The sequence below is a fragment of the Cognatishimia sp. MH4019 genome (genome assembly GCF_020177595.1).
Classification (GTDB): domain Bacteria; phylum Pseudomonadota; class Alphaproteobacteria; order Rhodobacterales; family Rhodobacteraceae; genus JAHTBL01.
Window position 1 is genome coordinate 1 of sequence record NZ_JAHTBL010000011.1, and the last position, 55,525, is coordinate 55,525.

General features: G+C 59.2%; 57 protein-coding genes and 3 tRNA genes (1 of these 60 cut by a window edge). 24 read left to right on the forward strand and 36 right to left on the reverse strand.

The window, feature by feature from the left end:
- Window positions 1-176 precede the first annotated feature (176 nt).
- On the forward strand, window positions 177-2,798 hold the full coding sequence (locus KUW67_RS16135) for a UvrD-helicase domain-containing protein (RefSeq protein WP_255596854.1): 2,622 nt from the start codon (window positions 177-179) through the stop codon (window positions 2,796-2,798).
- Between the two features lie 96 nt (window positions 2,799-2,894).
- On the opposite strand, the gene KUW67_RS16140 is transcribed toward KUW67_RS16135, so the two are convergent.
- Both KUW67_RS16140 and KUW67_RS16145 read right to left on the reverse strand, forming a co-directional pair.
- Window positions 2,895-3,242 carry a DUF3768 domain-containing protein gene (locus tag KUW67_RS16140; protein WP_224826364.1) on the reverse strand — a complete coding sequence of 116 codons (348 nt, stop codon included), beginning with the start codon at window positions 3,240-3,242 and terminating at the stop codon, window positions 2,895-2,897.
- A gap of 87 nt (window positions 3,243-3,329) precedes the next feature.
- Window positions 3,330-4,067: a hypothetical protein gene (locus KUW67_RS16145; RefSeq protein ID WP_224826365.1), complete on the reverse strand. Its 738-nt coding sequence runs from the start codon at window positions 4,065-4,067 to the stop codon at window positions 3,330-3,332.
- Between the two features lie 235 nt (window positions 4,068-4,302).
- Here KUW67_RS16145 and KUW67_RS16150 point away from each other — a divergent pair, with 235 nt between their 5' ends.
- Window positions 4,303-4,830: a hypothetical protein gene (locus tag KUW67_RS16150; protein ID WP_224826366.1), complete on the forward strand. Its 528-nt coding sequence runs from the start codon at window positions 4,303-4,305 to the stop codon at window positions 4,828-4,830.
- A 300-nt stretch (window positions 4,831-5,130) separates the two neighbouring features.
- On the opposite strand, the gene KUW67_RS16155 is transcribed toward KUW67_RS16150, so the two are convergent.
- From KUW67_RS16155 to KUW67_RS16205, 11 genes are all read right to left on the reverse strand, one after another.
- Window positions 5,131-5,205, reverse strand: a tRNA-Phe gene (locus KUW67_RS16155).
- 80 nt (window positions 5,206-5,285) lie between these two features.
- Entirely contained in the window at window positions 5,286-5,468 is a 183-nt protein-coding gene (locus KUW67_RS16160; protein ID WP_224826367.1) for a DNA gyrase inhibitor YacG, read from the reverse strand.
- A complete protein-coding gene (locus tag KUW67_RS16165) occupies window positions 5,465-6,493 on the reverse strand; it encodes a ribonuclease E/G (RefSeq protein ID WP_224826368.1) in 1,029 nt (342 codons plus the stop codon). Before KUW67_RS16165 ends, KUW67_RS16160 begins: the two co-directional genes overlap by 4 nt.
- Window positions 6,490-7,068, reverse strand: a complete 579-nt coding sequence (locus tag KUW67_RS16170) for a nucleoside triphosphate pyrophosphatase (protein WP_224826369.1) — start codon at window positions 7,066-7,068, stop codon at window positions 6,490-6,492. Before KUW67_RS16170 ends, KUW67_RS16165 begins: the two co-directional genes overlap by 4 nt.
- 3 nt (window positions 7,069-7,071) lie before the next feature.
- Window positions 7,072-7,290 carry a translation initiation factor IF-1 gene (gene infA, locus KUW67_RS16175; RefSeq protein WP_224826370.1) on the reverse strand — a complete coding sequence of 73 codons (219 nt, stop codon included), beginning with the start codon at window positions 7,288-7,290 and terminating at the stop codon, window positions 7,072-7,074.
- A 108-nt stretch (window positions 7,291-7,398) separates the two neighbouring features.
- Window positions 7,399-7,857: a low molecular weight phosphatase family protein gene (locus KUW67_RS16180; protein WP_224826371.1), complete on the reverse strand. Its 459-nt coding sequence runs from the start codon at window positions 7,855-7,857 to the stop codon at window positions 7,399-7,401.
- Window positions 7,858-7,862: 5 nt separating this feature from the next.
- Entirely contained in the window at window positions 7,863-8,342 is a 480-nt protein-coding gene (locus tag KUW67_RS16185; RefSeq protein WP_224826372.1) for a UPF0262 family protein, read from the reverse strand.
- A gap of 4 nt (window positions 8,343-8,346) precedes the next feature.
- Window positions 8,347-9,651 (reverse strand): histidinol dehydrogenase, encoded by a 1,305-nt coding sequence (gene hisD, locus KUW67_RS16190; RefSeq protein WP_224826373.1) that lies wholly within the window; start codon window positions 9,649-9,651, stop codon window positions 8,347-8,349.
- Between the two features lie 24 nt (window positions 9,652-9,675).
- Window positions 9,676-10,158, reverse strand: coding sequence for a DUF2948 family protein (locus KUW67_RS16195; RefSeq protein WP_224826374.1), 483 nt, complete (start codon window positions 10,156-10,158; stop codon window positions 9,676-9,678).
- The gene (murA, locus tag KUW67_RS16200) at window positions 10,155-11,423 is read right to left on the reverse strand and encodes a UDP-N-acetylglucosamine 1-carboxyvinyltransferase (protein WP_224826375.1); all 1,269 of its coding nucleotides are present in this window, start codon (window positions 11,421-11,423) and stop codon (window positions 10,155-10,157) included. Before murA ends, KUW67_RS16195 begins: the two co-directional genes overlap by 4 nt.
- On the reverse strand, window positions 11,424-11,582 hold the full coding sequence (locus KUW67_RS16205; protein WP_224826376.1) for a hypothetical protein: 159 nt from the start codon (window positions 11,580-11,582) through the stop codon (window positions 11,424-11,426).
- Between the two features lie 84 nt (window positions 11,583-11,666).
- Between KUW67_RS16205 and KUW67_RS16210 the strand changes: the two genes are divergently transcribed.
- Window positions 11,667-11,741 (forward strand) — tRNA-Thr (locus KUW67_RS16210).
- Window positions 11,742-11,880: 139 nt separating this feature from the next.
- Here the strand turns inward: KUW67_RS16210 and KUW67_RS16215 are convergent.
- From KUW67_RS16215 to KUW67_RS16235, 5 genes are all read right to left on the reverse strand, one after another.
- Entirely contained in the window at window positions 11,881-12,411 is a 531-nt protein-coding gene (locus KUW67_RS16215) for a DUF4166 domain-containing protein (RefSeq protein ID WP_224826377.1), read from the reverse strand.
- A complete protein-coding gene (locus KUW67_RS16220; protein WP_224826378.1) occupies window positions 12,408-12,857 on the reverse strand; it encodes a thiol-disulfide oxidoreductase DCC family protein in 450 nt (149 codons plus the stop codon). Before KUW67_RS16220 ends, KUW67_RS16215 begins: the two co-directional genes overlap by 4 nt.
- A 51-nt stretch (window positions 12,858-12,908) precedes the next feature.
- The gene (locus tag KUW67_RS16225; RefSeq protein ID WP_224826379.1) at window positions 12,909-14,789 is read right to left on the reverse strand and encodes an acyl-CoA synthetase; all 1,881 of its coding nucleotides are present in this window, start codon (window positions 14,787-14,789) and stop codon (window positions 12,909-12,911) included.
- 228 nt (window positions 14,790-15,017) lie between these two features.
- Window positions 15,018-16,811 carry an ABC transporter transmembrane domain-containing protein gene (locus tag KUW67_RS16230; RefSeq protein WP_224826380.1) on the reverse strand — a complete coding sequence of 598 codons (1,794 nt, stop codon included), beginning with the start codon at window positions 16,809-16,811 and terminating at the stop codon, window positions 15,018-15,020.
- An 84-nt stretch (window positions 16,812-16,895) separates the two neighbouring features.
- A tRNA-Gly gene (locus tag KUW67_RS16235) sits at window positions 16,896-16,969 on the reverse strand.
- Between the two features lie 161 nt (window positions 16,970-17,130).
- Between KUW67_RS16235 and KUW67_RS16240 the strand changes: the two genes are divergently transcribed.
- The gene (locus KUW67_RS16240; protein ID WP_224826381.1) at window positions 17,131-18,855 is read left to right on the forward strand and encodes a glycosyltransferase 61 family protein; all 1,725 of its coding nucleotides are present in this window, start codon (window positions 17,131-17,133) and stop codon (window positions 18,853-18,855) included.
- 6 nt (window positions 18,856-18,861) lie between these two features.
- On the opposite strand, the gene KUW67_RS16245 is transcribed toward KUW67_RS16240, so the two are convergent.
- Together KUW67_RS16245 and KUW67_RS16250 are read right to left on the reverse strand one after the other, a co-directional pair.
- The gene (locus KUW67_RS16245) at window positions 18,862-19,251 is read right to left on the reverse strand and encodes a hypothetical protein (RefSeq protein WP_224826382.1); all 390 of its coding nucleotides are present in this window, start codon (window positions 19,249-19,251) and stop codon (window positions 18,862-18,864) included.
- Window positions 19,252-19,308: 57 nt separating this feature from the next.
- Complete coding sequence (locus KUW67_RS16250) at window positions 19,309-19,956, reverse strand: SOS response-associated peptidase (RefSeq protein WP_224826383.1); 648 nt, start codon at window positions 19,954-19,956, stop codon at window positions 19,309-19,311.
- Window positions 19,957-20,028: 72 nt separating this feature from the next.
- Here KUW67_RS16250 and KUW67_RS16255 point away from each other — a divergent pair, with 72 nt between their 5' ends.
- The 4 genes from KUW67_RS16255 to KUW67_RS16270 all read left to right on the forward strand — a co-directional run bounded on the left by KUW67_RS16255 (window position 20,029) and on the right by KUW67_RS16270 (window position 22,820).
- Window positions 20,029-20,364 (forward strand): DUF952 domain-containing protein, encoded by a 336-nt coding sequence (locus KUW67_RS16255; protein WP_224826384.1) that lies wholly within the window; start codon window positions 20,029-20,031, stop codon window positions 20,362-20,364.
- Entirely contained in the window at window positions 20,361-21,407 is a 1,047-nt protein-coding gene (locus tag KUW67_RS16260; RefSeq protein ID WP_224826385.1) for a quinone-dependent dihydroorotate dehydrogenase, read from the forward strand. The genes KUW67_RS16255 and KUW67_RS16260 overlap by 4 nt, the downstream gene beginning before the upstream one ends.
- On the forward strand, window positions 21,404-21,745 hold the full coding sequence (gene arsC, locus KUW67_RS16265) for an arsenate reductase (glutaredoxin) (protein ID WP_224826386.1): 342 nt from the start codon (window positions 21,404-21,406) through the stop codon (window positions 21,743-21,745). The genes KUW67_RS16260 and arsC overlap by 4 nt, the downstream gene beginning before the upstream one ends.
- Window positions 21,746-21,914: 169 nt before the next feature.
- The gene (locus tag KUW67_RS16270) at window positions 21,915-22,820 is read left to right on the forward strand and encodes an IS1595 family transposase (protein ID WP_224826387.1); all 906 of its coding nucleotides are present in this window, start codon (window positions 21,915-21,917) and stop codon (window positions 22,818-22,820) included.
- 86 nt (window positions 22,821-22,906) lie between these two features.
- On the opposite strand, the gene KUW67_RS16275 is transcribed toward KUW67_RS16270, so the two are convergent.
- The 4 genes from KUW67_RS16275 to KUW67_RS16290 all read right to left on the reverse strand — a co-directional run bounded on the left by KUW67_RS16275 (window position 22,907) and on the right by KUW67_RS16290 (window position 26,241).
- On the reverse strand, window positions 22,907-23,815 hold the full coding sequence (locus KUW67_RS16275; protein ID WP_224826388.1) for a hypothetical protein: 909 nt from the start codon (window positions 23,813-23,815) through the stop codon (window positions 22,907-22,909).
- A gap of 185 nt (window positions 23,816-24,000) precedes the next feature.
- Window positions 24,001-25,320 carry an MATE family efflux transporter gene (locus KUW67_RS16280; protein ID WP_224826389.1) on the reverse strand — a complete coding sequence of 440 codons (1,320 nt, stop codon included), beginning with the start codon at window positions 25,318-25,320 and terminating at the stop codon, window positions 24,001-24,003.
- Window positions 25,310-25,822 carry a PaaI family thioesterase gene (locus KUW67_RS16285; protein WP_224826390.1) on the reverse strand — a complete coding sequence of 171 codons (513 nt, stop codon included), beginning with the start codon at window positions 25,820-25,822 and terminating at the stop codon, window positions 25,310-25,312. Before KUW67_RS16285 ends, KUW67_RS16280 begins: the two co-directional genes overlap by 11 nt.
- The gene (locus tag KUW67_RS16290) at window positions 25,819-26,241 is read right to left on the reverse strand and encodes a PaaI family thioesterase (protein ID WP_224826391.1); all 423 of its coding nucleotides are present in this window, start codon (window positions 26,239-26,241) and stop codon (window positions 25,819-25,821) included. Before KUW67_RS16290 ends, KUW67_RS16285 begins: the two co-directional genes overlap by 4 nt.
- A gap of 138 nt (window positions 26,242-26,379) precedes the next feature.
- On the opposite strand from KUW67_RS16290, the gene KUW67_RS16295 reads away from it, so the two are divergent.
- From KUW67_RS16295 to KUW67_RS16330, 8 genes are all read left to right on the forward strand, one after another.
- Window positions 26,380-26,748, forward strand: a complete 369-nt coding sequence (locus tag KUW67_RS16295; protein ID WP_224826392.1) for a MerR family DNA-binding transcriptional regulator — start codon at window positions 26,380-26,382, stop codon at window positions 26,746-26,748.
- Between the two features lie 256 nt (window positions 26,749-27,004).
- Window positions 27,005-27,400 carry a MerR family DNA-binding transcriptional regulator gene (locus tag KUW67_RS16300; protein WP_224826393.1) on the forward strand — a complete coding sequence of 132 codons (396 nt, stop codon included), beginning with the start codon at window positions 27,005-27,007 and terminating at the stop codon, window positions 27,398-27,400.
- Between the two features lie 25 nt (window positions 27,401-27,425).
- Window positions 27,426-29,204 (forward strand): acyl-CoA dehydrogenase C-terminal domain-containing protein, encoded by a 1,779-nt coding sequence (locus tag KUW67_RS16305; RefSeq protein ID WP_224826394.1) that lies wholly within the window; start codon window positions 27,426-27,428, stop codon window positions 29,202-29,204.
- A 33-nt stretch (window positions 29,205-29,237) separates the two neighbouring features.
- Window positions 29,238-29,450, forward strand: coding sequence for a hypothetical protein (locus KUW67_RS16310; RefSeq protein WP_224826395.1), 213 nt, complete (start codon window positions 29,238-29,240; stop codon window positions 29,448-29,450).
- 143 nt (window positions 29,451-29,593) lie between these two features.
- Complete coding sequence (locus KUW67_RS16315) at window positions 29,594-30,232, forward strand: glutathione S-transferase family protein (protein ID WP_224826396.1); 639 nt, start codon at window positions 29,594-29,596, stop codon at window positions 30,230-30,232.
- 15 nt (window positions 30,233-30,247) lie between these two features.
- A complete protein-coding gene (locus tag KUW67_RS16320) occupies window positions 30,248-31,459 on the forward strand; it encodes an acetyl-CoA C-acetyltransferase (protein WP_224826397.1) in 1,212 nt (403 codons plus the stop codon).
- Between the two features lie 20 nt (window positions 31,460-31,479).
- Window positions 31,480-33,681 (forward strand): 3-hydroxyacyl-CoA dehydrogenase NAD-binding domain-containing protein, encoded by a 2,202-nt coding sequence (locus tag KUW67_RS16325; protein WP_224826398.1) that lies wholly within the window; start codon window positions 31,480-31,482, stop codon window positions 33,679-33,681.
- Window positions 33,682-33,729: 48 nt separating this feature from the next.
- Window positions 33,730-34,236 carry a hypothetical protein gene (locus tag KUW67_RS16330; protein WP_224826399.1) on the forward strand — a complete coding sequence of 169 codons (507 nt, stop codon included), beginning with the start codon at window positions 33,730-33,732 and terminating at the stop codon, window positions 34,234-34,236.
- Here the strand turns inward: KUW67_RS16330 and KUW67_RS16335 are convergent.
- The 3 genes from KUW67_RS16335 to KUW67_RS16345 all read right to left on the reverse strand — a co-directional run bounded on the left by KUW67_RS16335 (window position 34,233) and on the right by KUW67_RS16345 (window position 36,686).
- Complete coding sequence (locus tag KUW67_RS16335; RefSeq protein ID WP_224826400.1) at window positions 34,233-34,961, reverse strand: Hint domain-containing protein; 729 nt, start codon at window positions 34,959-34,961, stop codon at window positions 34,233-34,235. The genes KUW67_RS16330 and KUW67_RS16335 overlap by 4 nt on opposite strands.
- Before the next feature lie 161 nt (window positions 34,962-35,122).
- Window positions 35,123-35,761: a sulfotransferase family 2 domain-containing protein gene (locus tag KUW67_RS16340; protein ID WP_224826401.1), complete on the reverse strand. Its 639-nt coding sequence runs from the start codon at window positions 35,759-35,761 to the stop codon at window positions 35,123-35,125.
- 4 nt (window positions 35,762-35,765) lie between these two features.
- Complete coding sequence (locus tag KUW67_RS16345; RefSeq protein WP_224826402.1) at window positions 35,766-36,686, reverse strand: DMT family transporter; 921 nt, start codon at window positions 36,684-36,686, stop codon at window positions 35,766-35,768.
- Window positions 36,687-36,768: 82 nt separating this feature from the next.
- Between KUW67_RS16345 and KUW67_RS16350 the strand changes: the two genes are divergently transcribed.
- Window positions 36,769-38,397, forward strand: a complete 1,629-nt coding sequence (locus KUW67_RS16350) for an AMP-binding protein (protein ID WP_224826403.1) — start codon at window positions 36,769-36,771, stop codon at window positions 38,395-38,397.
- A 72-nt stretch (window positions 38,398-38,469) separates the two neighbouring features.
- Window positions 38,470-39,480 carry a hypothetical protein gene (locus KUW67_RS16355; protein WP_224826404.1) on the forward strand — a complete coding sequence of 337 codons (1,011 nt, stop codon included), beginning with the start codon at window positions 38,470-38,472 and terminating at the stop codon, window positions 39,478-39,480.
- A 75-nt stretch (window positions 39,481-39,555) separates the two neighbouring features.
- On the opposite strand, the gene KUW67_RS16360 is transcribed toward KUW67_RS16355, so the two are convergent.
- The 6 genes from KUW67_RS16360 to KUW67_RS16385 all read right to left on the reverse strand — a co-directional run bounded on the left by KUW67_RS16360 (window position 39,556) and on the right by KUW67_RS16385 (window position 45,428).
- On the reverse strand, window positions 39,556-40,803 hold the full coding sequence (locus KUW67_RS16360) for an SPOR domain-containing protein (RefSeq protein ID WP_224826405.1): 1,248 nt from the start codon (window positions 40,801-40,803) through the stop codon (window positions 39,556-39,558).
- A gap of 121 nt (window positions 40,804-40,924) precedes the next feature.
- Complete coding sequence (upp, locus tag KUW67_RS16365; protein WP_224826406.1) at window positions 40,925-41,557, reverse strand: uracil phosphoribosyltransferase; 633 nt, start codon at window positions 41,555-41,557, stop codon at window positions 40,925-40,927.
- Entirely contained in the window at window positions 41,554-42,537 is a 984-nt protein-coding gene (locus KUW67_RS16370) for an adenosine deaminase (RefSeq protein WP_224826407.1), read from the reverse strand. Before KUW67_RS16370 ends, upp begins: the two co-directional genes overlap by 4 nt.
- Window positions 42,534-43,730 (reverse strand): phosphopentomutase, encoded by a 1,197-nt coding sequence (locus KUW67_RS16375; protein ID WP_224826408.1) that lies wholly within the window; start codon window positions 43,728-43,730, stop codon window positions 42,534-42,536. The genes KUW67_RS16370 and KUW67_RS16375 overlap by 4 nt, the downstream gene beginning before the upstream one ends.
- The gene (locus KUW67_RS16380; RefSeq protein ID WP_224826409.1) at window positions 43,730-45,037 is read right to left on the reverse strand and encodes a thymidine phosphorylase; all 1,308 of its coding nucleotides are present in this window, start codon (window positions 45,035-45,037) and stop codon (window positions 43,730-43,732) included. Before KUW67_RS16380 ends, KUW67_RS16375 begins: the two co-directional genes overlap by 1 nt.
- A gap of 4 nt (window positions 45,038-45,041) precedes the next feature.
- A complete protein-coding gene (locus KUW67_RS16385) occupies window positions 45,042-45,428 on the reverse strand; it encodes a cytidine deaminase (RefSeq protein WP_224826410.1) in 387 nt (128 codons plus the stop codon).
- Window positions 45,429-45,599: 171 nt separating this feature from the next.
- Between KUW67_RS16385 and KUW67_RS16390 the strand changes: the two genes are divergently transcribed.
- The 4 genes from KUW67_RS16390 to KUW67_RS16405 all read left to right on the forward strand — a co-directional run bounded on the left by KUW67_RS16390 (window position 45,600) and on the right by KUW67_RS16405 (window position 52,012).
- Entirely contained in the window at window positions 45,600-47,879 is a 2,280-nt protein-coding gene (locus KUW67_RS16390) for an NADP-dependent malic enzyme (protein ID WP_224826411.1), read from the forward strand.
- Window positions 47,880-48,084: 205 nt separating this feature from the next.
- Window positions 48,085-49,974 carry a propionate-CoA ligase PrpE gene (gene prpE, locus KUW67_RS16395; RefSeq protein ID WP_224826412.1) on the forward strand — a complete coding sequence of 630 codons (1,890 nt, stop codon included), beginning with the start codon at window positions 48,085-48,087 and terminating at the stop codon, window positions 49,972-49,974.
- Between the two features lie 110 nt (window positions 49,975-50,084).
- On the forward strand, window positions 50,085-50,750 hold the full coding sequence (locus KUW67_RS16400) for a hypothetical protein (protein WP_224826413.1): 666 nt from the start codon (window positions 50,085-50,087) through the stop codon (window positions 50,748-50,750).
- Window positions 50,747-52,012 (forward strand): sigma-54 dependent transcriptional regulator, encoded by a 1,266-nt coding sequence (locus KUW67_RS16405; protein WP_224826414.1) that lies wholly within the window; start codon window positions 50,747-50,749, stop codon window positions 52,010-52,012. Before KUW67_RS16400 ends, KUW67_RS16405 begins: the two co-directional genes overlap by 4 nt.
- On the opposite strand, the gene KUW67_RS16410 is transcribed toward KUW67_RS16405, so the two are convergent.
- On the reverse strand, window positions 52,009-52,785 hold the full coding sequence (locus KUW67_RS16410; RefSeq protein WP_224826415.1) for an NAD kinase: 777 nt from the start codon (window positions 52,783-52,785) through the stop codon (window positions 52,009-52,011). The two genes, KUW67_RS16405 and KUW67_RS16410, sit on opposite strands and share 4 nt — an antisense overlap.
- 187 nt (window positions 52,786-52,972) lie before the next feature.
- Between KUW67_RS16410 and glyA the strand changes: the two genes are divergently transcribed.
- Window positions 52,973-54,268, forward strand: coding sequence for a serine hydroxymethyltransferase (gene glyA, locus KUW67_RS16415; protein WP_224826416.1), 1,296 nt, complete (start codon window positions 52,973-52,975; stop codon window positions 54,266-54,268).
- Window positions 54,269-54,329: 61 nt separating this feature from the next.
- Here the strand turns inward: glyA and KUW67_RS16420 are convergent, their stop codons facing one another.
- Complete coding sequence (locus KUW67_RS16420) at window positions 54,330-54,695, reverse strand: hypothetical protein (RefSeq protein ID WP_224826417.1); 366 nt, start codon at window positions 54,693-54,695, stop codon at window positions 54,330-54,332.
- A gap of 54 nt (window positions 54,696-54,749) precedes the next feature.
- On the opposite strand from KUW67_RS16420, the gene KUW67_RS16425 reads away from it, so the two are divergent.
- Window positions 54,750-55,508, forward strand: coding sequence for an alpha/beta fold hydrolase (locus KUW67_RS16425; protein WP_224826418.1), 759 nt, complete (start codon window positions 54,750-54,752; stop codon window positions 55,506-55,508).
- On the opposite strand, the gene KUW67_RS16430 is transcribed toward KUW67_RS16425, so the two are convergent.
- On the reverse strand, window positions 55,499-55,525 hold the final stretch of the coding sequence (locus KUW67_RS16430) for a CTP synthetase (protein ID WP_224826419.1). It continues 153 nt past the right edge of the window; the window shows 27 of its 180 coding nt (coding positions 154-180); the start codon falls outside the window, past its right edge; the stop codon is at window positions 55,499-55,501. The genes KUW67_RS16425 and KUW67_RS16430 overlap by 10 nt on opposite strands.

A 55,525-nucleotide genomic window follows, 5' to 3' on the forward strand; every position in this document is an offset into this window, starting at 1 on the left:
AACAAAAGACCATCGAAACACGGCGCTTGCTTCACCGCAAATCGGCCGCATAATCAAACCAACCAGATGAGCCAGATCCTCTCTTAGCTCAGGCGCCCATCTGTCCCAAAATCCCTGACGACGGACAGCCAAGTGAGGCGGAGCAGTTCTCATCGAGAATACAGCAAGACTGGGAGTTGTTTCATCAATCGCAGTGGCAAGAGCGCCATGCCGAAATCGAAGCGATCATTCAGAGAATTACAGCACTGAACCAAGCGAACTCGTATCCAGCTGCCTGCTTGATTGAACCGTTGTTGTCACAAGCCCGTAAACTGGACACAACTTTACTTTCAAAGCTTCCAAAAGACGCCATGGCGCAGCAACATCTGCGAAACATTGAGTTAGTTCAGGGGTTTGTGAAAGCCGCCAAACAAGTGCGTGGGAAGGCTATCGAGGCATTTCAACAGAATGAACTGGCGGAATGGGCAGAGTTCTTTGATACGTTTGAAAGCAACCCTTTGACGCCAGAACAACGCCTGTCCATCGTGACCGATGAAGACGCGACCCTAGTTCTAGCCGGTGCGGGTTCGGGTAAAACCAGCGTGATCACCGCAAAGGCTGGTTACCTGCTAAAATCGGGTATTCGAAAGCCGGAAGAAGTTCTCTTGCTGGCCTTTGCTCGTGATGCCGCCCAAGAAATGAGCGAACGCATAGAAGCAAAATGCGGAGCGCCTTTGGAGGCTCGCACGTTTCACTCTTTGGCCTATGAAATCATAGGGTCAGTCGAAGGCAGTAAACCGGCTCTTGCAGCGCATGCAACCGATGATAAGGCCTTCCTGGCGCTTATTCGTGAAATCCTGGTGGCACTGGTGCGCACCGCCGCAGAGGTTTCGAAATCCATCGTTGGTTGGTTTTCCCATGCCCGCTTGGAGGACAAAAGCGAATGGGACTTCAAAAAGAAGCACGCCTACTACACATACGTGGAAAAGCTGGACCTTCGCACGCTTCAAGGGGAACAGGTCAAGAGCTTTGAAGAGTTGATGATCGCCAATTGGCTCTATAAAAACGGTATCGAGTACGAGTATGAGCCAGACTACGAACACAAGGTTTCCGAGGGAGGATACCGTGACTATTGCCCCGATTTCAGGCTGACAAAAAGCGGCGTCTACATTGAACATTTTGGTGTTCGTCGTGACAAGGAAGGCAACCTAACCACTGCGCCGTTCATTGACCGTAGCGAATATTTGGAAAGCATGGAGTGGAAACGGGGCGTCCATGCCGAACATGAAACCACGCTGGTTGAGACTTTCAGCTATGAACGCTCCGAGGGGCGATTGTTGGATGCGCTTGCCGAAAAAATTGCACCATACGAGACGGTTTCACCCAGATCGCCGGATGTGCTGTTTGATCGGATTGTAGAGCTCAACCAAGCGGACAGTTTCGTTCAGCTGATCGGCACATTCCTGCGCCACTACAAAGGCGGTGGCTATCAACTTGAAGAATGCGCGGCAAAAGGTGAGGCGCTAAAGCTGGGCAAGCGAGCGCAAGCGTTTCTTTCAATCTTCAAGCCGGTTTACACGGAATATCAACAACGATTGGATGGCCGGATCGACTTCGAAGACATGATCCTGCGGGCAACAAAATACGTGGAAACCGGCGAGTACAGGAGCCCCTTCAAGCATATTCTGGTGGACGAATTCCAAGACATCTCGCGCAGCCGAGGTCGATTGGTCAAAGCACTGAAAGCCCAGCACTGGGATGCTCGGGTCTTCGGTGTTGGCGACGACTGGCAGTCTATCTATCGGTTTGCGGGTTCTGACATCAATCTCATGCGGAATTTTGGTGCTGAGTTTGGCGGCGTCTTTGATGGCAAAACAGGGGTCCACCAAACCGTAGATTTAGGCCGCACGTTCCGTTCCATCGATCAAATCGCGCATGCAGCAAAGCGGTTCGTTCTGCAAAATCCAGCCCAATTGGACAAAACTGTCATACCAGCGGGATCGGCAGAAGAGCCTGCGTTGAAAGTCATCCAGACACTGAAATCAGACGAACAAACCAAATTGGCGCAGGCGCTGCGTCCTCTGAACAGCTCCGGCGACCCCGACAAACGAACTTCAATCTTGTTGTTGGGGCGATACCGCTACCTTGCGCCTTCAAACCTATCACAGCTAAAGCGCGACTTGCCCAACTTGGATATCTCGTACCGAACAATTCACGCTTCGAAAGGTTTGGAAGCCGACCATGTGGTGATTTTGAACATGTTCAGGGGACGAACTGGGTTTCCTTCGGAAATCGTGGATGATCCATTGCTGAGCCTCGTTTCACCAGAGGCCGAGCCATTTGAAAATGCAGAAGAACGCAGGGTCATGTATGTGGCGATGACACGTGCGCGCAAAACCGTCACCATGATGGTTTCCGCATCCAAGCCATCATCTTTCGCCACCGAGCTATTGGACGATCCAGCCTACAACACCGTTGGGGCGGAACAGGGTGAAAATCCCCAGCAAATATGCAGTGATTGCGGCGGAAACCTCGTTGCCGTTCCCTTGAAAGATGGACGCGTTCGGTACCGCTGCGAACACACCTCTCTTTGCGGGCATTCACTTGTTGCCTGTGAAGCTTGTGGAACCGGACTGCCGGTGACTGACGCCAAAGCAGGCATCAGCAAGTGTATTTGCGGCGCAGAGTATCCTACATGCCCAAGCTGTGCTGATGGATGGCTCGTTGAGCGAAAGGGCCGCTATGGAGCCTTCTTGGGATGCGTGAACTATCCTAGGTGCAACGGAAAAGCGAAAAAGCGCCGCAAAAAACTTGATTAAATCAGGTTTTTTCACCACCCAAACCGATGATTTCCCAGGAACTCTCTTGCCAAAACTTTCCTCACGAAAGTTTCTATGAGTTCTTACGGGGTCAGATCACCATTCCTCAGCCAACATGATCGTCAGTACTCGACGGGTCTTGCTGAGGTCGGTGGGATCATCTGAACCCAAGTTGTAGTCGTTGTGATAGGCATCAATTTTCCAAAACAGTCGATGCCCATGAAACTCAAGCACGCCAAAATCATGCTCGCCATGCGGGTCATTGTGCTCGGTGAAATCATCGAACTGAGCCGCCCTCTGGATCAGCGTCTCCACGGGAATATCCAGTTGTTTCAACAGGTGGACCACCCCAGCAGTGATAAATCGTTGCCCTGGCACGCTGGGATCGCCCTTGCGGAACGCATCGTTCAGCTGCGCTATATCTGAAGCTGTGGGTAACGCCATTGGGACCTTAAAACGGTTGGGTCCAGCTGCGTTATGGCACTTTGATTCAAAGAGCGACTACTACGTCATGCCAGTCAGGTGCTAACGCTAATCACCATCATCTAAATAACCGCAAGTCATACACTTAGCTCCCTGCCATGGGCCAAGCTGCCCGCAATGACCACAATAAAAACTTGAATGAGGGTTCGGATCACTAGGCTGAAAGCCAATCCCGTGGGGCGCTTTTACCATCCGCATGGCACCACTTTCAAAAACAACAGTATGCAACTGGGTCGCGTGGAACGAAGGTGCTGTTTTTGTGAAAATCCGATCATCATCAGAAGACGGGTTCTCAATCCTAAACTTCTTGATTTCTTGGGCATCAGAAGCAAAGCGTTCGGCGATTTTGAAAATCGTATCCCTTTGAATTTCAGATATCTCAGGAAGATCCTTTGCGCGCATGATGGTGTTGAGTGCCCTTGAGAGCTGACGTTCGGTCACAACTTCGGCAGCCTTTCTCCTTGCAAGATCCGCGAGTTTTACTGTCCTTTGAAGAACGAGTTGCATCATTGGGGTTGGTTCGAAGATGGCCGCCCGCTTTTTCAAATTGCATGATGAACACGCGGGCATCCAGTTTTCGAAAGAATTTAGGTAGAATTCAGAGCCTAACCCAAGAGAACTTAACGCCTGAGATAGTTCCTCCGGCGCATCGAGGAGCTTTTCTGGCAGGATGTGGTCAACGTGAATGCTGTTCAAACTGATTGGTTGGCCACACAGATAACATGTTTGTCCATGTACAGAATAAACCGCATATCGTTCCGCATCGCTAAATTGGTATTTTGACATGCTAGCATCGTTATATTTCTTGCACCGACTTTGTGCATTTTGACTTCTCGGCACAGAATTCCACTCTGGACAGAACTTATCAATATCTGTTGGCGTCGATAGCCCAAAGTGGCAATCTCACCGGATGGACCACAGACATATTTGCACCGCAGGAATGGTGGCTCACCATGGCCTAGTAACCGCACATCAAGCACTTGAAGAGGGCCCTGTATCCTTGAACATGAGGCTGTTACTCATGAGGCATCTAACGATTGAAATCGCGAATATTGCGGATTTAGCAACAGGTTCTGGTGCCCTGTATAAGGCTGACCCCGATCTCGGTGAGCTTCACCGACCAATCCGGAAGCCGTTGGAGTTCTTCAAGTACCTTAGAAATGTGTACGTAGGCCATTTCGTCTCTGATTTGACTGAGAAAACCTTTGAGTGGATGCCCCAAGCGAATGTTTTGCTTGGCAGTGAGGAGCAAGACAAACAGGGCGTGGTCAGCTGGTTTGCATTCGAGACAGCGATCAATACCTTTGCCGATCCTGCAACAGGCCACAAAATCTTCGAGTCAGACACAGACCTGAACTACCCGCCAGACCTCACCAGATTTCTGAACTTCCTAGGTGAGACTGTTCTAGCAGCAATAGCCTATGTCACTCGGCTGGTTTCGGTCACGCGGTCATACATTGATGTTCCCGATTTCGAAAAGGATATGTTTAAACTTGCTATGAAGGCAGGTGAAACCGATTTTGCTGTCTTAACAAAGAAACGCCGCTGAAAAGCGGCATTTCGGAGAGTCTTCATCACGAGGTCACAAGCCGACCATGCCGTGGTTTCATCCAATTAAATCAACGCCCTAACCCCTCATCATCACTCCCAAAGCACCATAAGCACGGCAAGGAGCGTTGGTAACCGACTGTGCTAGAACTGTGCTAGGTGCGCGGCGCGGCGCTCACAACGCATTGTGCTAGTTGATGATTTTGAGACTGTGCTAGCACTGCGCTAGGGTAAAACTGTGCTAAACGGATAGATGACAAAAACAGTAGATTATTTAAACTATTGTTCTTGTTGATTTAAATGGTGCCCGGGGGCGGAATCGAACCACCGACACGAGGATTTTCAATCCACTGCTCTACCCCTGAGCTACCCAGGCACCGGGGAAGGTTTTCACCTTCGGGTTTGGGCGTTTTAGGGCAGCGTCACGGGGGTGTCCAGTGGGAAATCGCAGCAATTTCAGTGCGGGCGTTTGGGGGCGCTTTCGGCTTCGCGCGCGGCCTCTTCGAGGTCTTCTGGGTCCTCGGACGGGATCGCGTAGCTGCCCGATAGCCACTTGGCCAAATCGACATCAGCGCAGCGTTTTGAGCAGAAGGGACGATACTTGGGATCGGTCTCTTTATCGCAGATCGGGCAGCTCATGTCAGAACCTCGCTGAGCGGGACGCGTTCGCGTTTGCGTTGCAGCTCAAAATGGCCCAGCGGCGTCCAGCCGACAAGCGTCGTGTCTACGGCATCTGACTTGAAGGCGGCGCGCAGGGCAACCTCGAACGGTTTGCGGTCGCGCTTGGTCATGGGGGCGAGGTCCATGGTGATCTGGCCACCCAAACCGCGCAGGCGCAGTTGCGTGGGCAGGGCTTTGGCGGCGGCCATATTGGCCTTTAGACCAGCGGCGGGAGAGGTGTCTCCGCCAGTGTTTACGTCCACGGCGATCAAGGCGCGGGTTGGCTCAATAAACATGGTGAAACCGGCGGGCAGGCCCACATGCGCCCGTGCGAGCGTGTCAATGTGATCCAACACCCCATGATCTTCAAAGCAACCAGCATCGGTTTCGATTTGCGCAGGCGCGGTCCATTCGCGCCACGCAACCAGGTGCGGGCCGTCGCCTGCATGGATCAAGGCGGGCGTTCCGTTGGCTTGAGACAACACGTCTTCGGCCAGCGCGCGCATGGCCTCGATATCCTCGGCAATGGCGTCGGCATCGGCTTCGGCGGCAGAAGAGCGCACGATCAAGCCATAGCCGCCCGCATCCATCACCTCATGGGCCGTCAGCAGCAGCGCATCGCGGATGTCGTCATCGCGGATCGCCCGGCTGATATTGATGCCGGGAGCGTCCGGCGTGACGATGGCGTAGCGGCTTTTGAACAGCAGTTTTGGCGTGACGGGCGTGGCTTTGCCCGCCTCGGCATGGCCGGTGACCTGCACCAAGAGCGTGTCACCGGGGGCGGCGCCATTGACGCCACGCAAGAAGCCCTTGTGACCATCGCCCAAAGACACGATCACCCCGCCCTGCCCTTTCATCTGACGGCCCACTTCGGCGCGGTAGATAGAGCCAGGGATAGGGCCGGACGCCTGTGCGACGATCAGATCTTCCAGCTTGCCATCGACCATCAAGGCCGCGGCTTCGCGGTCACCGATATGGTCCAAGGCGATCAGGCGGCCTTTCATGGGCGCTCTCCATAAACGGGGTAGCCAGCGGCGGTCAGAAGCTGGGCGGTTTCAGCCACGGGCAACCCCATGATGGCGCTGTAAGAGCCTGATATCCAAGGGATAAACGCACCAGCCGGGCCCTGGATGGCATAGCCACCAGCCTTGCCTTGCCAGTCATTGCTTTGCAGGTAGCTGTTCAGTTCAACGTCACTCAGCCGCTTCATTTTGACCGCAGAAACAACGTCCCGCTCCCACAGCTGATCGCCTAATTTTACGGCAATTGCGGTAATGACCCGGTGCCGCCGTCCGCCAAGACTGCTTAAAAATTGTGCAGCTTCGCCAATATCGCGTGGCTTGCCCAGAATACGCCGACCCAACGCAACGGTGGTGTCCGCGCAGAGCACAACCTCATCGGCGGCTGCCTCAACGGCTTGCGCTTTCTCGCGGGCCATCCGCGCGCAATAGGGGCGCGGCAGTTCAGCCTTCATCGGGTCTTCATTTATATCGGGCGCGCGCACGGCATCAGGCACCAGCCCCAACTGCGCCAGCAATTCCAACCGGCGCGGGCTGCCTGAGCCTAAAACCAGCTTCACGGTTTACTTGAAACGATAGTTAATCCGACCCTTGGACAGGTCGTAAGGGGTCATTTCGACCTGTACTTTGTCGCCTGCCAGAACGCGGATGCGGTTCTTGCGCATCTTGCCTGCCGTGTGCGCGATGATCGTATGGCCGTTCTCCAGCTCGACCAGGAATGTCGCGTTCGGCAGGAGTTCCTTAACGACACCGGGAAATTCGAGCAGTTCTTCCTTGGCCATGGTCTCTCCATTATGACAACAGCCCCAACCGGGGCCAACGCCGCACTAAATGCGGTGGGTGGCTTGGTTTTTCAAGGGAAATCGTGAGATGACGCCGCTGCAAACACACTATTTGGCAGTTGGAGCGCCCCATTTCTCAAGAATGTGGCCCTTGATCTGATCGCGGGCCTGCCGGTACGCGTCCAGTTTGGCCTCGCGGGTTTCGCCAAGGCCGGTCGGGTCAAGGATCGGCCAATATTGCACATCCAGATGATAAAGCCGGGTCAGCTCCAACGCGCGGCGCTGGCTGGCGGGGGAGAGTGCGACAATCAAATCAAAAGAGGACAGGTCATCGCCCCACTCCTCCATCTCGTCAAAAGATCGCGTGCGGTGACGCGACAGCTCGATCCCCAGCTCGTCGCAGACGGCGACAGAAAAGCCATCAATCTCCATCTCGCCGCGCACGCCTGCGGACTGCACATAGGTCGTGTGGCCATAGAATTTCTTCATCATGCCCTCGGCCATAGGCGAGCGCACGGCGTTGTGGTCACAACAAAACAGCACCGATTGGGGGAGGCTGTCAGACACTGCGCTCAGGCTCCGAAATGAAGCACACAGATCAGGGTAAAGAGGCGACGAGCCGTGTCGATATCGACCTCTGCCTTGCCCTCCAGCCGCTCTTGCAGCACGCGCGCGCCTTCGTTGTGGATGCCGCGGCGGGCCATATCAATCGTCTCGATCTGGCTGGGGGGCATGGTTTTGACCGCCTCGAAATAGCTTTCGCAGATGGCGAAGTAATCCTTAACCACCTGCCGGAACGGCCCCAGGGACAGATGAAATTCCGCGGCCTTCTCATGGCCTTCCGTGGTCACATCAAAGACCAGCCGCTTCTCGCGGATCGACAGGCCGACATGATAGGGTCCTTCTGGCACCGGGCGGTCGTCGCGCTCTGGCAGCTTGAAGGAGTTATCCTCCAGCAGGTCAAACATCGCCACTTTGCGCTCTTGTTCAATCTCGGGCGTGGGGGCGGGCAGATTGCCGTCATCCAGTTCGATATGGGCGATGCGGGTCATGGCGTTAACTTTCGTTCAGACGATCAAGGCGGGCGCGGACAGACAGGCCGTGCGCCTCAAGGCTTTCAGAGGATGCCAGACGTTCAGCCGCCGGACCAATGGCGCGCAGGGACGCAGGGGTCATTTTTGCCAGCGTCGTGCGTTTCATGAAATCAAGCACTGACAACCCGCTGGAAAAGCGCGCAGAGCGGGCGGTGGGCAGGACGTGGTTGGGGCCGCCGATATAGTCGCCAATGGCTTCGGGCGTCCACGCGCCAAGGAAAATAGCGCCTGCATGGGTAATCTTGGCAGATAGCGCGTCGGGGTCTTCGACGCACAGTTCCAGATGTTCAGGCGCGATGCGGTCGGAAAGTTGTGCGGCCTCATCAAGGTCCTGCACCACGATCACCGCGCCGTAATCGCGCCAGCTGGGGCCTGCGATATTGCGGCGCTCCAATGTTTCGAGCTGTGCCTCGACCGACGCGGCAACGGCTTGACCGAACGCGGCGTCATCGGTGATGAGCAACGATTGCGCGCTTTCGTCATGCTCGGCTTGGCTGAGCAGATCCGTCGCGATCCAGTCGGGGTCATTGTGCTTGTCCGCGATCACCAGGATCTCGGACGGGCCGGCAATCATGTCGATGCCCACCTTGCCGAAGACCCGGCGTTTCGCAGCAGCGACATAGGCGTTACCCGGCCCGGTGATCTTGTCGACGGGCGCGATCGTCTTGGTGCCGTAAGCCAGTGCTGCGATCGCCTGTGCGCCGCCGATGCGGTAAATCTCGTCCACGCCTGCGATTTTCGCAGCCATAAGCACCAGCGGGTTCACGACGCCATCGGGTGTTGGCACGCAAATCGCCAAACGCTCGACACCGGCCACTTTCGCCGGAATGGCGTTCATCAGGACCGAAGACGGATAGCTCGCAAGCCCGCCCGGCACGTAGAGCCCTGCGGCAGACACAGGCGTCCAGCGCCAGCCCAAAGTCGCGCCGGTGTCGTCTTCCCAGCTTTCATCGCTGGGCTTCTGGCGCGCGTGATAGGCGCGGATACGCTCTGCCGCCAGTTCCAGCGCCGCGCGATCCTGCGCATCGACGCGCGCGCATTCGGCGTCAATTTCCTCTGCCGTAAAGTGCAACTCCGGTGCCGTGATCTTTAGCCGATCAAACCGCGCTGTCAGCTCCAGCACTGCCGCATCGCCGCGCGCGCGCACATCTGCAATGATCGCGGCGACGGTGTCGTCCACGTCGGGGCTGTCTTCGCGCTTGGCGGTCAGAAGCGCCGCGAAGGCGGTCTCGAAATCGGCGTCCGAGCTGTTGAGAAATACGGGCATGGCCCCTCCGGTCAGTCTGTCAGGTCAGGCGTCGGGGTGGCCCGGAGCCTGCTTAGAGGGCGCCACATAAGGCCGTGTGACATCTTTCAAGACCACGTTGAGGCTTTCGACCTCAAGCCCGATGGCCCCGTCGCCTGCGAGGGTCAGTTCCAGCCGCCCGGTGCCGTCATCGCCGGGCGTGAAGGTCAGCGCGAGGATCGACAGGATCGTGTCGGCATCGCCCTTGGTGACGCCTTGGCTTTGCACCTTCGCCACGTCCTCGATCAGCAGCACCGCTTGGACACGCTCAAAGTCGCGCCCGCGCCGTTCGGCTTGCGGCACGTCTTCCCAGCGAAACCGGTTCAGCAGAATGGCAAAGCGGCGATCTGCGGCGAGCCATTTGATCTCGGACGCGGGAAACACCGCGTCTTGCGCCAAGGACGAGATGACCTGCAGGTCTTCCACATCCGCCGCCATGAGCCGCAGCGGGCGTTCACCGCCCTCTTCAAAGGTTGCGTCTTGGGTCATTGTCCCTTGATCCGTTCGATTTGAGCACCGCAGGCACCCAGTTTTTCCTCAACCCGCTCGTAGCCGCGATCCAGATGGTAAACGCGGTTCACAACCGTCTCCCCTTCTGCTGCAAGCCCTGCAAGGATCAGCGAGACCGAGGCTCGCAGGTCAGTTGCCATCACCGGCGCGCCTTTGAGGCGGTCGACACCGGTCACCGTGGCCGTGCCGCCTTGCACGTCAATCTGCGCGCCCATGCGGATCAGTTCGGGTGCATGCATGAAACGGTTCTCGAAGATCTTTTCCTCCAGCACCGATGTGCCCTCCGCCGTGCAGAGCAGCGCCATCATCTGCGCTTGCAGGTCGGTCGGAAAGCCGGGGAACGGTTCGGTCGTGACATCTACCGCGCGCACGCGGCCGTTCTTTTGCGACACCTTCAGGCCTTTCGCGGTTTCCTCAACGGAAATGCCTGCTGCATCGAGCTTTTCGCAAAACGCGCCAAGCAGGTTGATCTTGCCGCCCAGACACGTGACTTCACCGCCGCAAATCGCAGGCGCAAGCATGTAGGTGCCCAGCTCGATCCGGTCGGTTACAACCGGATGGGTCGCGCCATGCAGGCGGTCAACGCCCTGAATGGTGATCTCAGAGGTGCCCTCGCCCTCGATCTGAGCGCCCATCTTGCGCAAGCACTGTGCCAGATCGACAATCTCAGGCTCCCGTGCGGCGTTCTTCAGAACCGTCGTGCCTTTGGCCAGTGTCGCCGCCATCAACGCGTTCTCAGTCGCGCCCACGGTAACAAACGGGAACTCCACCACGCCCCCTTTCAGACCGCCCTGCGCCTTGGCATGCACATAGCCGTCTTTCAGCTCTAGCTTGGCCCCCATGGCTTCCAGCGCCTTGAGGTGCAAATCCACAGGCCGCGCGCCAATTGCGCAGCCACCGGGCAGCGACACAATCGCATGCCCGTCCCGCGCCAGCATCGGCCCCAGCACGAGGATCGACGCGCGCATCTTGCGCACGATGTCATAATCGGCAGTGTGGTTGTCGATATTGTGCGAGGACATCGCCAGAACCTGCCCGTCCTGCATCGAGGTCACTTCCGCCCCAAGCGACTGCAACAAGGCCGTCATGGTCTTGATATCGCTGAGCCGTGGCGCATTCGTCAGCGTCAACGGCTCTTCGCTCAGCAAGGTCGCAGGCATCAGCGTCAGACAGGCATTCTTGGCCCCCGCGATGGGAATATCCCCGTTCAGCGGGCCATTTCCCGTCACCACAATCGAATCCATCTAGCTGCCCTTTTCGCCTGTCTCGTCTTTATCCGAAGCTGCCCTGGCCCGCGCCTGCGCTTTGCGTCGCGCCATATTCGCCTTGAGCGCCGCTTTGAGCCTGTCTTCGCGGGTTTCGGCGGGTTTCTTAGGTGTAGACTTGTCGGATTTCCGCTCCATGAAGGGTCTTTATCGCAAGGCTCAATCGGGGTCCAGATTGCGCTTGCACCAATTGCGCGAAGACGCTAATCAGCCGCCCACGGCGCTGTGGTAGCTCAGTGGTAGAGCACACCCTTGGTAAGGGTGAGGTCGAGAGTTCAATCCTCTCTCACAGCACCATCCCTTCCTCTTCCAGCTTTGCTGTAGCTCCTCGGCTGGCGTTCGGTCTCGACTGTCGCGTTTGGCTGCGCCAAGCCTCTGAGTCGAGAGTTCAATCCTCGCTCACAGCACCATCCTCCTCCCCATGGCCCAAAAGTCTTCAGCCCTCCGGCTCAAGCCAGCCTTGGTAATGCACGATCAGCGCGCCTGTCACCGGAGCTTCGATGCGCACGTCAAAAACAAAACGTCCGTCACGTTCAGTTTCCAACGCGATGGAGCGCGGCAGGAACGCCGCAGGCAAGGGCAGCCAGCCCAGCCGCGCGCCCGTCACGGGGAAATGCAGCGCATCCTTGCGGATGAAAAGGCCAATGCGAAACGTGATCCAGCCAAACCGCTCGGTCATCTGACCGTCCTTGATGCGCAAGGTGGACCGGAACGCCGCGCCATCGAAGATACGTTCCCATTCTTCTGTCGCGCCGACCCGGCGCATCGTCACCTGCACTGGTGCGTTGTCATTGGCTTTGGGAAAGCGAAACAGCCGCGCGATCAAGCGCGCCGTTAGCCGAGTTCCGCGCGTAATCCGTGCATATCCGCGATAGCGGTGCACGTCCCGCAGATCATGTGCCGCGCGCACTGACGTGGGCAGAGTGACGTAGGATGCCCCCAGAACCTGCGCGAAAAGCGGCGTCATCCGACCAACCGCGCGCGCAAACTGTCGCTTGGCAGATCACACATCCGTCTACGTCCAAAGAGCCGGTAGCGATTGCGCGCGATCCAACTGTAAAGCCCGGAACGCAAGGGCCGCGGCAACACCTGCAGGAGGCGCAGCGCATGGCCTATTCCGCCAGTGCGCCGTCCCAAGCGGATCATCGCATCAAAGCCGTCATGGGCCACCCCATCCTCGATAAAAAGCCAACTGTCAGGTGCAGTCGCACGGAGCCCGTAATGCGCAAGCAACGCGCGTCCCAGCGCTGTCTCGATCGTTGCGATCCGGATCTCTTTGGCATGGTCCAACCGGTCGATCATCCGCGCGCCAAAGGCACATAGCGCGCAATCCCCATCCATCACAGCCAGCGGGGCGCGCCAGTCAAAGTCCGGCACAGACGGGTCGTCGAGGAAGGAATAGGGCTGTCTCATGGGATGTCACTTAGTGCGCGACGGCCCATCCGACCATTGCAAATGATGCGGCTATGCAGCCCAGTCCCAAGGCCGTGTAAAGCTGCCCAGCGCGTCACCCACAGCGGCGTCATCCACGTCGCCTGTCTTCTCCAGATAGGCTACCAACCCGCGTTTCTTGTCTTCGATCACTTGCGAGACACGCGCGTTCAAACCCGCATCAGCCAGCGTCGCATCATAGACGCGGGTAATGGCACGTTTGCGCAGATCGGGTTTGAAGACCTTGCCAACGGCCGTTTTCGGCAATTCATCCAGAACTTCGATATGGCGCGGCAAGGCGGCGCGTTCGTGGATATGGTCTTCGGCATAGGCCTTTAAATCGGCCGGCGTGACCGACGCCCCGGCCACCAGTTCAACGTAAGCACATGGGATTTCGCCTGCATAGGCATCCGGCTGACCGATGGCACCGACCATGGCGACAGCGTCATGCCCGGCCAGCGCCTCTTCGATCTCGGCAGGATCAATATTGTGGCCCCCGCGAATGATCAGATCCTTGGCGCGACCGGTGATGAAGATATAGCCATCCGCATCAATGCGCCCCAGATCGCCTGTGCGCAGGAAGACGCCTTTGTGAAAGAGATCCTTGTTCTTGGCCGCTTCGGTATAGGTCGAGCCTTCGTAGACCCCCGGATTGTCGATACAAATCTCGCCAATTTCATCAACGCCGCATTCGACAGGGCCATCAGGCGTGTCGTTCAGGATTTTGACAGTGGTATGGGGAAAGGCAAAGCCGACAGAGCCGATCTTCTTGTCGCCCGACGGCGGGTTGCACGACACCAGACACGTCGCCTCGGTCAGCCCGTACCCTTCGACAACGCTGACACCTGTTGCCTCTTCAAAACGCCGGAAAAGCTCAAGCGGCAGCGGGGCCGAGCCGGAAAACGCTGTTTGAAGGCTGTCTACATTTGCATCGACCGGGCGCTGCATCAAAGCAGCCATTGCGGTCGGCACGGTGATCATGAACGTAACCTGCCAACGCTCGATCAGCTTCCAGAAATTGTCGAACACACCATCCCCGCGATAGCCTGCAGGGGTTGGGAAGACGACATGCCCCCCCGAAGCGATCATGCTCATCAGGATGGGATGGCAGGCAAACACGTGAAATAGCGGCAGCGGGCAAAGCACCACGTCCTTCTCGGTAAAAAGCAGCCTATGCCCGATCCAGCCGTTATAGATCATGCCGGAATACTTGTGCTGCGCAACCTTGGGCATGCCCGTGGTGCCGCCGGTATGGAAATATGCAGCAACCCGGTCCCCGGCGCTATCTGCAAAATCAAGTGTCTTGCTTTGCCGGTCCACCGCCTTGGTGAAATCATGCACTTTGGCCTTATGTGTCACGGGGTTCTTGGGCCGGATAAGCGGCACGATGAACTTCTTCAACCCGGTGAGATAGCGCAGCAGATCCACCTCGATCACATGCTCGACATCGGGCGCAAGCGCGACGGCCTTGGCCGCTTTCTGTGCTACGTCCGTCTTGGGAAACGCCTTGAGCGTCACCAGGACCTTCGCCTTGGTTTCCCGCAGGATGGAGCCGATCTGCTCAGCCTCCAGCAGCGGATTGATCGGATTTACGATCCCCGCAATCATGCCCCCGATCAGGGTGCAGACGGTTTCATTCGCGTTTGGCAAAAGGTAGGCCACCGTATCGCCCTCACCCACGCCGAGACTGCGAAAGAGGTTGGCGCATTGCACGGATCGCGCGTGAAACTCGGTCCATGTCAGGGTCTCTGCCGGGTCAGAGGCACCCGACATCAGCTGGAATGTGACGGCCGGACGCGCACCATGGGCGTCCTTGGTGGCGGTCATGAACTGATACATCGTGGCGGGCACATCGCGTGCCTCCCACGGCATTTCAGCTTCAATCGCGTTCAGGTCCTCGCGCGATGTAAACATCCCAATTCTCCTCCCTATGCCCTTTTCGGGCCTTGTTGGTCAGAAGGTGCAGGTTGAAGCCCGCGCGCGCAACCCGTGACGCTGCGAAAAAGGACGCCGGGGAAAAGGTATTTGAAGACAAAAGAAGCGATCCTCGCGTAAAGGACCGAATTAAGGTTAACGCGCCGCGGCCCCTTTCTTTTGTCTTTAAATACCTGAAAACCCGGCCCCAGCAGAAAGCGAGATCGCTTATTCGGCAGCCATACCTTCGGTGAACTGCAACCGGGCCAGGCGCGCATAAAGCCCGCCTTGTGCGACCAATTCATCATGCGTGCCAGTGGCCACAATGCGCCCGTCATCAAAGACAATAATGCGGTCTGCGGTTTTCACAGTGGCCAGACGATGCGCCACAACCAGCGTCGTGCGGTCTTGCGACAACCGTTCGACCGCGGCTTGCACAGCGGCTTCGCTTTCGGCATCCAACGCGCTTGTCGCCTCGTCCAACAGCAGCACCGGGGCGTCGCGCAGGATCGCACGGGCGATCGCGATGCGCTGTTTTTGCCCACCCGACAACATCACCCCGCGCTCGCCGACAAACGTGTCATAGCCATCGGGCAGCGCGGTAAGGAAATCATGGGCGGCAGCGGCCTTGGCAGCCTCTTCAATCTCGGCATCTGTTGCATCGGGTCGGCCAAAACGGATGTTGGCGCGGGCTGTATCGCCGAAGATGATCGGCTCTTGCGGCACCAGCGCGATGGACTGTCGGAACTCGGTCCGGGCGAGGTCTTTCAGATCAAGCCCCCCCAGAGTGATCTTGCCCGATTGCGGATCAAAAAAGCGCAGCAGCAATTGCGTGACCGTCGATTTGCCCGCGCCAGAGGGGCCAACCAAGGCCACGGTTTCACCTGCTGCAACCGTGAAAGACACGTGATCCAGAGCCGCTTGTTCAGGCCGTGCCGGGTAGCTGAACGTCACATCATCAAAGACGATCTCGGTCGCCGCTTCGCGCGGCAGCGATTTGGGCGTCGCGGGGTCTTGCACGGAATCCACGGCGGCCAGCAACTCCATCAACCGTTCGGTTGCGCCGGCAGCGCGCTGCAGTTCGGACCACAGTTCGGACAAGGCCGCGGTCGAGCTGGCGACGATGCCTGCATAGAACAGGAATTGCACCAATTCACCGGCGGTCATTGCATCGCTGCGCACGTCGCGCGCGCCGATCCACAACACGCCCAGAATACCGGAAAACACCACGAAGATGATGATCATCGTGATCAGCGCGCGCACCGAGATGCGTTTTTTGGCGGATGAATAGCTGTCTTCGGTGATCTGTGCGAATTGCGCGCGGCTGGGGCTTTCATGGGTAAAGGCCTGTACGGTTTGCACCGCCTGCAGCGCCTCGGAGGCGTTGGCCGACGAGTTTGCGACCAGGTCCTGGTTTTCGCGGCTCAACACGCGCAAGCGACGGCCCAAGAACAGGATCGGCAGAATGATCACCGGCACGATCAGCAGCACCAGACCGGTCAGCTTGGCCGACGTCCACAACATCAAGGCCAGACCGCCAAAGAACAAAAGGATATTGCGCAGGAACCACGAGACCGAGGACGACACAACCGTGAGGATCAGCGTGGTATCCGTGGTAATGCGCGAGAGCACCTCGCCCGTCATCAGACGTTCGTAATAGGCCGGGCTCATCGCGATCATCCGGTCAAAGACCGCCTTTCGGATGTCTGCCACAACCCGTTCGCCCAGCCGGGTGACGATGTAGTACCGCAGGGCTGTCCCAAGGGCGAAGACAGCAGCAATGCCAATCGCACCCAGAAAATACGTATCGAGGATTTCAACGTCGCCCGCGCCAAACCCGTCCACAACGCGGCGCGCGGCAATGGGCAGGACAAGGGACACACCCGCTGTCAGAAGCAGCGCCATGACCGCAAGGACCAGATATCTGCGATACGGCGTGAAAAAGGGCAGCAGGTTCTTGAGAATACCGACTTTCTTCGAACTTGCGCGCTCTTCGCTGTCGGTCTTTGGTTGTTTCGCCACGGATCATCCCTGTTTCGTTGGTCCGCCGAAAATGTCGGCTTTCGCGGTCGGGGGTCAAGGGACGCACTGACGCGGTCTGCTTATTGGAGCGGGTAGCGGGAATCGAACCCGCACCTTAAGCTTGGAAGGCTCTTATGATACCATTTCACCATACCCGCTCGTCAGATCAGCGAGGTATGACATCGCCTTCGGGGCGTCAAGACAGGACACCGCGCAAGCCTTCATAATTCTGCCGTTTTGTTTTGGTTTTCGTTGCCTCGTGACGCGTTCGCCCCTAGATTGGCGCCCAAAGATGTCACGCTAAGATGACGGGTAGGTAATGAGCATTAACTATGAAAAGACGCCTGAGGCGTTCTTTTTCGCACCGGGTGTAGACCCAGGTTTTTACGTCAAAAAAACACCAGACTGGACATGGCGCGAGATGCCGCAGGGCAATATCGTGGGATATCCGATCAGCGCCTATGACCATCTCAACGAGATGATCGCGACCCATATCCGTAACCATGACCGGCTGCGTAAATTCCGCGCGCCCGTGATGTTTAATACGGTGCCGATCATCGCCGATGATGTGCGATTTTCCCATTCGTTCACCGCGATCGGCGGGAAGTGGTTTCTGAATGGCGCATCAGGCACGCGGCTGCGCAACCGCTACGTCTGGAAGAATAAGGACACCAATCCTCAGGTCGATGACGATGTGATCGCGCATCTCAAAGCGCTTCATGAAGACGACCGCACGAAGGCTCCCCTTCCGGTGTTTGACAAGGATATCCGCGATCTCGATTTCGCCATTGATTGCCGCAATACGTTCAATTTCTATCACTTCCTGACAGAAACCCTGTGCCAGCTTTGTTTGCTGGATGATCTCGATTTCAGGGGCGATATCCTGATCCATTCGCCCAGCAAGGGCGTGCGTGACTTTATCAAGGACTGGGTCAAGGCGCTCTTTCCGGAATATAAGGGTCGGATCAAATTCCGTCGCAGCCCCAAGCGCTATGAGCGCGTTTTAAGCGCGTTCAACATGCGCCATTTCTATCACCAGACCTCCGAGCAGATGATGCCCTCGCTGGATGCGCTCGCTCCGCGTGGCTGGGTCTGGCGGCGGCGCGAGGCGGATCGCAACAGTCAAGCCATGTTGGCGATGAACTCCTGCGACGTGATGCTGACCCGGCTGCGGGCGCGTGCGCTGGACAAGATCAGGGATATGCAGACAGACCACCTGCCCAAGCGCTTTTGGGTGGCGCGCGCCGCGACTGGCAACCGCAACCGCGAGATGCGCAACGAGGACAAGCTGATCGAAGCGCTCCGCCCGCACGGGTTTCAGGTCATCTATTTCGAGCACCTGAAGCCGCTTGAACAAGTGGCGATCATGGCCAATGCCGAAATCATGATGTCCTATCATGGCGCCGGTTTTGCCAATATGCTGTTTGCTGGCCCCCAGACCCACTGTATCGAGGTCGGCAACCTGCAATCTGCGTTGCACCGTTGGGGCGATTTCATGCCCCATGCGCTTGTTTCGGGCTGCGCCTATCGCAATTTCTTCGCCGATTTCAACACCGACACGCCCGATGTCGTGCCCAGTATACTGACCGAAGGTCTGGTGCCCGTGGCCCTGTCGCTGGACGGCGTGATGCGCATGGCGCGCTATGTGGAATTGCTGACGGCAAAGAACGCCTTGCCGATGTCTGATGCAGAGCTTCTGGCGACCACGAAAATGCTGAGCGATCTTAAGGAACGGCGCGCGTTGCGGGTACTGCTTGAGCCCAACCAGCACCGTTTCGCGCTTGACCCGGATATCTGGGCCGCGTGGGCCTCATGCTGCGAAGAGATTGAGGATTTTGAGGGCGTGTTCGATGCCCTGTCCGAGGTTTTTGCCCGCGCCCCCCAGCGCTTTTGGGTGCTTGAGCGTTTGATCTGGCTGACCAAGCGCCTTGACCGGGTCGATCTGGCCCCGAACCTTCTGGCCCAGCACGCGGCCCTGTTCCCCCAGCGCCACGACGCGTTCCGTTCGAAACTGCGGTGGTATCGGGACGTTGAAAGCGCCTGAGCCGCGTTATCCTTGCGCTTTGATTGACCGCAGGAACAGCCCGATACCGCCCACCAGCAGCACCAGAATGACGATCAGGTCAAACGCGCTGATCCGCGCGAATTGCAGCGTGATGTTTGAGATCACACCGAAGATCATCGCAAGAAGCGCGCCACCTGCCAGCAACCAGCCCAGCCAGTTGCGCGCGTTGTAAAAGATCATGCCGATGCCAAACATGAAGGGGATCAGCACCATCCCTGTGGTCACGCCAATCCCACCAACCGAAAACGCGACCATGCCAAAGCCGAAAACCGGCTGCACCACTATGTTTTCCAGCAGCAGATAGCCACCACCGATCATCATCGCCACCGCGATCAGAAACTGCCCTGTGCCGCCTTGTGTCCCGCCTGCACCCATTGCTCTCGCCTCCTGCATCTGCCCGGTTTTGCGCCGGGTCTGCCTATAACTGGCCCGTTACAGCGGTTCGATCAAGCCCGCGCCGAGCGCACGGTTGGAATTGACAGCCGGGCTGACCCTGTGAAACGCGAACCGGTCTTCTGGCGCGGCAGTCATCAGGCGCGCGGCCCCCTTGCCCTCTTCGCCCAGCCAAAGCGCCCATTGATCGGGGGAAAGCGTTACCGGCATGCGGTGATGGATCGCTGACATCGCCTGATTGGCCGCCGTGGTGACAATGGCGCAGGTGACATGCCGCGCGTCGCCGCGTTCCCAGACCTGCCAAACGCCAGCAAAAGTCAAAGGGCCGTCTTCAGGCGCGATATACCATGGCAGCCGATTGCCGTCGGCATCCTTGGTCCATTCGTAAAAGCCCGTCGCCGGGATCAAGCAGCGGCGCGCGCGGCAGGCCTCTCGAAAGGCGGGTTTCTCGGCAATGGTCTCGGCCCGCGCGTTGATCAATAAAGGGCCGTCTGTGGGTGTTTTATACCAGCTCGGGATAAACCCCCAGCGCATCGAGACGAGTTTGCGCCCTGCCACCACAACCGCCACCGGATCGGTCGGGCAGACATTGTAATCCGGCACGTCCGGCATGTCATTGGCCGGACCAGCATCAAACATCTGAGCGATCTCGTCGGTCGGTCTTGTCGTCACAAATCTTCCGCACATCCCGCGTGTATACGCAGCTTACAAACGCGGTGAAACCTTGACCTTGCCTGCGCGCCAAGGCATCCCCACGTCATGCTGATTTACAAGATTTTCCGTCCTGCCGAATGGGCCGCTCTCGAGGCGAACGGCACCACGACCGGCGCGCCGATTGATGTGGCCGATGGCTACATCCATTTCTCGACCGCCGAACAGGCGCGCGAGACCGCCGCCAAGCATTTTGCAGGCGAAGGCGATCTGGTGCTGGCCGCCCTTGAGGCCGATCTGCTGGAGCCGTTGAAATGGGAACCCTCGCGCGGTGGCGCGCTGTTCCCGCATCTCTACCGGGAGCTGACAACGGCAGATATCCTGTGGACCGCCCCACTGCCGCTGGAGGGCGACACGCACGTCTTCCCTGATCTCGTCCCATGAGCCTGCTCGAACAAATCGGCTTGCGCGCCCTGCGCCGCATAGACCCTGAAGCGGCGCACGGTATGGCGCTCAAAGCCTTGAACGCGGGGCTTGGCCCCAAGGCAGGCCCAGTAACCAGCGCGCGCCTGAGGACGACATTTGCCGGTCTTGATCTGCCCAACCCGGTGGGCCTTGCCGCTGGCTTCGACAAGAATGCCGAAGCGCTGGGGCCGCTCTCGCGCGCCGGGTTTGGCTTTCTTGAAGTCGGTGCCGCGACCCCGCGCCCGCAACCGGGCAATCCCAAGCCACGCCTCTTTCGGCTGAGCGAGGATAGCGCCGCGATCAATCGCTTTGGTTTCAACAATGACGGGATGGACGCGATCTGCGCGCGCCTTGCAGCGGGTCCCAAAGACGCCGTGATCGGTCTCAATCTGGGTGCCAATAAGGACAGCGCCGACCGCGCGGCAGATTTTGCACAAGTGCTTGCGCATTGCGCCCCGCATATCGCGTTTGCGACCGTCAACGTCTCCTCGCCCAACACCGAGAAGCTGCGCGATTTGCAGGGCAAGGCGGCGCTTGCTGCGTTGTTGGACGGCGTCATGCAAGCCCGTGGCGACAGCCCCTGCCCGGTCTTTCTGAAAATCGCCCCTGATCTAACCCACACGGAACTGACCGAAATTGCCGAGGTCGCCACCGAGGCCAAGATCGATGCGATTATCGCGACGAACACGACCCTGTCGCGCGAGGTTTTGAGAAGTGCACATAAAGACGAAAAAGGCGGCCTTTCCGGCGCGCCGCTGTTTGAGAAATCCACCCGCGTGCTGGCGCGGCTGGCCACGCTGACCGACCTGCCTTTGATTGGTGTTGGCGGGATCGCCTCGGCCGAGGACGCCTATACCAAGATCAAAGCAGGCGCGTCGGCGGTGCAGCTTTACACGGCAATGGTGTATCACGGCATCAGCCTTGCAGGCGATATTGCGCGCGGGTTGGACAGGCTGCTGGAACGTGATGGCATTGCGACGGTGGCAGAGGCCGTCGGCATCGAAAAGGACCGTTGGACATGATCACAATCTGGCACAACCCGCGCTGCTCCAAATCGCGACAGGCCTTGGCGCTTCTGCAAGAGCGCGGCGAGGACGTGACCGTGCGCAAATACCTGGACGACGCGCCTTCGGTGACCGAGCTGACCCTGACCCGTGACACGCTGGGCCTGCGCGCCATCGAGATGATGCGCACGGGCGAGAAGCTGTTCAAAGAGCTTGAGATCAGCAATACCGCGCCTGATGAGGCGCTGCTGAACATGATGGCCGCGCATCCGGTCCTGATCGAGCGCCCGGTCGTGTTTGCCAATGACCACGCTATCATCGCCCGACCGCCCGAACGGGTGTTCGAGATCCTCTGACAGGAGCCTCCGGCGGGGATATTTGGAAAAAGCGAAGCGGCTTCCGATAATGACCCGAAAAAGCGAAGCGGCGTCCGGTAGTGGCTCTAAAAGGCGAAGGGTAAAGCGCGCGTTAAGGTTAGGGGTGTATCCCCTTGACATACGGTAGGGCAATCCCCATCTACACTGTATGAAACAGACAAACGTTCGCCAGTTCTTTCAGCAGTTCCCCACCGACGAGGCTTGCCTTGAGCATTTGTTCAACGTGCGCTTCGGTCAGGGCCACGAATGCCCCAAATGCGAACGGTCTGCGAAGTGGTATCCGCTTAAGTCGGAAAAGGCCTATTCCTGTCAGTGGTGCGGCCATCACATTCACCCAATGGTTGGCAGTATCTTTGAAAAGAGCCGCACACCTTTGCAGCTTTGGTTCTATGCGATCTTTCTGTTCACCACGTCGCGCCATGGCGTCAGCGCCAAAGAATTGCAGCGTCAGCTGGGCGTGACCTACAAGACCGCATACCGCATGGGTAAATTGATCCGCGAACATATGGCGGCGATTGATGGTGATGCTCCGATTGGCGGTCAAGGTGAAGTTGTCGAGATTGACGAGGCTTACGTTGGCGGACATCGCAAAGGCGTTCGTGGCCGCGGTGCTGCTGGAAAAGGTATCTTGCTTGGCATGGTGCAGCGCGGTGGCGGTGGCGGTGGCGGTGGCGGTGAGATTGTCATTAAGCAGGTTCCCAATACCCAAAAGCGCACCCTACAGCCGATTATTGAGGCGTCGGTGGCCGATGGCACTGAAATTCACACAGACGGTCACGATGGCTATGGCGGGCTTCCTGAGGCTGGTTATGATGTCAAGACGATCAATAAGCGCAAGTCTGGCAAATACGTTGGCCCGAACGGCGAGACTGTCAACGCGATTGAGAACTTCTGGCGTCACCTGAAATGCTCAATCGAAGGCACCCATATCAGCGTGTCTCCGAAGTATCTGGAACGCTACGCCAAGGAATTTGAGTATCGCTTCAATCGCCGGACGACGCCTGAGGTGATGCTGGACGAGTTGCTTTCTCGTTTTCCTGAGTTGGACGCTTAATCACGGCGTCCAGCTTGTCCAGGTCGCCGTCAGGATCGGCCTCGTGTTCTTTAATGAATTCTTCAAGGCCCTTTTTTCTCGCGTCTTTAAGGTTCTTCATCAAACAGGCGCCTTTGTTCCATAGGGATATACTCAATCACTTTTGAGATAGCGTAGGAAGTGTTGAGCCAGACCTTGTCATTTTCATCCCACTCTTGACCAATATCCAATACGGCCCGGACCGCATCTCCGTTGCCGACCTTTTGCTGACCAGACATTAGATCCGCCAAAAACACTGGGTCGTCCACGTAGGCAGAGACCTTAACGCCTCGCCAAACAAACTCCCATTTTCGCCGTGTTTTGGAGAAAATCACTTTTATAATTGAGAGTGTGACCTCTTCTTGCTCAACCCTCTGCTTTGGGTCGCTTACCGCTGCTGTGCGGTTACTTCGTATATTGGCCCATTCCTGCTCGCCCAAGTCTATGACGGGCTCGTCATCATTGAGGTTTATTGCAATGCCAAAACTCTGAACGCTGGGGGCGTCCTCCACAGCGTCAATCGCGCGGTTCATCTGCTCATGGACCCGTTCCGGCGAAGGTAGGTTTTGGCTAGCCTCATACGCATCTCTCGGAATTATCGTGCGGTCACCGCCCTGCGTGATGATCACATACTCATCGTTAACTTCAATCTCGAAGGTGTCGTCATCAATGTAGTGGTCATAGATAAACGACATCAAGAGGGGCAGGATCGCCACGTTGCCAGCAAATTTTAAGGCGTCAACGATGGACTTTGGAACACCCTTTACCTTGCCGCGAAAGCTTCCCGGTCCAAGCGCTTCCAGCCGGAGTTCAATAGTTTGACTTGTGTTGACCTGACTATTGATTTCCCTGAACGCGTCGGAAAATGCCACAAGCGCATTTGCGAACGTGTATGTATCAACTTCATTAGGCCTACCGCCAAAATGAAGCACAAACCCATCCGAGTTTTGGAAGTTTCTGAGGTCAATGGTCGCCATGATTCCTTATCGCACCCTACACGCTTAAAGTGAATCAAGGATAAACGTATGCTGAGGGGATACACCCCTAAGGTTAACGGGCGGTGGGTCTTCTCTTCACCTTTGCGGTAAATACTCATGTCGACACCGCCAAATCGGAAGCACCTGTTAAGCCTTTGTTTAGAAATGGTTCCCCGCGGGGAACATCAGGCCGCAGCGCGTTCCAATGCCGGGTAACGCACTGCCAATGTGATACCCCGCGCCACGAAGCTGATCAGCAGCGCCATCCAAAGCCCGTGATTTCCAAAAGCCGGGACCAATGTCAGCAAGGCGATAAGATAGACGATGGCAGACAGGATCATCATGTTGCGCATATCATCCGTCCGGGTCGCGCCGATGAAAATGCCGTCCAGCATCCAGGCTGCAACCCCGAGAAACGGGGCGAGCACCATATAGATCAGGTAGGTGCGGGCGGCGTCGCGCACCTCTGGCGCAGTGGTCATGATGTCGATCACGGTCCCGCCGAAGAGCGCAAAACTCAGCCCCAGCACGCCACAGACGATCACCCCCCAGGCAGAACTGAGCAGTGATGCACGCCGGACCCGCGCAGGCGCTTTCGCCCCCATCGCGCTGCCCACCAAGGCTTCTGCCGCGAAGGCAAATCCATCCATCGCATAGGCGGTGATATAGAGAAATTGCAGCAGGATCTGGTTCGCGGCCAGTTCAACATTGCCAAAATCGGACCCCATGAACAGAAACGATACAAAGACCCCCTGCAGGATGACCGAGCGGATCAGGATGTCGCTATTGACCTTGGCCATGCGGATCAGCCGCACCCGGTTGAAGACCTTTTGGGTGGCCCGCCAGGCGGCTCCCGCAAAGGCATCGCGGCAAAGCCAGAGGCCAAGGGCGAGCGCGCTCCATTCGGCGAGGAACGTGGCCAGCGCGACACCTTCGACGCCCCAGCCAAGGCCCAGGACGAACCAGATGCTGAGCAGGATGTTGAGCCCGTTCATCCAGAGCTGAAGGATCAACACTGCGCCCGTGCGTTCCTGCGCGACAAGCCAGCCAGTGATACCATAAAGCGCAATAGCAGCCGGGGCCGAGAAGACGCGGATTTGCATGTACTCGCGGGCCAGTGCCTCGACCTCGGGCGTGGCGGGCGAGAGGGCGAAGGCACCTGCAAAGATAAGCGTTTGAAAGACGATCAGCACCGTCCCCGCAGAGAACGCGATGATAAGCGCACGCGACAGCAAGGCCGCAACTTCGTCTTCATCCTCGGCCCCGCGGGCTTGGGCGGCCAGACCGGCCGTACCCATGCGCAGGAAGCCGAAAATCCAGTAGATCCCGGTCATGATGATCGCGCCGATGCCGACGGCCCCGATGGGCACGGGATCGCCCAACTGGCCTACGACACCGGTATCGACCGCACCAAGGATCGGCACAGTGGCGTTCGAAAAAACGATTGGAACAGCGATCTTGAGAACCCGGCGGTGGGTCAGCGGCTCCGCGACCTCAGCCGTCATTGCGCGTGGGCATCAGGAAATGGCACGTGGCCTGTGCAAAGAGCTTGTCGCGGTTGTCCTGCCAGGCTTCGACCTGCACCGACGCATAGCGCCGCCCGGAGCGGGTGACTTTGGCGCGGGCATAGGCGTCGCGCGGCAGGCCCGAGCGCAGATAGTCCACGGTGAAATCGATTGTCTTGGGCAAGCGTGGCAGATCACCAGCAACGAGCGTTTCTACGTCGATGGCACCGCTTTCGATATCGCTCCAGAGCATGGCCCAGCTGATTTCGATCATCGCGGTAACCTCCAGAAAGGCCGCCGTCGCACCGCCATGCAGCGCAGGCAAGAGCGGGTTACCGATCAGCTTTTCATCATAGGTCATCGTCGCGGTCAGTTCATCGCCGCGCCGCTGCACGCCGATGCCCATGAATTGCATGTAAGGCACGCCGCCAACCAAAGCGGCCAAGGCCGCATCCCGGCGCTGCTTGACGATCTGTACGGGTTCGGGAGGACGACGGTTCATTTCGCGCGCTCCACTGTGAAAGCGCCGGACGCTGTAGCGACAGGTTTGTCCGCATCCTCGTCAAAGGCGGTGGCGCGCACGAAGGCAACCGAACGGGTGATATGATAGCATTCCGCGCGGGCACGGATCGCCTGACCGGGGGTCGCGCCGCGCATGTAATCAATCCGCAGATCAATCGTTGCTGTCCCCGCAGGGGCGTCCGGGTGGCTCATCACCGCAGCCCCCCCGCAAGTATCCATCAGGGCTGACACCGCACCACCATGGATCACACCGGTTTGCGGATCACCGATCATTGCGGGGTTATAATCCATCATGATCTCGGCGATGCCATCACCGATTTCGGTCAGGACCATGCCCAATGCTTTGGAATGGGGGATCGCCTCGATGAAGTGGCGGGCGATGGTGGCTTTATCGACCATGGGGGGATGCCTTGTCTTTCGCTTCGGCCATATTTGCCCCGCGCCGCGCCCGGCACAAGCGCAAACTGGAACCTTCGAACGTCCTAAGACTTGTGCCTAAGAGCGCGGCAAAGTAGCCTTTGATCAAGGAGGAGCGACATGTCAGACACCCGCATTTCATTCAAAGAGATGTGCGCGAAGTTCGACGTGACGCCGCGAACACTGCGCTATTACGAGTATATCGAGCTGTTGCAGCCCGAACGCGAAGGCCGCTCGCGGTTCTACGGCCCGCGCGAATGTGCGCGCATGACGCTGATTTTGCGCGGTCGCAGATTTGGCTTCTCGCTGGAGGATATCCGGCAGTGGCTTTTGATCTACGAGCATGAAGGCACCGAAGCCCAGATGCGCGCCTGGATCGAATTGGCGGATGGGCAATTGGCAGAACTTGCCGATCAGCGCAAACAACTTGATGAGACCATCACCGAGCTGGAACGCCTCCGCGATGGCGTGAAAGCCGAGCTTAATTAATCCGGTCAGACAGTCGCAAACAGGTCATCTGCCACTGGGTATGATGAGTCGGGCATTGTGAAAACGCTCTTTTGAAGCAGCCCAAAGCGCTTTGAGCGCCTCATATTGTTGCGCCTGACCCTAGGGAAACGCACTTAACCTTTCGTCAATCTGGAAGTGACGCGGCGTTACGCTTACGTCAACGTCAACTAAACTTGTAAGTTCACTTCGAAACGCAAACATCCGGCTCACTTCATGCAGCCACCGGAGTGTTGAGATGACCGACAAGATCATGACGATCCGCCAGATGTGTGACGCGTATGACGTCACCCCCCGCACCTTGCGGTTCTACGAGGCCAAGGAACTTCTGTTTCCGATCCGCGAAGGCCAAAAGCGCCTGTTCACCCGCCGCGACCGTGCGCGGCTCAAGCTGATCCTGCGCGGCAAGCGTTTTGGGTTCAGCCTGGAAGAAATCCGCCAGCTTCTGGATTTGTATGATCGCGGAGATCAGCAACTCACACAGCTGACACAGACCTATGATATCGCCCGCCAGCGCCTTGCTGACATGGAAAGCCAGCGCGCCGAACTGGATGAGGCGATTGCCGATCTAAAAGAACAACTCAACTGGGGGGCCGAGATGATCGCGCAACTCCAGCAGAAAGCCGCCAGTTAAGACAGGTCTTAAAAGGGAGTAAGACATGCCGCATTACACCGCCCCCACCAAGGATATGCAGTATCTTCTGCATGACGTTCTGAAAATCTCGGATGCAGATATTCCGGGCTATGACGAACTGGACCGCGACTTCACAAGTGCCGTTCTGGAAGAGGCCGGCAAACTGTCGGTCGAGGTGCTTGCCCCGCTGAACCCTGTGGGTGATGAACAGGGCTGCACGCTGGAAAACGGTGTGGTGCGCACGCCCGAAGGCTTCAAGGACGCCTATGACCAGATGCGCGCAGGCGGCTGGATGGGTCTGGATGCGGACCCTGACTATGGCGGTCAGGGCATGCCCTATCTGCTGCATTCCGCAGTGGGCGAGATGTTCGTGTCGTCCAACATGGCGTTCAACATGTATCAGGGCCTGACCCACGGCGCCTATGCCGCGATCCACGCGCACGGGTCCGAAGACCAGAAAGCGACTTACCTGCCGAAGATGGTCGAAGGGTCTTGGTCCGGCACCATGAACCTGACCGAGCCGCAATGCGGCACCGATCTGGGCCTGATCCGCACGAAAGCGGAGCCGCAGGACGACGGCACCTACAAGATTTCCGGTCAGAAGATCTGGATCTCGGCAGGCGAGCATGACCTGACCGACAACATCATTCACCTCGTTCTGGCGAAAATCCCCGGTGGCCCCGAGGGCGTGAAAGGGATTTCGCTGTTCATCGTGCCGAAGTTCTTGGTGAGCGAGGACGGATCGCTGGGCGAGCGCAATTCGCTGTCCTGTGGCGGTCTGGAAAAGAAGATGGGCATCCACGGCAACGCAACCTGCGTCATGAACTATGACGGGGCCACGGGCTACCTGATCGGTGAGATGCATAAAGGCATGCGTGCGATGTTCACCATGATGAACGAAGCGCGTCTGGGCGTTGGTCTGCAAGGCTACGCGCAAGGTGTGGTCGCCTATCAGAACGCCTTGGCCTTCGCGCAGGATCGTTTGCAGGGCCGTGCCGTCACCGGAACGGAAGCGGCAGACAAGCCCGCTGATCCGATCATCGTGCATCCCGACGTGCGCCGTAACCTCTTGCATCAAAAGAGCTTTATCGAAGGCGCGCGCGCATTTACCTTCTGGGGTGCGTCCCTGATCGATCGTGCGCATCGCAATGGGGACAAGGAAGCCGATGACCTGATCTCGCTGATGACGCCTGTCCTTAAGGGCTTCCTGACGGACAAGGGCTTCGAGACGACCGTTCTGGCGCAGCAGACCCTCGGCGGGTCGGGCTTTACGCAGGAATGGGGTCTTGAGCAGTTCGTCCGCGATGCGCGCATCACGATGATCTATGAAGGCACCAACGGCATCCAGTCGCTTGATCTGGTGGGCCGCAAACTGGGCCTGAATGGCGGCAAGACCGTGATGGGGTTCTTTGAAATGATCAAAGGCTACATCAAGGAAAACGCAGGCCATGAGGCCCTGAATGCCGAGTTCCTTAAGCCGCTCAAGAAAGCCTCCAAGGACCTGCAACAGGCCGCGATGTATTTCATGCAGAACGGCATGAAGAACCCCAACAACGCGCTGTCGGGCTCTTATGACTTCATGCACCTGATGGGGCATGTCTGCGTGGGCTTCATGTGGGCGCAGATGGCGAAAGCCTCGTATGAGGCGCTGGAAAACGGCACCTCGGACGCGGAATTCCACCAGACCAAACTGGCCACGGGGCGCTACTACATGGCGCGTCAACTGCCCGCCACGTCGACCCATCTGGCCCGTGTTGAAGCCGGTGCCGATACGGTCATGGAACTGGAGGCCGCAAACTTCTAGGTTGCTGGGGAGCACTTTGAGAAGGACCCGCCCATGCCGAAACGTCTTCGCCTGACCCGCCGCTTTCCGATTGCAATGACGGAAGACGGCTATCGCAGGCTCAAGCGGTTCGCGCGTGAAGCGGGTCTGGACGAAGGCGAGGCGCTCTCGTTCCTCTTCGAGAACTTCGACAGCATTCTGGATGAAGACACGTTTGGCCACCGGCTTCGGATCTTCAATTCCGAGCTGGAGGCGCGGAAGAAATAGCCAAGGACGCCTTCGGCGGGAAGGTATTTGGGGACAAAAGAAGCCATTAAGGTTAATGCGGCTGCCGCCTTCTTTTGTCCAAAAATACCTAGATCTTACGGAAGCCAAAAGGCGCTTGGGACCGATGGGAGGCGGGACGCAAGATGTTAAAACTCTATTGCTTCGGGGAAAGCGGCAACGCTTATAAGGCGGCGCTGACACTGGAGTTATCCGGCCTTGATTGGGAGCCGGTGTTTGTCGACTTCTTCGGTGGCGAAAGCCGCTCGGACGCCTTCCGTGCAATCAATCCGATGGGCGAAGTGCCTGTCTTGGTCGATACGGATCACGACTACACGCTCACGCAGTCCGGCGCGATTCAGGACTATGTCGTGCATCTGTCGAGCAAGCTGACGGGGGCCACGCCAGAAGAGCGGCGCGAGGTGCTGCGTTGGGTTTTGTGGGACAATCACAAGCTCAGCTCGCAGGCCGGAATGGCGCGGTTCTTGATGAATTTCCTGCCGGAAGAAAAACGTCCGGCGGAGGTGATCGCTTTTACTCAGGGCCGTTTGAAGGCCGCCTATCAGGTGCTGGACGCCCATCTTGAAGGCCGCGACTGGATCGTGGGCGACGCGCTCACCGTCGCCGATATCTCGTGCTGTGGATACCTGTTTTACCCCGAGCCCTTTGGGTTCGACCGGGCCGAATGGCCCCATATTGACGCCTGGCTGACCCGGATTGAGGGCACGCCCGGCTGGAAACACCCCTATGATCTGATGCCGCGTTCCGCTGCGGACGCGCAATAACCGAAAGGCAAAACCATGACCGAAGCCTATATTTACGACGCTGTGCGCACGCCGCGGGGCAAGGGCCGCAAGGACGGCAGCCTGCATGAGGTAACGAGCGCGCGGCTCTCTGCGCAGGTGCTGAACGCGGTCAAAGACCGTAACAATCTGGAAGGTCACGCGGTTGAAGACGTGATCTGGGGCAACGTCACGCAAGTCGGCGAGCAAGGCGGCTGTCTGGCGCGCACGGCGGTGCTGGCATCAGAACTGGATCAGTCGATCCCCGGCCTGGCCATTAACCGCTTTTGTGCGAGCGGCATGGAAGCTGTGAACCTTGCGGCGAACCAAGTCAAAGGCGGCGCAGGCGAAGCCTATATCGCGGGCGGGGTCGAGATGATGGGCCGTGTGGCCATGGGCAGCGACGGGGCGGCGATTGCCGTGGATCCGTCGATTGCGATGGACACGTATTTCGTGCCGCAGGGCATTTCGGCGGACATTATCGCAACAGAATATGGCTTTAGCCGCGATGACGCAGATGCGCTGGCGGTGCAATCGCAAAACCGCGCGAAGGCGGCTTGGGATGACAACCGCTTTGACAAGTCGATCATCACCGTGCGCGACCAGAATGGTCTCGCGATCCTGGATCATGACGAATACATGCGCCCCGGCACAGATATGCAGAGCCTTGGCGCGCTCAAAGCGTCGTTCAAGGACATGGGCGAGGTGATGCCGGGCTTCGACAAGGTCGCCTTGATGAAATATCCGCATCTGGAGCGGATTAACCATATTCACCACGCCGGCAATTCCTCGGGCATCGTGGACGGGGCGGCTGGGGTTCTGATCGGCTCCAAAGAATTTGGGGAGAAATTCGGCCTCAAGCCTCGCGCACGCATCCGCGCGACGGCCAAGATCGGCACCGATCCGACGATCATGCTGACGGGCCCCGTGCCTGTGACCCATAAGATCCTCGCCGATAACGGCATGGCCATCAGCGACATTGATCTGTTCGAGGTGAACGAGGCGTTTGCATCGGTCGTGCTGCGCTTCATGCAGGCGTTTGATGTCGACGACAGCAAGGTCAACGTCAATGGCGGCTCGATTGCGATGGGGCATCCGTTGGGGGCCACCGGCGCGATCATCATCGGCACGCTGCTGGATGAGATGGAGCGCTCCGACAAGGAGGTCGGCCTTGCCACGCTTTGCATCGCATCCGGCATGGGTGCGGCCACGATCATCGAGCGCGTCTAAGCGCGACAGGAGACAAGCAAATGACTGATTTCACGATGGAAAAAGGCGCAGACGGCGTCGCGGTGATCACTTGGGACGTGCAAGGCAAGTCCATGAACGTGATGAACGAGCAAGGGTTCGAAGACCTTGATGCCCATGTGCAGGATGCGCTGGCCGATGAGGCTGTGAAGGGGATCGTGATCACGTCCGGTAAAGACAGCTTTGCTGGCGGGATGGACCTGAACATCATCGCCAAGATGAAGGAAAGCGCAGGCGATGACCCGGCCAAGGGCCTGTTTGAAGGCGTGATGGAAATGCATGGCGTATTGCGCCGGATCGAGCGCGCGGGGATGGACCCGAAGACGAACAAAGGCGGCAAGCCTGTGGCGGCTGCCCTGCCCGGCACGGCGTTGGGGATCGGCCTGGAAATCCCGCTGGCCTGTCACCGGATTTTTGCGGCGGATAATCCCAAGGCCAAGATCGGTCTGCCCGAGATTATGGTCGGTATCTTCCCCGGCGCGGGCGGCACGATGCGGCTGTCGCGGAAACTGGGCGCGATGCAGGCGTCTCCACTGCTCTTGGAAGGCAAGCTGAACGACCCAAAGAAAGCCAAGATGGCGGGTGTCGTGGACGAGGTTGTGCCAGCAGATGAATTGCTGGACCGCGCGAAAGAGTGGGTTCTGAACGCGACCGACGCGGATATCGTCAAGCCGTGGGACGCGAAGGGCTACAAGATGCCCGGCGGTGCGCCGTATCATCCGGCGGGGTTCATGACGTTCGTGGGTGCCTCGGCCATGGTGAATGGCAAGACGCAGGGTGTGTATCCGGCGGCGAAAGCACTGTTGAGCGCGGTCTATGAAGGCGCGTTGGTGCCGTTTGATACTGCGCTGAAGATCGAGGCACGGTGGTTCACGAATGTGCTGATGAACCCGTCGTCGTCGGCGATGATCCGGTCCTTGTTCATCAACAAGGAAGCGCTTGAGAAAGGTGCGAACCGTCCGGCTGTGGACGATCAGAAGGTCAAACAGGTCGGCGTGATCGGCGCGGGCATGATGGGCGCTGGTATCGCGCTGGTCTCGGCCCTTGCAGGGATCAAGGTTGTGCTGATCGACAGCGCTCAGGAGGCGGCTGACAAGGGCAAGGCCTACACGGAAGCGCATCTCGACAAGGGCATCGCGCGCAAGAAAGTGACGCCCGAGAAGAAAGAGGCCGTCTTGGGCCTTATCAACGCGACCACCGATTATGACGCGCTGAAAGGCTGCGATCTGATCGTGGAAGCGGTGTTCGAGGATATGGGCGTGAAGGCGGAGGTGACCAAGAAGGTTGAGGCCGTCGTGGGTGAGGACTGCATCTTTGCGACCAACACCTCCACCCTTCCGATCAGCGAATTGGCCAAGGCGAGTGCGCGGCCTGAGCAGTTCATCGGCATCCACTTCTTCTCCCCCGTCGACAAGATGCTGCTGGTGGAGATCATCAAGGGGCAGAAAACCGGCGATGTGGCGGTGGCCAAGGCGCTCGATTTTGTGCGCCAGATCCGCAAGACGCCGATCGTGGTGAACGACGCGCGGTTCTTCTATGCCAACCGCTGCATCATTCCCTACATCAACGAAGGCATCCGCATGGTGAAGGAAGGTGTGGAGCCTGCCTTGATCGAGAATGCCGCCAAGCTGGTTGGGATGCCTTTGGGGCCGCTGCAATTGGTCGATGAGACCTCGGTCGATCTGGGCGTGAAGATCGCCAAGGCGACGCGCGCGGCGATGGGCGATGCCTATCCCGACGGCGAAGTGGACGAGGTTTTGTTCTGGATGGCCGATGAGGGCCGTTTGGGGCGCAAGTCGAACGCGGGCTTTTACGAGTACGACGAGAAGGGCAAGCGCGGGCTGCTTTGGGAGGGGCTTGAAGCGAAGTATCCTGTGGCCGACGAGCAGCCGTCTTTGGTCGAAGTCCAGCATCGTTTGTTGTTCGCGCAAGTACTGGAAGGCGTGCGTGCGCTGGAGGACGGCGTGCTGGAAGACATCCGTGAAGGCGATGTCGGCGCGATCCTGGGCTGGGGCTTTGCGCCTTGGTCGGGCGGGCCGTTCAGCTGGCTCGATATCATCGGCACGCCCTATGCGGCCGAGCGGTGCGACCAGTTGACCGCAAGCTACGGGGACCGCTTCAAAACGCCCGATCTGCTGCGCGAGATGGCGGCAAAAGGCCAAAGCTTCTACGGACGGTTTGGCAAATCAGCGCAAGCCGCATAAGAGCGGGGGCGGTCCAAGGGGCCGCCCTTTTTGCTTTGAGAGACGAACATGCGCATCGCGATATTTGGAAATGCAGGCAGCGGAAAATCCACGCTGTCACGAAAACTGGCCGCGCAGTTTGATATGCCCTTGGTCGAGGTGGATCAGCTGCTTTGGCGGCCCGGCTGGCAGATGGTGCCAGAGGCCGAATATGACATCGCCCACGAGGCCGCGATGGCTGAAGAAGCATGGATTATGGACGGGATGGGCTATAGCGCCAGCTTGGGCGTCCGCATGAAACGCGCCACCCATGTGATCTTGTGCGACTTCCCAATCTGGCAGAATTACTGGCTGCTGGCCGAGCGGCAATCGACGATGGCTCAAGGCAATTTCGAAGGTGCGCCTGCGGGCGTGGCAGAGCGCCCGGACACGCGCGCACTGTTCGAGTTCACGTGGCACATCCATGAAAACCTGATGCCGAAGATCCGCGCGCAAGTGGCCGAGCTTGGAGCAGAAACGAGGGTCACTGTGATCCCCGATTTCGATGCCCTGACGCAGTTCGAGCTGCCAGTTTAAGCGACAGCGACTTCCAGCAACGCTTCGTCAACTTCGGCGGGGTAAACGGGCTGATCGTCCAGCACCATCATCTCGACCAATTCGCGTGCAGTGCAGATCGGCAGCGCGGTGTAATCCTGCGCGACCGTATCGGCCAGATCCCCTACAAGGCAGGTCGATTTGGGCTGATAGAAAAGCGCGCCGATATTGGCAAAGACAATCTCGTCCCGGCGGAAATGCAAGGTCACGACTTCAATCACTTCGGTCGGCATCTGCCGGGTGATGCCGCGAAAGCCAACCAGTGCCTCTGCAGGCAGCATGGCGAAGGGATCACCCAGGAAATCCTCGGCCGCATCGCTTTCGACAAGCACATGTTGTTCGGGCAGCAGGTGGGTTTCTTGCAGGTTGCCCAGCGCATCGGCGGGGACATGTAACGGCCATAGATGCTCCGGGCAATCGGTGGTGGCACTCCAGACCACCTCGCGGCGCACTTCTATAACTGTTTGCAGCCCGTGATCGAAGGTGAGAACTTCGTCACCCTCTGTAATCGCCTCGACCGGGCGCCAGCCCATGCGAGTCGCAACCCGTGTGCCTGAGACCAGCCCGGACGCCACACCGGGCAGTCCGTCCCAAGCGCCGGTGGTTTCGATCGTCTGTCTGGTCCCCCCGAAGAGCCCCTTGCGCAATCCAAACATGTCACTCCCCGCTTTTGGTGAGACGTCCAACGCGGCAGCATGGAACGTCATTTGCAGCACCCCAAAAAGCAGTGATTCCCAAGTCGGAGTTTGGCCTTAAAAGTGGCAAGTTTCGGGCAATGGTTCCAATTTCAGACAAGTTTTATCCATATTTCCTGCATTGATCCTGATCCCGGGACAATCGCCTGGCCTTTTAGACAGGATTCGCTGCGTTAAACCGAATACCCGAATCGCGCGAAGTCTTCAGCGCAGAGCGCTGCGACTCGGGCGCGCTGCTGATCGGTATACTGTGCACGCTCAGCCGTTGGGCTGGCATTCACATGGGGCAGGTCCAACGCAAAACCCAGATGCGCTTCAAGCGGAGCGAGATCCGTGGCGAGATGCTCGAGCCGAATATAGGCCGTGCACGCATCGCGCCCCGTGGCATCGGTCATATAGCTGGACGCCGGGTTGTTGCGCAGAGTGGCTTCGGTATGCGGATCGTCCAGAAACGCGCCAAAGCTGGAGGCCTTTGCGAGGGTCACCGCCGGGTGGGCAAAGCTCTGCCCGCGCAGCCAGTGGTAATAGCTCAGCACGCGGTCATAGGGGTTCCGCACCAGCGTGAAACAGAAAGATGCGTCGATTTGATCCTGATCGACCAGCCCGTAAATGTCGCGAATGCGCGAATGCTTCCAGAGGCGTCCTGATGCAGGCGTGTCTTTGACCTTATGGCGCCGGTTGCGCGCTTTCGGTGTGTCGCCCAGCATGATGTCGTCTTTCATCGCGCGCGCCTCCAGCGCCAGCGCCATCGAGGTGCCGCCGGTCTTGGGGATATGGATGAAGATATAGCGCCTGCCCTGCGAGATAATCATAGGCTCACGCTACCGCGCGCGCCGTGCGGATCGCAATCAGCGATCCTGCGGTGATCACGAGGGCGACGCCAAAAAAACCCAGCGGATTCAAAAGCTGGCTGAAGAAAAGCCACGCGAAGAAAGAGGCGAACAAAATAACGGCGTATTCAAGCACGGCGACGGTGGACGTTTCGCCCAGCTGATAGGCTTTGATGATAAGGCCCACACCGATCACAGAACCGACCGCCTGTATCGCGATCAGACCCCAGATCAGCGGAGAGATCGGAACCCACCCCCGGATCAGAAACCCGTCAGGCCCGTCCGGCACTGCTTGCGGAAAAAGCGTCAATACACCGAGACCAATCACGCCCCAAAGGCCCAGAATGGCCATGAAACCTGCCAACAGGCAAAGCGTGGATTCCTGCAAGCACCAGCGGCGCGTGGCCAGCGCCCCCAGCGCGTAGAGCAATCCCGCCCCCACCGGCATCAGGGTGACCAGCGACAGGTTGGCCGGGTCAGGCTGCAAGACCAGTAGGGTGCCCGTGAACCCCAAAGCGACAGCGGCGATGCGCACCGGGCCGATGGGTTGGCCCAGCGCAAGCGCCGAGACGACAAGCACCCAAATCGGCGAGGTGAACAGCCCCGCGAGTGATTGTGCGATCGGCAGAAAGGCAAGTGATCCGAAGTAAAGCAGCATAGACGTGGCGACCAACGCACTGCGGATCACGACCGGGCCGAAGCGCCTGGGGCGCAGGCTGCCAAATCCCAACGCGGACAGGCCCGCGATCAGTATCAGCGCCATCACCGAGCGGACGGCATGCATCTGCCAAAGCCCGATTTCGGCACTGATGCGAAACACGAAATTGTCGATGCACCCCAGCATCGCCATCGCTCCAAGGATGCAAAGCGCAGCTTTGCGCGGTTGAGTGGGAGCGTCCTGCGTCATCGCGCCACAGATTGCGCTTTCCAAGCGCGTTGGCAAGCGCCATAATTGTCGGACATTTGAAAACGCGGTTGAGGAGAGCGCGATGGGATGGCTGGCTGACGAAAGCGGTCTGGAGAAAAACGCAGCAAACTACGTGCCCCTTACGCCGCTGTCGCATTTGCACAGGGCGGAGCAGGTGTTCCCGGATCGTGAGGCCGTGATCTATGGCGATCACCGCAAGACCTATCGAGAGTATCACGCGCGGGTGTCGCAGCTGGCCTCGGCGCTGGTAAAGATCGGGATCAAACCGGGCGATGTGGTGGCGACGCTCTTGCCCAATGTCCCGGCTCAGGCAGAGGCGCATTTCGGCGTGCCAGCCTGCGGCGCGGTCCTGAACACGATCAACATCCGGCTTGAGGCCGACACGATTGCCTATATTTTCGATCACGCTGAGGCCAAAGCCGTGCTGGTCGACAGCCAGTTCCTGCCCATTGCGATGGATGCCATCGGCCTGATGGAAGGCCCCGCCCCGCAGATCATTGAAGTGCCTGATGACGCCGCAGGCGTGCACCATATGGGCGAGCAGATTGACTACGAGGATTTTCTGGCCACAGGCGATGCCGATTTCGCCTGGATCATGCCCGAGGATGAATGGGAGAGCCTCGCGATCAACTACACCTCCGGCACAACCGGGCGGCCCAAGGGTGTCGTCTACCATCACAGAGGCGCGTATCTGATGACGATGGGCACGGTCGTGAGCTGGCAGATGCAGCTTTACCCACGCTATCTGACGATTGTGCCGCTCTTTCATTGCAATGGCTGGAACCACACGTGGATGATGCCGATGCTGGGCGGCACGATTGTGTGCTGCCGCGATATCAGCGCAGGTGCGATCTATGACGCGCTGGCCGATGAAGGGGTCACGCATTTCGGCGGCGCGCCCATCGTGCTGAACATGATCGTCAACGCCAAGGACAGCGAGCGCCGCTCTTTCGATCACGAGGTGCAGGTCTTTACCGCTGGTGCGCCGCCCGCTGCCGCAACGCTGGCCGCGATTGAAAAGCTGGGCTTCAATGTCATGCAGGTCTACGGGCTGACCGAGACCTATGGCCATGTCACCGAATGTCTGTGGAATGCCGACGCGTGGGACGGGCTGCCCCAATCCGAACAAGCGGCGATCAAGGCGCGTCAGGGTGTGGCCTTCCCGATGATGGAGCATCTCGGCGTCGTCGACGAAAACAACCAGCAGATCGCCATGGACGGCACGACCCAAGGTGAGATCGTGCTGCGAGGCAATTCGGTGATGAAGGGCTATCTCAAGAACGAGAAAGCCACGCGCGAGAGCTTTGCGGGCGGGCATTTCCACTCGGGCGACATCGCGGTGCAGCACCCTGACGGCCACGTGCAGATCGCGGATCGCGCCAAGGACATCATCATTTCGGGCGGCGAGAACATCAGTTCGGTCGAGGTGGAAGGCGCGTTGATGCACCACCCGGCAATCCTGCTGGCCGCTGTGGTGGCCAAGCCAGACGACAAATGGGGCGAGGTGCCATGCGCCTTTGTCGAGCTGAAAGACGGCGCGACCGCAGACGAGGCCGAGATCATCGCCTTCTCGCGCGAGCGTCTGGCGGGCTTCAAGACACCCAAGCGGGTGATCTTTCAGGAGCTGCCCAAGACCTCCACCGGGAAAATCCAGAAGTTCGAGCTGCGCACGATTGCCAAATCCCTTTGACTTGGCGTTGTGAGCGGACCTTCGCTGGTCTAGAGTGTCCGCAAATATAAAAGCGGTAGAGCAGCCAAACCCGTGACAGCTCTGAACAAATATGACCGGCTCGAAAGCCCCGGCCTTTGGCGCGCGACAGCGGATGCCCAAAGGCAGGATGTCGTGCTGTCGTTTGGCAATGCCACGCTTGTGGTGTCAGACAAGGCTGGGCGTGCGCTGACCCATTGGTCGCTGCCCGCGATTGAACGGATCAATCCGGGCGAACGCCCTGCCCTTTTTGCGCCCGACACCGAACAAAGCGAAACGCTTGAAGTCGCAGATGACACGATGATTGACGCGCTGGAGACAGTGCGCAAGACGATCCTGAAACGCCGCCCACAGCCCGGCCGCCTGCGGTTTGCAATCTTTGGTGGCAGCATCGTCTTTATCGGCTGGTTGGGGCTGTTCTGGTTGCCCGGTGCGCTGGTGGCCCATGCCAACACCGTTGTGCCAGAGGTGAAGCGCGACCAGATCGGGCGGGATCTCACACGGCATCTGACCCGGATCACAGGGCGCGCGTGCTCCACCGCTTTGGGCGACCGCGCGTTACGCCGTATCGCCGTGCGGCTGGGCCTGCCCGGTGATCTGCGCGTGGTGCGTGCGACGCTGCCCGACACGATTGGCCTGCCCGGAGGCGACATTCTGATCAATGCCCGCGTGGTCGAGGATCACGAGGATCCGGACGTGCTCGCAGGCTATCTGCTGGCCGAACAGGCCCGCATCGCTGCCGAGCCTGCGCTGGAACAAATGCTTGCCTATGCCGGTCCGCTGACCAGCTTCCGGTTATTGACCCAAGGCGAAGTGCCAGAGGCGACCCTGACAGGCTATGCCGAGCATCTACTGGCCCAGACCCCGGCGCTGCCCGACAGCACAGCCTTGCTCACAAGGTTTAAAGAGGCGGGCCTGCGCTCAACCAGCTTTGCCTATGCGGTCGATCCGTCAGGCGAGACAACCCTTGATCTGATCGAGGCCGATCCGTTTCCCGCAGGCTCCGAGAAGATTTCGCTCAGCGATCAGGATTGGGTCAGCCTGCAAGGGATTTGCGGCGAATAACGCCCCGCATAAATGAAAAGGGGCGCGATGCCTCTTCGCATCCCGCCCCTTCTTTTTCGCCTTTTTCTGACGCGCTTACTTGCGCAGGAATGCATCCCTGAACCCGGCCTGACGTGCCCGGTTCAGCCCTGCATTGAGCTGCGATTGCGTGCCGAAAGGCCCTGCCAATACGATTGTATAGTTTTTGCCACCTTTGGAGTATTTGCTCAGACGCACGGGCAAACCGCTCGCCTGCAAGCGCCGCGCTGTGTTGGTTGCGTTCTGCGGGACACCAAATGTGCCGACCTGCACGAACCGGTGGCTGGCTGCACGCGCCTGTTGACGCGGTGCAGGGGCGTTCATGGCCGATAGACGCTCTTTGCGCACCACGCGGGTCTGCTTTTTGGGCGCCTTGATCCGTTTGGTGGGCGCTGCCTGACGCGTGACATAGGTCACAGGGGCCTCGGCTTGAGGACCACAGCGCACAGCGGCCTTTTCGCCCGAGTTGATATAGCGGCTCGACAGCGCAGAAGCGCCCTGACATCCAGACGACGCACTGCGCACACGGGTTTTACCCTCGCGGGGCAGCGTGTCCGTCCAGACGCGGGCCATCTGCGCATCCCCTTGGGCCGTGCGTGGACCCCTGTTTGGGTTCAGGCGATCGTCTTCCCAGACGCGACGGTAGCCGGGAGGCGGCGTGATGACCTCGCGGCGCGCTGGCGCGGTGGCTACGACGCGTTGGCCGTTAGACCCGCGCAGGACGGTGACCGGGGATTCTGCTTGGGGACCGCAGCGCACAGCGGCCTTGCCGCCCGAGTTGATGTACCGGCTGGACAGGGCAGACGCCCCTTGGCATGCAGCCTGACGGCGCGTGGCTTGGGGTGCCGGAGCTGCGGCGACCGGACGGCGCACAACAACACGCGGCTGAGCAGCCGGTGCGCGCACCACGCTGCGCGGCGCTTGCTGGGTTCGCACGACAGCCTTAGGCGCGGGCCGGGCTGACGCGACCGTATCAATCGGGCGACCCGGCTGGCGCTGGAAAATACGCGGGGCGGCGGGACGGCGCGGTGTGGCCTGCGCCGTTTGGCGCGGCTCGATAATCTCTGGCGCGGCGGGTGCAGCCGCAGGGGCTTCCGCCACACGGGCACGACTACCGAGAGAGGGCTGCATACCGCAGATTTGCTTGCGGCTACGCGTGACGCGCGGCACCCAAGTGGTGTTGCCGCTGATGCCTGCGCGCACATAAACACAGCCGCGGCTGTCAACATATTGCTTGGCGGTGAAAGACGCTGGCGGAAACTCTGCGGGGATATCGCCCTGCGCTGCAGCTCCCCCCGCTGTCATGCTCAAGATTACCGCTAAAACCGAACGTACCTGCCGAAAACGCATATGTGCCCCCACAAAATATGGTGGAACAATGCGTCAAAAACCATAACGAGTAAAGAAACAATCCGTCCGATTTGGCTTATTTAGTTCCAAACATGCGGTCTCCCGCATCTCCTAGTCCGGGGACAATATACCCCTGCTCGTTCAGCTTCTCGTCTACAGATGCGGTGATGATCGGCACGTCCGGATGGGCCTCCTGCATGCGGGCAATGCCCTCGGGAGCGGCCAAAAGGCACAAGAAGCGGATGTTTCTCGCCCCTGCTTCCTTCAGCAAATCAACCGCTGCGGCGGATGAGTTGCCCGTCGCCAGCATCGGATCAACCGCGATCACAAGGCGTTCTTCCAGCGCGTCGGGCAGCTTGCAATAATACTGCACAGGCTGAAGCGTTTCCTCGTCCCGGTAGAGCCCGACAAAGCCCACACGCGCGGAGGGGATCAGGTCAAGCACACCGTCCAGCAAGCCATTGCCCGCACGCAGGATCGACACAAGGGCCAGCTTTTTGCCGTCCAGCTGCGGGGCCTGCATTGGCCCCATTGGCGTCTCGGTCGGGACCTCGACAACGGGCAGATCGCGCGTCACCTCATATGCCAACAGGTGGCTGATCTCGCGCAGCAGGGTGCGAAACTGACCGGTGGAGGTCTCAACCCGCCGCATCAGCGTCAGCTTGTGTTGCACCAAAGGGTGATCGACAACGGTTAACAGATCGCTCATGGGGTCTCCAATTTGGTTAACAAGGTTGTGCGGGTCTCGGCGTCGCAAAAAGCGGCTTCTGCGGATGTTTTCGCGATCTGGCCGAAGATTTCATCGTCCCAGCCAAACGTATCGGCAAGGCGATCATACTCGGCCCGCATAGTCGTGTGAAAGAACGGCGGATCGTCCGTGGACACGGTGACTTTGACACCCGCTGCGCGCAGTTTTTCGATCGGGTGATCGGCCCAGCGCTTGGCAACCCCAAGGGCCACGTTGGACCCTGGGCAGACTTCGAGCACAACTCCGGCTTCTGCCAGCTCATCGACCAAAGCGGGGTCCTGAATAGCGTGGACGCCATGCCCAATCCGTTCGACCCGCAAATCGCGCCACGCGTCGCGGACAGAGGCCGCCCCGCCCCACTCGCCCGCATGGGCGGTCAGGCGCAATCCGGCCTCGCGGGCCATGTCGAAACTGTAGGCAAAGTCGCTTGGCTTGCCGGCCATTTCGTCACCCGCAATGCCGTAACCGACAATCCAGTCACCTGCCGTCTCAGCGGCACAAAGCGCTGTTTCCTTTGCCTTTTCCGGGCCGAAATGACGGATACATGTCACGATGCCCCGCAGGATAATGCCGTCTTGGGCCTCAGCCTTGGTCGCGGCCTCTTGCATCGCGTGAAGGTATTCGCGCCATGCGCCCACATCACGCCCACCGCAGAAATCGGGGGACAGGAACGTCTCGGCATAGATCACATCATTGGCCGCGCATTGCTCCAGCACGGCGGTGGTCAGACGGGCGTAATCCTCGGGCGAGGTCAGCACGCTTGTCGCCGCCTCATAGACCCGCAGAAAATCGTTGAAATCGCTGTAGCTGTAATTGCCAGCCTCATCGAAAATCCCGTCGAGATTAACAGACTTCTCCTGCGCCAAGCCGCGAATGAACGCAGGCGGTGCCGCGCCTTCAAGATGTAGGTGAAGCTCAACCTTTGGCAGATGCGTCGTCATAGAAAGCTCCGTCCGGGGCCTTGGGCGGGGACACCGAGATGCGCCGCGATTGAGGCTGCAACATCGGCGAACCCCACCTGCCCGATTTGGTTAACATCCGGCCCTTTTCCGACGACCGGAACGCGTTCGCGTGTGTGATCCGTGCCGCGCCAGGTTGGGTCATTGCCATGATCCGCAGTGAAAATCATCAGATCATCGGCGCGTAGCCCATCCATAACGCGGGGCAGTTGCGCATCGAACCATTCCAGCGCGCGGGCATAGCCCGCAACATCGCGGCGGTGGCCATAGAGGCTGTCGAACTCGACAAAGTTGGCGAAGACAAACGCATTGTCGGGCGCCGTCTGAACCGCGTTCACCAGATGCTCCATCAACGCCGCATCGTCGCCTTTCACGACCGTGTCGATCCCCTGCATGGAGAAGATATCTCCAATCTTGCCAATGGCTTGCACAGTTCCGCCTGCCCCTTGCACCCAATCGCAAAGCGACGGTGACGGCAACGGGATCGCAAAATCCTTGCGATTGGTGGTACGGGTAAATCCGGCTTCAGGCGAGCCGATGAAAGGGCGTGCAATGACGCGGCCAACCTTCATCGCGTGCAGCATCGGCGTCAGATCGCGGCACAGCTGATAGAGTCGATCAAGCCCGAACGCCTCTTCATGGGCGGCAATCTGAAACACGCTATCGGCAGAGGTGTAACAGATCGGCCAGCCGGTCTGCAGATGGCGCGCGCCTTCTTCCTCGATGATCGCGGTGCCGGGGGCGTGACGATTGCCCAACAGCCCGCCCGTGCCTGCGGCGAGGCAAACCTGCGTGACGACCGGTTCGGGGAAGCACGGATCGGTGTCGGGGAAATAATGCCAGTCCCACGGCACAGGGACGCCCGCAAGTTCCCAATGGCCCGAGGGCGTGTCCTTGCCTTTCGAGACCTCGGTCGCCGCGCCCCATATTCCGGTCGGCGTGGCCGTTAATCCTGGTGTTTCGGCACCCGAGGCGAGCCGGACCGCGGCCCCTAATCCAAGCGCATCAAGATGCGGCAGATGAAGCGGTCCGCTGCGGCCTTCCTCTGCCTGACCGGCCGCACAAGCCTGTGCGATATGGCCCAGGGTATTGGCCCCTTCATCCCCAAAATCCGCCGCATCCGGTGCGCCGCCGCAACCCACAGAGTCCATCACGATAAGAAAAGCGCGCGTCATCAGCTGACCATCCGGTAGACTGTCGGCGGCACGTCTGGCGCGGTATCGCTGACAGTGACGGCGCTACGAATTGCCTGCGCCGCCCGGTCGGCCGAAGCCTGATCGCGCGCATGGATCAAAGCCACGGGGACAGCGTCATCCACGAAATCGCCCAACTCGCAAAGCTCAGACAGACCCACGGCGGGGTCGATCCGGTCGTCTGCCGTCACGCGCCCACCGCCCAATTGCACCACAACACGGCCCAGCGCCTCGCTATCTAGCGCGGTGACGTGACCGGCATCGCGGGCGTGGACCTCTTGCACAATGGGGGCGGCGGGCAAGCGATCGTGCCAACGATCCACGAAATCATGGGGTCCGCCCATCGCCGCAACCATCGCCTGAAACCGCTCGGCGGCAGAGCCGTCATGCAAGCTGTCGGCAATCTGCACGGCACCGTCTTCGGCGGTATCCGCCAGCCCTGCCATGACCAGCAATTCGCCGCCCAACGTCGCGGCAAGATCGGGCAGATCAGGGTTCACCTCATCGCCTGTGAGGGCTTGCATGACCTCCATCACTTCCAGCGCATTGCCCAGCGATTTGGCCAGTGGTTGGTTCATATCGGTGATGAAAGCGCGGGTCGGGCAGCCCGCGCCATTGGCCGTCTCGACCAGCATTTCGGCCAGATCAGAGGCCGCGCCCATGGATTTCATGAAGGCGCCCGAGCCAAGTTTGACGTCCAGCACCAATCCATCAAGGCCAGCCGCAAGCTTTTTCGACAGGATCGAGGCGGTGATCAGCTCTGGGCTGTTCACGGTCGCGGTCATGTCACGAATTGCGTAGAGACGCTTGTCGGCGGGGGCGATATCGGCGGTGGCGCTGACGATGGCGCATCCGACCTGCCCCACGACCCGACGAAACTGGTCTTGCGGAATTTCGGTTTTCAAACCCGGAATCGCTTCGAGCTTGTCGAGCGTTCCGCCCGTATGTCCCAGACCCCGACCCGAAATCATCGGGACATAGGCCCCGCAAGCCGCCAGCGCCGGGGCCAGCAAAAGCGATACGCAATCACCCACGCCGCCGGTGGAGTGTTTATCCAGCACTGGCCCGTCCAATTGCCACCGCATCACCTGCCCGCTGTCGCGCATCGACGTGGTTAACGCGATACGCTCATGCTCGGAAAGGCCGCCCATGCAAACGGCCATTGCAAAGGCAGCTCCTTGGGCATCACTTACACTGCCATCGGCCAAGCCTTCGCAAAAGCGGGCGATTTCGGCTTCTGATACGGATTGGCCTTCGCGGACCAATCTGATGACGCTGCGCGGATCCATGGTGCTAGCCCATATGCCCCGCGCCAAACGCGCCGGGCAGCAAATCAGCGATGCGCACCGTTTCGGATGCGCCATCCGTCGTGGCCATCGTGACAAAGACATCAGCGGCCCCGAACTCGGCCAGCTTCTGACGACAGCCGCCACAAGGGGGGACGGGGCTGGGACTGTCAGCGATCACGGCGACCTCTGCGATGGTCGTGTCGCCTGCGGCAATCATAGCGGCTATCGCGCCCGCTTCGGCGCAGGTGCCTTCGGGATAGGCGACGTTTTCCACGTTGCACCCCACATAGACCGCGCCCGAACTGGCCCGGATCGCCGCCCCCACCTTGAAGTTGGAATAGGGCGCGTAGGCGTTTTTACGCACGGCTTTGGCGTCATCAAGAAGGGTCATGGGCATCCTGTCGTCTTTGCCCGACTTTGCGGGGTGCGACGCTGGGTTGCAAGCCTTGACGCAGCCCGAACCACTTGCGACGATTTGTGACCCTGTTGGTCGAAATTGATGCTTTCCCTTGGGTTAGAAAAATAGTTTAACGCTAAACTATATCTGGGAGGAGGACATAAGATGACGGATTCGGCCAAGGACAGCTTCCGACAAGCCGCTCTGGATTATCACGAATTTCCCAAGCCGGGGAAACTAGAGATCCGCGCCACAAAGCCTTTGGCCAATGGACGCGATCTGGCGCGCGCCTATTCGCCCGGCGTGGCCGAGGCCTGTCTGGAGATCAAGGCCGACCCTTCCACCGCATCAAAATTCACCGCACGCGGCAACCAAGTGGCGGTCGTGACCAACGGCACCGCCGTGCTGGGTCTGGGCAATATCGGCGCGCTGGCCTCCAAACCGGTGATGGAAGGCAAGGCGGTTCTTTTCAAGAAATTCGCCAATATCGACTGTTTTGATATCGAGGTGAACGAGGCCGATCCCGAACGCCTTGCTGATATTGTCTGCGCGCTGGAACCGACATTCGGGGCCATCAACCTTGAGGACATCAAAGCGCCCGACTGTTTCATCGTCGAAAAGATTTGCCGCGAACGGATGAATATCCCGGTCTTTCATGATGACCAGCACGGAACTGCGATTGTGGTGGGCGCTGCGGCGACGAACGCGCTTCGGATCGCGGGCAAGAAGTTTGAAGACATCAAGATCGTCTCAACCGGTGGCGGCGCGGCAGGCATCGCGTGTCTGAACATGCTTCTGAAGCTGGGCGTGAAGCGCGAGAACGTCTGGCTCTGTGATATCGACGGGCTGGTCTACAAGGGTCGCGAGACCGAGATGACCCCGCAAAAAGCAGAATACGCGCAAGGTGACAGCGCTGCCACACTGACCGATGTGATTGAGGGCGCGGATTTATTCCTCGGACTATCTGGTCCCAATGTGCTCAAGCCCGAAATGGTCGCGAAAATGGGCGAGCGTCCGATCATCTTTGCGCTCGCCAACCCCAACCCTGAGATCACGCCAGATGACGCGCGCAAAGCCGCTCCGGATGCGATCATTGCCACCGGGCGCAGCGATTTTCCCAATCAAGTCAACAACGTGCTGTGTTTCCCGTTTATCTTCCGGGGTGCGTTGGATGTGGGAGCGTCCGAAATCAACGATGCGATGCAGTTGGCCTGCATCGAAGGGATTGCCGAACTGGCCCGCGCCACCACAAGTGCCGAGGCCGCCGCTGCTTATAAGGGCGAAGAACTGACCTTTGGCGCCGATTATCTGATCCCGAAACCGTTCGATCCGCGCTTGATGGGCGTTGTCGCCACGGCAGTGGCAAAGGCCGCGGGCGAAAGCGGTGTTGCCGCAAGGCCTGTTGAGGATTTGGTGGCGTATAAAGCCGCACTCGATGGGTCGGTCTTCAAATCAGCGCTGCTCATGCGCCCGATTTTCCAAGCCGCCCGCACCGCGAAACGCAAGATCGTTTTTGCCGAAGGCGAGGACGAGCGGGTCCTGCGGGCCTCGCAGGCAATTCTTGAGGAAACCACCGATCTGCCGATCCTCATCGGACGTCCGGATGTGATCGCCGCGCGCTGCGAAAAGCTGGGCCTGTCGATCCATGTGGGCGATGATTTCGAGGTGGTGAACCCCGAAAATGATCCCCGCTACCGCCAATATTGGGAGACCTATCACAAGCTGATGGCCCGCAAAGGCGGCACGCCCGACCTGGCCCGCGCGATTATGCGCACCAACACAACGGCGATTGGCGCGGTGATGGTGCATCAAGGCGACGCCGACAGCCTGATTTGCGGCACGTTCGGGCAGTTTCTCTGGCATTTGAACTATATCCAGCAGGTGCTGGGCACGTCTCAATTGCACCCGGTCGGCGCGCTGAGCCTGATGATCCTTGAGGACGGCCCGCTGTTTATCGCGGACACCCATGTGCATCCAGAACCCACCCCTGCGCAGATCGCAGAAGCCGTCATCGGCGCGGCCCGCCATGTGCGCCGCTTCGGTCTGGAGCCCAACATCGCGCTCTGCTCGCACTCACAATTCGGCAATCTGGATTGCGACACAGGCCGCCGCATGCGCGATGCGCTGGCGATCCTCGATAGCGAACCGCGCGACTTCATCTATGAAGGCGAGATGCACACCGATTCCGCGCTGGACCCAGAATTGCGGGCGCGCATCCTGCCCTGCTCGCGCATGGAAGGTGCTGCGAATGTGCTGATCTTTGCCAACGCAGACGCGGCTTCTGCCGTGCGCAACATCCTGAAGATGCGTGCAGGCGGGCTTGAGGTGGGGCCGGTGCTGATGGGAATGGGCAACCGCGCGCATATCGTGACGCCGTCGATCACAGCGCGGGGTTTGCTGAACATGACAGCGCTCGCAGGCACACCGGTGGCGCAATACGGGTGAGTCGGTGCGAAAACGCGTAAACTTTGCAAACTCCACACGACTATTCAGAAAAAGCCAATAAATCGGTGGGTTTGCAAAAGTTTGCACTGGTGATCTGCGCAAAACTGCAAATTTTCCGCGCCAATCGGTCGCTGCTACCGGTAACTGTCTTGCCCGGACGGGTCCCACCCTCCTAAATGCGCCGGACTTGGAGGAGACCATCGCTATGACTTACGCTGACGTTTACCAGAGCTGGAAAGACGACCCTGAAGCCTTCTGGATGCACGCGGCGGAGGCGATTGACTGGACGCAGAAACCCTCCAAAGCGCTGTTTGATGAGAACGCACCGCTTTATGAATGGTATGTGGACGGCAAGGTGAACACCTGCTGGAACGCCGTAGACCGTCATGTAGAAGCCGGGCGCGGTGATCAGACGGCAATCATCTATGACAGCCCGATCACCCACACCAAGCACGAGATCACTTACGCTGAATTGCAAACCCGCGTCGCCTCGCTGGCCGGTGCGCTGCGCGCCAAGGGCGTCGAAAAAGGCGACCGCGTTCTGATCTACATGCCGATGGTGCCTGAGGCGTTGGAGGCGATGCTGGCCTGCGCGCGCATTGGTGCTGTGCATTCCGTGGTTTTCGGTGGTTTTGCGGCAAACGAGTTGGCCGTGCGGATCGACGATGCGCAGCCCAAATGCATCATTGCGGCCTCCTGCGGTTTGGAACCGGGCCGCGTCGTGCATTACAAACCCCTGCTGGACGGCGCGATGGAGCAATCCACGCATAAGGTTGACTTCTGCGTGATTTTCCAGCGCGAACAAGAGGTTGCCAAGCTCGAAGAGGGGCGCGACTTTGATTGGCACGGCTTCCAATATGGCGTTGACCCTGCCGAATGTGTGCCGGTTGAGGGCAATCACCCCGCCTATATCCTCTACACCTCCGGCACGACGGGTGCGCCGAAAGGCGTGGTGCGTCCGACCGCAGGCCATCTGGTCGCGCTGAACTGGACGATGAAAAACATCTACAATGTCGATCCCGGCGATGTGTTCTGGGCTGCCTCCGATGTGGGCTGGGTCGTGGGGCATTCCTATATCTGCTACGCACCGCTGATCACTGGCAACACCACGATCGTCTTTGAAGGCAAGCCCGTCGGCACGCCCGATGCTGGCACCTTCTGGCGCGTCATTTCCGAACATAAGGTCAAATCGTTCTTCACAGCGCCCACCGCTTTCCGCGCGGTGAAGCGCGAGGACCCAAAGGGCGAGTTCGTCAAGAAATACGATCTGTCTTGTCTTGAGCAGGTCTATCTGGCCGGTGAACGCGCCGACCCTGACACCATCGAATGGGCGCAGGACCAACTGGGTGTTCCGGTGATCGACCACTGGTGGCAGACCGAGACGGGCTATGCCATCGCCGCCAACCCGCTGGGGATCGAGGCATTGCCGATCAAGCTGGGCTCCCCCGCGGTGCCGATGCCGGGCTTTGACGTGCAAATCCTGGATGAGGCGGGTCACAAGATGGGGCCGAACGAACTGGGCGCGATTGCGATCAAGCTGCCCTTGCCTCCCGGCACGCTGCCGACACTTTGGAATGCCGAGGAGCGTTTCAAGAAAAGCTATTTGCAGCAATTCCCCGGATATTATGAAACCGGCGATGCGGGCATGATCGACGAGGATGGCTATCTTTACATCATGGCGCGCACCGATGACGTGATTAACGTGGCAGGTCACCGTCTTTCGACCGGCGCCATGGAAGAGGTGCTGGCCGCCCACCCCGATGTCGCCGAATGCGCCGTTATTGGCGTGACCGACCAGTTGAAAGGACAGTTGCCTATGGGCTTTCTGTGCCTCAACAGCGGGTCCGACAAACCCCATGACGAAGTTGTCGCCGATGTCGTGAAAATGGTGCGCGGCAAGATTGGCCCCGTTGCGGCGTTCAAGCTTGCTTGCGTGGTAGACCGTTTGCCCAAAACACGCTCGGGCAAGATCCTGCGCGGTACGATGGTGAAAATTGCGGATAGTGAAGACTTCAAAATGCCCGCAACCATCGACGACCCCGCGATCCTGGATGAGATTCGCGTGGCGTTGCAAAAGATGGGTTACGCAAAATAGCGCTCGGCAAAGGGTGACTTTTAGACAGGTTGGCGGGACTATGCCTCGTAGGCTATCACCGGGGGGTTCAACCCATACGTGTGGTTCAAGACCTGATAGCCGAGGATAGAATGCGCCAGATAGCTGGGACCCAAAGTGACTTAGATAGTGACATAGATACCGTAACCACGGGGGCTCCGACCGCTCCACAGCCATTTGCGGGAAGTCCCACGCCCAATTTCGGCTTCCCGCTGGAGGCCGCTTTTGCGCAATTGGAAGGCTATGCGCGTCACTTGGTTGCTCAGGCCGATGACCCACATTGCAAGATGCAACTGGAACGTGTTCGCACCGCAGCGCTTGATCTGGCCGCAGCGATCACCAGCGATATGCTGAACATCCAAAGCTCTGCGACGCGTGGCGGCGGCGTGCGCCGCACCAGCCAGCCCGCCTTGATCGACCTTGGTCAACTGGAGGCCTTGCTGGTGATGGCAGGCGCCTCTCAGCGCGACCACCTTCTCAACCAGTTGGCCATTGATCTGAGCAGCGCACGCGACGACCTGCATCCCGGCAGTCTCACGGCTGACAAACGCACAGCCGCGTGCACCGCCATGTCCGTGGCCGAGGCCATCGGCGCGCAACGGGCCGCCCGTCTGGCGCAAGACTTGCTGGATGGTGTCGATCAACATGACACCCGCAAATGCGGTATCGTGGCCGAGATGCTCAGCACCGATCTGGCGGAGTTGATCGCGTTGTTGTCTGATCTGTCTCCAGCGGCAAACATGCGCCCGGCGGAATGACGACACCGATCCTCCTGATTGAAGGCACCGCCAGTTTGCGGATGGTCTACCGCTCTATTCTTGAGCGGGCGGGCAACACGGTCACCTGCGCGACGTCGCGGGCTGAAGGGCTGTCCTGCTACCATACGGCGCCGCCATGCGTCGTTATTCTGGATGGCATGCTGGAAGGCGCTGATCACGAGGCCGTTCTGCGCCATCTGCACTCGGCCCATCCCGGCACCAAAGTGCTGATGACTTTGCCGCAAACCATGCTGCGCCACCGCCCTGATCAGGTCAAGCAAGGGGTGTTCGACATTCTGGTCAAACCCTTCAACGACATTCGCCTGCTGGCCGCCGTCGCCGATGCGCGCACCGAAATTCTGCGCGCGCGGCTTGCCAAAAGCAGCGAGAGCCATCACAGGCTGCCTTTGTCGCTGATCGGCAGCAGCCCCGCGATCACAAAGCTGCGCGAGCGGCTTGATGCCTTTGCCCAATCGACCGCCCCTGTGATGGTGACCGGTGCTGAAGGCACAGGTAAATCCGACTGCGCACAGCATCTACACGCCCAGCGCAGCACGGCCACGCGAGGCGCGCTTCACGACGTGATCTGCCGCACGGCAACACCGGAAAGCCTTTCGGCCCTATTGGCGCAGATGAAACCGACAGAATCCCTTTTGCTGCATGAGGTGGACCGCCTGCCCGTCGCGACAGCGCAGTATTTTCTGGACCGGATCAAAACCGGCCCCCTGCCCGTTCATGCCATCATCTCGACCCTCGAAGGATCGGTCATGGGCGCGCTGGAGCGCACGGCCTACCCGGTTGATTTGATCCATCGGCTGAACGCGCTGCCACTGAACTTACCCACCCTTGCGCAGCGTCAGACCGATCTGTGTCAGATCGCGGATGCCGCTTTGCCCGAGCTTTGCGCGGTCGAGAACCGCGGTCCGATGAGCCTGACACCAGAGGCCGCGACAGAGTTGTTGCGCCACAATTGGCCCGGCAATATTCCTGAACTTATCAATCTGTTGCGCCAGATTGTTGTCTTGCAATCAGGACCACAGATCACCGCCCAGATGATCCGCGATCTGCGTGAGACGACGCAACCTTCATCAGAGGCCGAGGCGCCCGTTTTGATGGGGCAGACCCTGGCCGATATCGAGCGCATGGTGATTGAACAAACGATACGGCAATATGATGGCTCTGTGCCGAAAGCGGCGAAATCGCTGGGTGTTTCGCCCTCGACGCTTTATCGCAAGCGCGAGACCTGGGACGCGGACGCTTAGACGAATTGCTCTTGAATGAGCCGTTCTTCCAGCCCGTGGCCGGGATCGAACAAGATACGGTGGGCGATTTGCGGCTCGCTTCTGATCTCAACGGACAGCACGTTTTTCACAGCCCGACTGTCGGCTTCTGCCATCACCGGGCGTTTTTTGGGTTGGATCACATCGAACCGCACATGGGCGGTCTTGGGCAACAGCGCTCCGCGCCAACGCCGGGGCCGAAATGCTGACATCGCGGTCAATGCCAGCACATCCGCCCCAATGGGCAGGATCGGTCCGTGGGCCGAATAGTTATACGCGGTAGAGCCTGCGGGCGTGCTGACCAGCGCCCCATCGCACACCAACTCGTCCATACGCACTTGCCCGTCGACGGAAATCCGCAGCTTGGCGGCTTGCGGCCCTGCGCGCAGAAGCGACACTTCATTGATCGCCAACCCGTCATGTATCGTGCCATCCGCTGTGACAGCCTTCATGACCAGCGGGTTGATGACCTCTTCTTCGGCGGCAGAGATACGCTCCAATAAAGCGCCCTCGCCGTATTCATTCATCAAGAACCCAACCGTGCCGCAATTCATGCCGTAAACAGGCACGTCCAGCGCCTGCGTGCCGTGCAGTGTCTGCAGCATAAATCCGTCGCCCCCGAGGGCCACGATCACATCGGCGTCTTCCGCAGAGATGTCGCCATACCGCTCGGTCAGCGCCTTTTGCGCCGCCACGGCGATTTTCGCTTCGCTCGCATGAAACGCGATCTTGGGCGGGTGCGGGATGCTGGGCATGGGGCGAAGCCTTTGATGTCTTTGGGGAACATCACCCGACTGCCCAGGAAACACAAGTCGCGTATCGGCACCGTTGGGTCGCCTGCAGCGCGCAGTAAAGCCAGAAAGAGGCTTTTTTGCCGTTAGGGAATGCGATAAACGCGCCCCAAAGACTGATGACTGCCCTTTTTGCTCAGGAGCACGCCCTATGAACGCCCCCCATCGTGACGACGGATTTTTCACCGAAACACTCGCCACCCGCGACCCGGCTTTGCACAAAGCCATGCAGCAAGAGCTGGGCCGCCAACGCGACGAGATCGAGTTGATCGCGTCGGAGAACATCGTCTCGGCGGCTGTTATGGAAGCTCAGGGCGGCGTGATGACCAACAAATACGCCGAAGGCTATCCGGGCCGTCGCTATTATGGCGGTTGCCAATATGTGGACGTCGCCGAAGAACTGGCGATTGATCGCGCCAAGCAACTGTTCAATTGCGGTTTTGCAAATGTGCAGCCGAACTCGGGCTCTCAAGCCAACCAGGGTGTGTTTCAGGCGCTGCTCCAGCCCGGCGATACCATTCTGGGCATGAGCCTTGATGCCGGTGGTCACCTGACCCATGGTGCCAAGCCCAACCAATCGGGCAAGTGGTTCAACGCGGTGCAATACGGTGTGCGCGAAGACACGCTGGACATTGATTACGACCAGTTGGCTGCCTTGGCCGCCGAGCATAAACCGCAGATGATTATCGCCGGTGGCTCTGCCATTCCGCGCCAGATCGACTTTGCCAAATTCCGCGAAGTGGCTGACAGCGTGGGTGCTTACCTGCTGGTGGATATGGCGCATTTTGCGGGGCTTGTCGCGACGGGTCACTATCCCTCGCCCTTCCCGCATGCCCATGCCGCCACGACAACCACGCACAAGACCCTGCGCGGCCCGCGCGGCGGCATGATCCTGACCGATGACGAGGCGCTGGCCAAGAAGTTCAACTCTGCCATCTTCCCCGGCATACAGGGCGGCCCTCTGATGCATGTCATCGCCGGTAAAGCCGTTGCCTTTGGCGAAGCGCTGCGCCCGGAGTTCAAAAGCTATCAAGCGCAGGTCATCAAGAACGCCCAAGCCATGGGTGATGCGCTGATGGCCGGTGGTCTGAACCTGGTGACCGGCGGCACCGACACGCATGTTCTGCTGGTCGACCTGCGCCCCAAAGGCGTGAAAGGCAACGCGACCGAGAAAGCTTTGGGTCGCGCGCACATCACTTGCAACAAGAACGGCATTCCGTTTGATACCGAAAAGCCGATGATCACGAGCGGCATTCGCCTTGGCTCCCCGGCGGGCACAACGCGCGGGTTCGGCGAGCCTGAGTTCCGTGAGATTGGTGAACTGATCGTCGAAGTCGTCGATGGTCTGGCCGCGAATGGCGAAGATGGTAACAGCGCGGTGGAAGAGGCCGTGAAGGCGAAGGTCGCCAAACTCTGCGGCGCTTTCCCGATCTATCCAAACCTCTAAGTATCTGTGATATCATGGAAAACGGCCTGCCTTGCGCGGGCCGTTTTGCGTTTGCGCGGCGCTAGATCAACCCGCGCCAGCGCAAGACGACAATCGACACCGCGAACAGCACGATCAGCCCGAAGGCCAGCGGCCCGAGGACACCTAAAGCGCCGTCAATAACGCGGTCCCTTGGATTGATCTCTTCGAGAAAGCGTTTCAGGTCGCGATGCCCTGCCTCGATGCGAGCGGCGTCAATCTGCTTGGCGAGCTTGGGGGTCAGCTCCATATGCTGGGCCAGCGCGATATACTCGCCCTCGACCCGCAAGCGGCGCGGCACGCGGCGGCCGGCTTTGCGCAAAGCATGATGCAGATCGCGCGCACGAAAACTCAGCCGCTCTTGCAGCAGCGCGCTTAGTTCGTCCGCTTTGGCCCCGACATCCCCCATGGCGCGACCCTAGCGCGGCTTGCCCGTCGTCGCAATGACCGCTAAAGCCCGGATATGTTAAGCCAAATTCTTCACGATGGTCCTGAGGGCACACCGCTGCTGATCGCCCACGGGCTTTACGGATCTGCCCGCAATTGGGGGGTGATCGCCAAGCGGCTGTCGGATCGCGGGCGGGTGATTGCGGTGGATATGCGCAACCACGGGACCAGCGATTGGCGGCCCAGCCATAGCTACGCGGATATGGCCAGTGATCTGGCGGAAACCCTTGAAAGCATTGGCGAACCTGCGGACGTGCTGGGCCATTCCATGGGCGGCAAGGCCGCGATGGTGCTGGCGCTGATGCGGCCAGATCTGGTGCGCAAATTGGTTGTCGCGGACATCGCGCCGGTGGCCTATGCGCATACGCAGCAAGACATGATTGATGCGATGCGCGCCGTTGATCTGAGCGACGTCGAAAAGCGCTCGGATGCCGATGCCGAACTGGCAAAACACGTTGAGGATCAAGGGGTTCGGGCGTTCTTGCTGCAATCTCTGGATGTGGCCGAGAAACGCTGGCGGCTGAACCTTGATGTGCTGTCCGCCGAGATGGATAAAATCATTGGATTCCCGCAGCTTACGGGATCGTTTGAAGGCTCGACGCTGTTTCTGTCGGGGGCCGCGTCAGATTACGTCCAGACCGCCCATCGCGAGGTCATCAAACCGTTGTTCCCGGCAGCCAAATTCGCAAAAATTCCCGGCGCGGGGCATTGGCTCCACGCTGAGAATCCACGCGCGTTCGAAGCGGCAGTCCGGGCTTTTCTGGATTATGTGTAAAGCTGCTTGGCCAGCAG

Bases quoted from the DNA above. Each gene is read 5' to 3' on its own strand.
- KUW67_RS16140 (WP_224826364.1), bottom strand. From the start codon at position 3,242: ATGGCGTTACCCACAGCTTCAGATATAGCGCAGCTGAACGATGCGTTC.
- KUW67_RS16145 (WP_224826365.1), bottom strand. From the start codon at position 4,067: ATGTCAAAATACCAATTTAGCGATGCGGAACGATATGCGGTTTATTCT.
- KUW67_RS16150 (WP_224826366.1), top strand. From the start codon at position 4,303: ATGAGGCATCTAACGATTGAAATCGCGAATATTGCGGATTTAGCAACA.
- KUW67_RS16160 (WP_224826367.1), bottom strand. From the start codon at position 5,468: ATGAGCTGCCCGATCTGCGATAAAGAGACCGATCCCAAGTATCGTCCC.
- KUW67_RS16165 (WP_224826368.1), bottom strand. From the start codon at position 6,493: ATGAAAGGCCGCCTGATCGCCTTGGACCATATCGGTGACCGCGAAGCC.
- infA (WP_224826370.1), bottom strand. From the start codon at position 7,290: ATGGCCAAGGAAGAACTGCTCGAATTTCCCGGTGTCGTTAAGGAACTC.
- KUW67_RS16185 (WP_224826372.1), bottom strand. From the start codon at position 8,342: ATGACCCGCATCGCCCATATCGAACTGGATGACGGCAATCTGCCCGCC.
- hisD (WP_224826373.1), bottom strand. From the start codon at position 9,651: ATGCCCGTATTTCTCAACAGCTCGGACGCCGATTTCGAGACCGCCTTC.
- KUW67_RS16195 (WP_224826374.1), bottom strand. From the start codon at position 10,158: ATGACCCAAGACGCAACCTTTGAAGAGGGCGGTGAACGCCCGCTGCGG.
- murA (WP_224826375.1), bottom strand. From the start codon at position 11,423: ATGGATTCGATTGTGGTGACGGGAAATGGCCCGCTGAACGGGGATATT.
- KUW67_RS16205 (WP_224826376.1), bottom strand. From the start codon at position 11,582: ATGGAGCGGAAATCCGACAAGTCTACACCTAAGAAACCCGCCGAAACC.
- KUW67_RS16215 (WP_224826377.1), bottom strand. From the start codon at position 12,411: ATGACGCCGCTTTTCGCGCAGGTTCTGGGGGCATCCTACGTCACTCTG.
- KUW67_RS16220 (WP_224826378.1), bottom strand. From the start codon at position 12,857: ATGAGACAGCCCTATTCCTTCCTCGACGACCCGTCTGTGCCGGACTTT.
- KUW67_RS16225 (WP_224826379.1), bottom strand. From the start codon at position 14,789: ATGTTTACATCGCGCGAGGACCTGAACGCGATTGAAGCTGAAATGCCG.
- KUW67_RS16240 (WP_224826381.1), top strand. From the start codon at position 17,131: ATGAGCATTAACTATGAAAAGACGCCTGAGGCGTTCTTTTTCGCACCG.
- KUW67_RS16245 (WP_224826382.1), bottom strand. From the start codon at position 19,251: ATGGGTGCAGGCGGGACACAAGGCGGCACAGGGCAGTTTCTGATCGCG.
- KUW67_RS16250 (WP_224826383.1), bottom strand. From the start codon at position 19,956: ATGTGCGGAAGATTTGTGACGACAAGACCGACCGACGAGATCGCTCAG.
- KUW67_RS16255 (WP_224826384.1), top strand. From the start codon at position 20,029: ATGCTGATTTACAAGATTTTCCGTCCTGCCGAATGGGCCGCTCTCGAG.
- KUW67_RS16260 (WP_224826385.1), top strand. From the start codon at position 20,361: ATGAGCCTGCTCGAACAAATCGGCTTGCGCGCCCTGCGCCGCATAGAC.
- arsC (WP_224826386.1), top strand. From the start codon at position 21,404: ATGATCACAATCTGGCACAACCCGCGCTGCTCCAAATCGCGACAGGCC.
- KUW67_RS16270 (WP_224826387.1), top strand. From the start codon at position 21,915: ATGAAACAGACAAACGTTCGCCAGTTCTTTCAGCAGTTCCCCACCGAC.
- KUW67_RS16275 (WP_224826388.1), bottom strand. From the start codon at position 23,815: ATGGCGACCATTGACCTCAGAAACTTCCAAAACTCGGATGGGTTTGTG.
- KUW67_RS16280 (WP_224826389.1), bottom strand. From the start codon at position 25,320: ATGACGGCTGAGGTCGCGGAGCCGCTGACCCACCGCCGGGTTCTCAAG.
- KUW67_RS16285 (WP_224826390.1), bottom strand. From the start codon at position 25,822: ATGAACCGTCGTCCTCCCGAACCCGTACAGATCGTCAAGCAGCGCCGG.
- KUW67_RS16290 (WP_224826391.1), bottom strand. From the start codon at position 26,241: ATGGTCGATAAAGCCACCATCGCCCGCCACTTCATCGAGGCGATCCCC.
- KUW67_RS16295 (WP_224826392.1), top strand. From the start codon at position 26,380: ATGTCAGACACCCGCATTTCATTCAAAGAGATGTGCGCGAAGTTCGAC.
- KUW67_RS16300 (WP_224826393.1), top strand. From the start codon at position 27,005: ATGACCGACAAGATCATGACGATCCGCCAGATGTGTGACGCGTATGAC.
- KUW67_RS16305 (WP_224826394.1), top strand. From the start codon at position 27,426: ATGCCGCATTACACCGCCCCCACCAAGGATATGCAGTATCTTCTGCAT.
- KUW67_RS16310 (WP_224826395.1), top strand. From the start codon at position 29,238: ATGCCGAAACGTCTTCGCCTGACCCGCCGCTTTCCGATTGCAATGACG.
- KUW67_RS16315 (WP_224826396.1), top strand. From the start codon at position 29,594: ATGTTAAAACTCTATTGCTTCGGGGAAAGCGGCAACGCTTATAAGGCG.
- KUW67_RS16320 (WP_224826397.1), top strand. From the start codon at position 30,248: ATGACCGAAGCCTATATTTACGACGCTGTGCGCACGCCGCGGGGCAAG.
- KUW67_RS16325 (WP_224826398.1), top strand. From the start codon at position 31,480: ATGACTGATTTCACGATGGAAAAAGGCGCAGACGGCGTCGCGGTGATC.
- KUW67_RS16330 (WP_224826399.1), top strand. From the start codon at position 33,730: ATGCGCATCGCGATATTTGGAAATGCAGGCAGCGGAAAATCCACGCTG.
- KUW67_RS16335 (WP_224826400.1), bottom strand. From the start codon at position 34,961: ATGACGTTCCATGCTGCCGCGTTGGACGTCTCACCAAAAGCGGGGAGT.
- KUW67_RS16340 (WP_224826401.1), bottom strand. From the start codon at position 35,761: ATGATTATCTCGCAGGGCAGGCGCTATATCTTCATCCATATCCCCAAG.
- KUW67_RS16345 (WP_224826402.1), bottom strand. From the start codon at position 36,686: ATGACGCAGGACGCTCCCACTCAACCGCGCAAAGCTGCGCTTTGCATC.
- KUW67_RS16350 (WP_224826403.1), top strand. From the start codon at position 36,769: ATGGGATGGCTGGCTGACGAAAGCGGTCTGGAGAAAAACGCAGCAAAC.
- KUW67_RS16360 (WP_224826405.1), bottom strand. From the start codon at position 40,803: ATGACAGCGGGGGGAGCTGCAGCGCAGGGCGATATCCCCGCAGAGTTT.
- upp (WP_224826406.1), bottom strand. From the start codon at position 41,557: ATGAGCGATCTGTTAACCGTTGTCGATCACCCTTTGGTGCAACACAAG.
- KUW67_RS16370 (WP_224826407.1), bottom strand. From the start codon at position 42,537: ATGACGACGCATCTGCCAAAGGTTGAGCTTCACCTACATCTTGAAGGC.
- KUW67_RS16375 (WP_224826408.1), bottom strand. From the start codon at position 43,730: ATGACGCGCGCTTTTCTTATCGTGATGGACTCTGTGGGTTGCGGCGGC.
- KUW67_RS16380 (WP_224826409.1), bottom strand. From the start codon at position 45,037: ATGGATCCGCGCAGCGTCATCAGATTGGTCCGCGAAGGCCAATCCGTA.
- KUW67_RS16385 (WP_224826410.1), bottom strand. From the start codon at position 45,428: ATGACCCTTCTTGATGACGCCAAAGCCGTGCGTAAAAACGCCTACGCG.
- KUW67_RS16390 (WP_224826411.1), top strand. From the start codon at position 45,600: ATGACGGATTCGGCCAAGGACAGCTTCCGACAAGCCGCTCTGGATTAT.
- prpE (WP_224826412.1), top strand. From the start codon at position 48,085: ATGACTTACGCTGACGTTTACCAGAGCTGGAAAGACGACCCTGAAGCC.
- KUW67_RS16400 (WP_224826413.1), top strand. From the start codon at position 50,085: ATGCGCCAGATAGCTGGGACCCAAAGTGACTTAGATAGTGACATAGAT.
- KUW67_RS16405 (WP_224826414.1), top strand. From the start codon at position 50,747: ATGACGACACCGATCCTCCTGATTGAAGGCACCGCCAGTTTGCGGATG.
- KUW67_RS16410 (WP_224826415.1), bottom strand. From the start codon at position 52,785: ATGCCCAGCATCCCGCACCCGCCCAAGATCGCGTTTCATGCGAGCGAA.
- glyA (WP_224826416.1), top strand. From the start codon at position 52,973: ATGAACGCCCCCCATCGTGACGACGGATTTTTCACCGAAACACTCGCC.
- KUW67_RS16420 (WP_224826417.1), bottom strand. From the start codon at position 54,695: ATGGGGGATGTCGGGGCCAAAGCGGACGAACTAAGCGCGCTGCTGCAA.
- KUW67_RS16425 (WP_224826418.1), top strand. From the start codon at position 54,750: ATGTTAAGCCAAATTCTTCACGATGGTCCTGAGGGCACACCGCTGCTG.